The following is a 57,671-nucleotide window of genomic DNA, read 5'->3' as shown; positions in this document are numbered from 1 at the left end:
AGCCACCATTGTAACCAGCACAAATGCGATTACTGTTTTTCCTTTGAATTGCATCGTTTCACCCGCTTTCTTTATACGAACACCCTCAACGTTGCTAGTATATGACAAGCCGCACCCGATTATTTGTTTTTTCGGGTACGGCTCTATGGAAACAGCATCAGCTCTGCAATCAGTTATGAAGCTTTTATTTCAAATAATCCCGCGGATTGACCGGTGTCTCGTTTTTGCGCACCTCGAAATGCAAGTGCGGGCCGGTAGACTGTCCTGTGCTGCCGACTTCGGCAATTTTTTGCCCCCGTTCCACTGTGGCTCCCTTAGTGATTCCCTTCGAGATGCCGCCGTGGCGAATATGTCCATACAACGTCCACAGACCGTTACCATGATCGATGATAACACAGTTTCCGTAGCCGTTCCACCATTGGGCTACCAGTACGGTTCCTGCTTCAGCCGCATAAATGGAAGTTCCTGACGGAGCAGCCATGTCCATGCCGGCATGCAGCTTTCTCTTCCCGGTAATCGGATGCGTGCGATAACCAAACTCGGAGGAAACGCGATATGAATCCTTCAGCGGTATTCCCAGCTTTCCGCCGGTCAGCTGCACTTTCTCGCTTTTGCCGCTTGATTTGCCCGGCTTGGAGGTTTCCCGCCGTTTACGTTCCCGTTCTTCTTCCTCCCGTTTTTTCTCCAGACGCTTCTGCTCTTCAAGGTCGGATACCTTTTTAGCCAGCTCCATCAGCATCTTTTCTTGCTCATCGCTGATTTCCTCAAGCGCTTCAGCTTGCTCATTCAAACTTAGCACCATGACTTCTTTTTGTTTTTCCTTCTCAAAAAGAAACTCTTGATATGTATTAATCTTGCCGTAAAGCACCTTCACTTCTTCAAGCGTACTTTCGACTTCGGCCTTTTTAACCTCAATTGCCGCTCTCTCTTCTTTGTGGCTTTCGAGAATATCCCGATCCTGACCGAGTATAGATTGCAGCGAATCAAAACGATCCAAAAAATCGCTAAAGCTGGTCGCGTTCAGCAATACATCCAAATAAGAAACAGAACCGTTCGTGTACATCAAGCGAAGCCGGGACTGCAGCAGCTTATCGCGCGACTCCAGCCGTTCGGTGGCCGCTTGCAAATCTTCTCCCATCTTGAACAGCTTTTCCTCTGTCTTGGCAATTTGCGTCTGTACGCCCATAATTCTTGTCCCGACGATTTCGATTTGCTCCATTAAATCGCTAAGCGATTTTGCTGTCTCATCCCGTTTTTTCAGGACAGCCTCAAGCTCCTTATCCGCCTCGTCGCGCTGATGAGCAGCAGAAGACATTTCCTGCCGCACCTTATCGAGCTCTTTATTGATTTTATCCACCTGAGAGGCTGCTTCGCCGCCGAATGGCTGGAATATATAAACTGCCAGTGCAACAACAGCAAGAAGAACAAGTCCCTTCTTCACCTTTCCACCGCCTAAACTTTTAAATATTTACGGATTGACAGTGTGCTACCCCAAATCCCGATCAGTGTGCCAAGTCCGATAATAAGCAGACAAACGATAAACCAAACTTCCTTCATCGGCGCCAGCTTTATCATCAGCAAGCCGAGCTCGAATTGTGAAACTTGTATTAGTCTGGAATAGCCGAACAACAAAATGGCTGTCGTCAATACCGAGCCAATAAGTCCAATTAGTGCCCCTTCGATAAAAAACGGCCAGCGGATAAAATGATTGGTCGCCCCAACCAGCTTCATAATGCTGATTTCGCGGCGCCGCGCCATAATGGTCGTCTTGATTGTCGTCGAAATCAGAAACATCGCTGTCACTGCCAAACCGGCTACAATGACCAGACCGATATTGCGTACCGCATTCGTAAGCTTGAATAAAGTTTCCACTTTGCCTTTGCCGTACTTAATGCCTTCAATCGGATGGCTTTCGTCCGTTTTGTTAATAACTTCGATTTTTTTGGCGGCATAGGCAATGGATTGCGGATCAAATACTTCTACTGTGAAAGAATCCGGCAAAGGATTTTTGTCCTTTTCATAGCCCTCCAGCAGCTCATCGCCGCTTTCGCCTAAGTTTTTGCGCAGAATGTCAAGCCCTTCGTCCTTGGATACAAAGCGGACTTCCTTCACTTCCGATATATTGCCTATTTCATTGCGAACCTGATCAATCTTCGCCTGATCGACATCCACCTGTAAAAAGACGCGAATTTCTACTTGGCTTTCAATTTGAGCAGCCAAATTGTTGACATTGAGGGCAAGCAGCACGAAGCTGCCCAAAATAAACAGCGAGGTGACAATGGAGCTGATTGAAGCGAATGACATCCAGCCATTGCGTGCAATGTTTTTCATCCCTTCGCGCAAATGACGCAAAATGGTGCTAATCTTCATATCCGTACTCCCCTCTCGCCTCATCGCGGGCAATGATGCCATTCTCAATCGCGATGACGCGTTTGCGGAGCCTGTTCACAATCTCCCGGTTATGTGTGGCCATTAAAATTGTCGTTCCCCGGAAGTTGATTTCTTCCAGCAGGTTCATAATGCCCCATGACGTCTCCGGGTCCAAATTTCCAGTGGGCTCGTCCGCGACAATGACCGCCGGATTATTGACAATTGCTCTGGCGATTGCCACCCGCTGCTGCTCTCCTCCGGACAGCTGAGCCGGCAGGCTGCCATGCTTGCCCTTAAGCCCTACCAGCTCCAGCACTTCCATGGTACGCTTTTTAATCAATTTGCGAGGCGCCTCGATGACCTCCATCGCAAATGCAACATTCTCGTAAGCGCTTAGTGCAGGCAATAGACGAAAATCCTGGAAGATAACACCAATATTACGGCGTACAAATGGGATCTTGCGCGGCTTGAGCTTTCCAATATTAAAACCGTTAACCGAAATCTGACCCTTCGTCGGAATCTCCTCCCGATAGATCAGTTTCATAAATGTAGATTTGCCGGCTCCGGACGGACCTACCAGATAAACAAACTCATTGCGTTCTATTAAAACGGAAACGCCGCGAAGAGCATGAGTGCCGTCCGCATACGTCTTCCATATGTCTTGCATCTCAATCACACTATCACATCCTGTAGATATTCAGCTTTTAATTATTCGACAGAAAGTCATGAATTCCTCTACCAAAAACCTTTATTTTGCATTTTTCATAATTTTCATTTTCACTTTTTTTGTCAATTTCCACCATGGCTCCAAGCGTTTTTTCGCTATTTTTGTCAGATGGACGAATAAACAAATATGGCTTGCCTTCCATGCATATACATGAAGAACAGCAGCAAAAAGTAGGTGATTATAGACGATGAAACGCTTGTTATTCTGGTGGATTATTGCCGCCGCCGTGCTGCTTATCCTTTCTACCGCCTGGGGGTTAATATGGGTATTTTCACAACGGGATACAGTACCGGAGGGCGTACATGCAACAACAGGCAATCATGATGGAGCAGCTCCGGCAGGCGATGTGCTGCATAACATCCGCCCCCTCTCTTTAGGGGGGCTCCCTGTCACCGCCGCATTAGCCGCGCTGGCTGCCAGCGCCCAAGCCATACTGGATACGCCGTTAACGATTGAAGCGCCGAATACCGCGGTTGCACAAAAAACGTGGACACTTGCCGAGCTCGGACTGCAAATCGACTTTGACGATGCGAAAAACACAATAATGGAATTAACGAAAGGCTCTGTAATGAATCGCTCCATGCATCGCTGGAAGTTTCCCGATCAATTAAACGTACATATTACATGGGACGCTCAAAAATTTGAAGCGGCGATCCGCAAGCAATGGGGGTACATTGATAAGACTAAGCCGATTAATGCTATACGTACTATATCGGTAAATAATACGGTCCATTACACCTCTCATCAGGATGCTTACCGTCTAAATATCGCCGCATTATTCAACAATGCGCTCAAGGCCGCGGAGCATGCGCTGGCTAAGCAATGGGGGAAGCCCGATGTTCCGCTGCACCTTACATTGCCTCTTACTGCGGTCCATCCGGAGTTTACATTGAAGCGGTTAAAGGACCAGGGAATCGATCGAATGATTGCCTCATTCTCGACTGATTTCAGTACAAGCGATAGCGGCCGCATTCATAACGTCACAGCGGCGGCCAACACCTTGCATGATTGGCTGCTTGCCCCTGACGAGCTTTTTGATTACGGCAAAGTAGTGGAGGCAACGCGCGAGAAGTATGGCTTTCAAGAGGCCCCCGTCATCGTGAATGGCGAGCTCGTTCCAGGGGTCGGCGGCGGAATTTGCCAAGTATCGAGCACCTTGTACAATGCTGCGCTTTATGCCGGATTGAGCATGACAGAACGGCGCAACCATTCACTGCCCGTCTCTTATTTGCCTAAAGGCAGAGACGCCACCTTCGCTGAAGGCGCGATCAATTTTCGTTTTAGAAATACGACGGGAAAATACTTGCTCATTCGCACAGAAGTTATCGGCCGCACGCTGACTGTGAAGCTGTTTGGCACAATGCCTGCCAATGAAACTTACAAGCTGGACTCGAAAACCGTCGAAGTCGTGCCCCCTCCGGAGAAAACAGTCGTCTCGGCTGCCGTACAGCCCGGCGGCAAAGTTTTACTGACTCCAGGCAAACCGGGGTATGTAGTAGAAACGTACCGTACTTTGTTCCGTAACGGAAAAGCGGTTTCGCGGCAGCGCATTTCCCGCGACACCTATAAAGCTCAGCCCTCTGTATTCGGCGTTGCGGCAGGGGAAACTAACGATGCTGCCCCCGCCCCGTACAATGCCGCTAAGCAAAAAGCATTAATCGAGGATGGCGTCAGCAGATGAAAAAAAGCTTGTCTGCTTCCGCGGCAGCGTATGCTGCGGCTGATCAGACAAGCTTTTTGTGTAAATGGATTACTGGCTCCGCTTTGTATATTCTTCAGCCCAGGCAGCCGTTTGGGCGGATTGCTCCTCTGCTCTGGCAATGGCATCCGAAACTTGCGGGCGGGCTGTACCGCCATATACATTGCGCGCATCGACAACCTGCTCCGGCTGCAGCACGCTGTAGATCCGCTCGTCAAACAGCGTCGAGAACTGTTTGAACTCATCCAACGTCAAATCAAGCAAATATTTGCCCTGTTGAATGCAATAAAGCACCGTTTTACCGATGACTTCATGCGCCTGACGGAAGGGCAGGCCTTTGCCGACGAGGAAATCGGCGATATCGGTCGCATTGGAGAAGTCCTGGTTTACAGCCTGGCGCATCCGGTCCTTGTTCACTTTCATCGTGGCAATCATCGGCGCGAACAGCTGCAGCGCCCCTTGCAGCGTGCGAACGGTATCGAACATGCCTTCCTTATCTTCCTGCATATCTTTGTTGTACGCTAACGGCAGCGACTTCAGCACCGTTAGCAGACCGGTCAAATTGCCGTATACGCGTCCAGTCTTGCCGCGGACAAGCTCCGGCACGTCCGGATTTTTCTTCTGCGGCATAATGCTGCTGCCCGTGCAGAACGCATCGTCGAGCTCAACAAAGTGGAACTCGGTGCTGGACCACATAATCAGCTCTTCGCTCAGGCGCGACAGATGCATCATGATGATCGAAGCATGCGATAAAAATTCAAGGATAAAATCGCGATCGCTGACAGCATCAAGGCTGTTCTCATAGACACGGTCGAAATTCAACTGGCTGGCCACGAAATGGCGGTCGATCGGAAACGTCGTGCCGGCAAGCGCTCCCGCTCCCAGCGGCAGCATATTAATTCTTTTATAGCTGTCCTGCAGCCGCTCGATATCGCGGCCAAACATCGACACATAAGCCATCATGTGATGGGCGAACAAAATCGGCTGCGCCCGCTGCAAATGAGTATATCCCGGCAAAATCGTATCGAGATTTTCTTTAGCCTGCTGGATCAGCGCATCCTGCAGCTTTTGCAGAAGCCCTACAAATTCAACAACGCGCTTGCGCAGATACAGATGCATATCCGTCGCCACCTGGTCATTGCGGCTGCGGCCGGTATGCAGCTTACCCCCTACCGGGCCGATTTCATCGATGAGGGTTTTCTCAATATTCATATGAATATCTTCGTCTGCGATCGAATATTCCATTTCTCCACGTTTGATTTTTTGCAGGACGCGATGCAACCCGTCCTTGATCGTCTCTACATCGGCAGCCGGCAAAATGCCCTGCTTGCCCAGCATCGTTACATGGGCCAGACTGCCTTGAATATCCTCTTCCGCCAATTCTTTATCAAACGTAATTGACGCTGTGTATTCTTCTACCAGCTGGTCGGTTTTTTTCGTAAACCGGCCTCCCCAAAGCTTGCTCATCACTTACCGCTCCTTTATGACAGGCGTTAGGCCCCGGCATTTCCAGCCAGGGCCTTATCGCCAATACTATTTTCTGCTTTGCTCTACTCCGGCCGATACTTTCAGGCGCAGCGCATTCAGATGAATGAAGCCCGTCGCGTCGCCTTGGTCGTAAGCTTGTGACGGATCAGCTTCCATCGTAGCGATGTCAGGATTATACAAGCTGACCGGACTCTTCACGCCAGCGCCGATAACATTGCCTTTATACAGCTTCAGGCGCACGACGCCGGTTACGTTTTTCTGGCTTTCGCTTACCAGCGCCTGCAATGCGAGACGCTCTGGCGCAAACCAGAAACCGTTGTAGACGAGCGTTGCATATTTGGAAATGAGCGAGTCGCGCAGATGCATGACGTCGCGGTCCATCGTCAAAGATTCCATTTTGCGGTGAGCAGTAAATAGAATCGTACCGCCTGGCGTCTCATATACGCCGCGGCTCTTCATGCCGACAAAACGGTTCTCCACCATATCTACCCGGCCGATACCGTGCTTGCCGCCCAGCTCATTCAGCTTTTCCATCACTGCAAGCGGGTTCAACTGCTCGCCATTGATCGCGACGCAGTTTCCGGCTTCAAAGGTCAGCTCAATATATTCGGCTTGATCCGGTGCATCCTCCGGCGCAACGCTCAGTACATACATGCCTTTATTCTCTTCAGCGCTTGGATCGAACCAAGGATCTTCCAGCATGCCGCTCTCAAAGCTGATATGCAGCAGATTGCGGTCCATCGAGTATGGTTTGGCAGCCGACGCCTGAACCGGAATGCCATGCTTCTCCGCGTAAGCGATCATCTCCGCACGTCCCGGGAACTGCGTACGGAACTCTTCGCTCCGCCATGGAGCGATTACGGCAATTTCCGGCGCGATTGCCGCCGCCGCAAGCTCAAAACGGACCTGGTCGTTGCCTTTGCCTGTAGCGCCATGGGCAATTGCAGTTGCCCCTTCAGCGCGGGCGATTTCTACCATTCTTTTCGCGATCAGCGGACGGGCGATCGATGTGCCCAGCAAATATTGCCCTTCATACAGAGCGCCGGCCTGGAACATCGGGTAGATGAAGTCTTTAGCAAACTCATCGCGCAAATCGTCGATGTACACTTTGGAAGCGCCTGTTGCCAGCGCTTTTTCTTCCAAGCCGTCCAGCTCCTCCTTTTGGCCGATATCAGCTGTAAAAGCAATAATTTCCGCATCGTAGGTTTCTTTAAGCCATTTTAAAATAACAGATGTATCCAGCCCGCCAGAATAGGCCAATACGATTTTTTCCTTTGCCATAATTCGCCATTCTCCTTATCAAATAAAATCATTTTCCGCTGCCGCACGCATGCGAATCTTCCCTTACATGATTGCTGCCATAATTGCCTTTTGCGCGTGCAGGCGATTTTCCGCCTGATCGAAAATGATGGAGTGCGGGCCGTCGATAACGCCCTCGCTCACTTCTTCGCCGCGATGCGCCGGCAGACAGTGCATAAACAGAAAATCTTTCTTCGCATATTTGGTCAATTCTTCATTCACTTGGTAATTAGCGAAAGCAAGCTCGCGTTCTTTTTGCTCGCTCTCGAAGCCCATGCTGGCCCATACGTCCGTATAGACGACATCCGCATCGGCGATCGCTTCTTTCGGATCGCGGTAAACGCCAATTTTGGCGCCCGTTTCCGCCGCTGCCTCTTCCGTTTGACGAATGATATCCGCAGACGGCTCATAGCCTTCAGGTGTAGCCACCGACAAATTAACGCCCAGCTTCGCCGCTCCCATCATCAGAGAGTGAACCATATTGTTGCCGTCTCCGACATAGGCCATCTTCAGTCCTTCCAGGCGGCCTTTATGCTCCAGAATCGTCTGATAATCGCACAGCGCCTGGCAAGGATGATTCGTATCCGTCAAGCCGTTGATCACGGGAACCGTCGCGCCGCGGGCCAATTCTATGACTGTGCGGTGCGCATAAGTGCGGATCATAATACCGTCCAAATAACGCGATAACGTCTGGGCCGTATCCCAAATCGTCTCTCCGCGGCCAATTTGCAGATCATTTCCGCTCAGAAACAGCCCTTGCCCGCCAAGCTGATAGATGCCAACTTCAAATGAAACGCGCGTGCGTGTAGAGGACTTTTCAAAAATCATGCCCAATGTTTTGCCTTTGAGCGGATGATAAATTTCTCCCGCCTTTTGCTTCTTCTTAAGATCGATCGCCAGATCGATCAAATAACGAACTTCTTCAGGTGTATAGTCAACAAGGGCGATAAAATCGCGGCCTTTTAAATTCAGCGCCAACTCTTCTTTAACATTCAGCATCGTGTAGATCAAGCTCCCTTCTTTTAGACAGCAGCTGTCCGCTCTGCAAAAATACTACTCAAAATCGTAACGGCAAGATCAGCCTCTTCCCGCGAAACAAGCAAATTAGGAAGCAGGCGAATCACATTCGGACCTGCTGTCAAAATAAGCAAGCCGCGCTGCTGCGCTTCGCTGACGACACTGGCTACCGGCTCTGTGCATTCAATACCGATAATAAGTCCTTTGCCGCGAACTTCCACGACTGACGGATGAGCGCCAAGCTGATCCTGCAGACGGCCCATCAGATATTGTCCCATGTCTGCGGCGCGCTCGGCAAGCTTCTCGCCTACAATTGTTTCTACCGTCGCTTTTACAGCGGCTGTAGCAAGCGGCGTGCCGCCAAACGTCGAGCCATGGCTGCCTGGTCCAAACGCTTCTGCCAAATAGCCCTTCGCCAGCGTAGCTCCTACAGGGAAACCGCTGCCGATACCTTTTGCCAGTGTAAAAATGTCCGGTTCAATGCCATAGTGCTCATATGCAAACAGCTTGCCCGTGCGTCCCATGCCTGTCTGAATTTCGTCGATGATCAGCAGGATGCCTTGCTCCTTGCACAACTTGGCAATATGCTGGACAAACGCTTCGTCCACCGGATGAATGCCGCCCTCCGCCTGCACCATCTCAAGCATAATAGCCGCAGTTTTGTCCGTAATCGCTGCTTCCAGCGCTGGAATATCATTCAGCGGCACATGCTTGAAGCCTTCCGGCAGCGGGGCAAAGCCTTCCTTCACCTTATCCTGGCCGGTAGCTGTCAATGTCGCTAATGTCCGTCCATGGAAGGATTGGTAGAAGGAAATGATTTCATACCGGCCGGTTTCAGCGATTTTCTGATGGTAGCGGCGCGCCAGCTTGATAGCCGCTTCGTTCGCCTCAGCTCCCGAGTTGCAGAAGAACACGGCATCCGCACAGCTGTTGTCAGTCAGCAATTTAGCGGCAGCTTCCTGATTGGGAATTTGGTATAAATTCGATACATGCCATAATTCATCCAGCTGCTTTACAAGCGCTTCTTTAATGCGATGCGGCGCGTGCCCCAAATTGGTAACTGCTATGCCGCTGACAAAATCCAAATATTTTTTTCCTTTATCGTCCCAAAGCCAGCTGCCTTCCCCTTTAACGATCGCGATCGGGTATCTGGCATAGTTTGGAAACAAAGAACTGCCTTGATTAGCTTCGCTCATCAAAAGTCACCTCTCTCACCATAAATGCAAAACCGCTGTCTATTCCTGCACGATGCGCGTACCGATCCCGCCTTCAAGCACCGCCTTGCTCAGCACATTCGGCTCATCGCCGCTGACGATGACGACCTCGCGCACCCGTCCTTGAATACATTTAATCGCTGCACGAACCTTCGGGATCATGCCGCCATAAATTTCCCCGCTTTGGATCATCGCTTCAATCTTAGCAACCGTCACTGCAGGAAGTACCCGTTTCTCCCCATCGACCGTCTTCATAATGCCCGGCACATCGGTGACAACGATCATCCGCTCTACACCCAAATGTGAAGCTACAGCGCCGGCAGCCGTATCGGCATTTATGTTGTAACGCTGGCCTGCGCTATCGATGCCTACAGGGGCGATAACCGGTATAAAACCCATATTCATAATGCCTTCAACAATATCCGCATTCACAGCCGTTACATCGCCCACATGACCGATCTCAGCCGCATTGGCTACAGGCTCTGCTGCAATCAGCTGCCCGTCTACGCCGGAAAGTCCGATCGCCTTCGCCCCGCCTTGCTGCATGCGGCGCACAATCTCTTTATTGATCTTGCCGGCCAGCACCATCTCCACGACATCGAGAACCGCTTCGCTCGTTTTGCGCAGCCCGTTCACAAATTCGCTGGCAATGCCAAGCTTATCAAGCGTCTCCGATATCGCCGGGCCGCCGCCATGGACGATGACCGGCTTGATGCCCTGCTCCTGCAGGGAGCGCAAATCGGCAAAAAACGACGCCGGCAATGCAGCAAGCGTACTGCCGCCGCATTTCATTACAAACCGTTGTTCCATCTCTTGTCCTTCCCTTTCAACGCATTAAGTACGATAAGCTGCATTGATGCGCACATAGTCGTAGGTCAGATCGCAGCCCCATGCCGTAGCCGCTCCTTCTCCCATATGCAAATCAACGCCAATCACGACCGTATCGCCCTTCAAGTAGGCCAAGGCCTCTTCCTCATCAAATGCGACCGGACGAGATTGTTCAAGCGTCGCAATCGTGCCCAGACGAATATCTACCGTCTCCGGGTTAACCGGCTGGCCGGAACGCCCTACTGCTGCAATGACGCGCCCCCAGTTGGCATCGGCGCCAAACATCGCCGATTTGACCAGGGAGGAACCGATGACAGTCTTCGCAATTGCTTGAGCCGCCTCATCGGATACTGCACCGCGCACTTGTACCTCCACAAGCTTGGTGGCGCCTTCTCCGTCGCGGGCGATCGCCTTCGCCAAAACTTCACATACATACCGCAAGCCTGCAACAAATGCCGGCCAATCAGGATGCTCCTGCGTCAACTGCGAATTGCCGGCCAAGCCGCTTGCCATAGCTATAAGCATATCATTCGTGCTTGTATCGCCGTCTACGGTAATCATATTAAAAGTCAAATTAGTAATTTGCCGCAGCGCCTGCTGCAGCGCATCGTGGTCAACAGCCGCATCTGTCGTCACAAAGCCTAGCATTGTCGCCATATTCGGATGAATCATGCCGGAGCCTTTGGACGCGCCGGCGATATGAACGGTTTTGCCATCTATGTCAACGGCGACACAAACCTCTTTCTTTACCAGATCAGTAGTTAAAATCGCCTGGCAAAAGTCGTCGCTGGCTTCGTAAGAAGCTGCCAGGCGCCCCGGCAATGCCGCAATGCCTTGCCTCACTTTATCCATCTTCAGCAGCTCGCCGATTACGCCCGTCGAAGCTACTGCAACCTGCTCTGCCGCTACGCCAATTGCCGCCGCGAACTCATTGCGCATCGCATAGGCATCGTCCTCGCCCTGCTTCCCTGTACAAGCATTGGCATTGCCGCTATTAACGATAACGGCGCGCAAGCCGCTGCCTGCCGCCACGCTCTCCCGTGTCACTTTAATCGGCGCCGCCTGAAATACATTGGTCGTGTAGACGCCTGCAGCCGCTGCCGGCACTTCACATACAATGGCGCCAATGTCATGGCGCTCTGCCTTTTTAAGCCCGCAGTGCACTCCTGCCGCCTTGAATCCGCGCGGCGTCGTTATCGAGCCTTCCGGCAAAACTGTAAACGCCGAGCCCTCCACTTGTTCTTGCTCCATGTCACATCGCTTCCCCTTCGATCAATAATACAATACATATAATTGCTTATGGATATGCCGGTACAAAATGAAGTCCGAGCGTCTCATCCCAGCCCATCATCAGATTCAAGTTTTGAATCGCTTGGCCGGAGGCGCCTTTTACCAAATTATCGATGACGGATACAATCGTCACCCGTCCGGTACGGTCATCTACATCGAAGCCGATATCGCAATAATTTGAGCCCCACACTTCTTTCGTACCTGGCCATACACCAGCCTTGCGAACCCGGACAAACTTCCGGCCCTCATAAAAATTGCGGTACAGGGAAATAAAATCTTCCGTCGTACGCCCGTCTTTCACGGTAGCGTACATCGTGCTCATAATGCCCCGTGTCATCGGCACAAGATGCGTCGTAAACGTTGTAACGACCGGATGTCCCGCAATGTCGGACAAGGTCTGTTCGATCTCCGGTATGTGTTGATGCTTATTCAGTTTATAAGCTTTGAAGTTTTCATTAAGCTCCGAATAATGAGTCCCTAAGCTTGCACCGCGCCCAGCTCCGGACACCCCGGACTTGGCATCGATAATGATCGTAGCCGGATCGATATAACCGGCCTTAATCGCCGGCAGCAAACCGAGCAGCGTCGCCGTCGGATAGCATCCCGGATTCGATATAAAATCCGCGCCGCGCACCCGATCGCCATAAATCTCCGCCAGACCGTATACAGCCCGATCGATATATTCTTGAGGCGCCGCTTCTTTCTTGTACCATGCCTCATATTGTTCACGCGACCTTAACCGGTAATCGCCTGATATATCAATAGCCTTCAATCCCGCTTCAAGATAAGCCGGGGCCAGCTTGGAAGCTACCCCTGCCGGAGTCGCGAGAAAGACAACATCCGCTTTGCTCTTTATTAATGCCGGATCTACGCCATCCAGCGCATCCGTACAAATTTCTGTCAAATGCGGATAGCCATCCGCAATCAATTCACCCGCACTGGATGAAGAAATAACCGATGTCACTTCCGCCTTAGGATGCGATGCCAGCAGCCGAATCAATTCTACACCGCCGTATCCTGTAGATCCGACGATTGCCACTCCTACCTTTTCACTCATTAGCCGTCTACTCCTATCGATGAACTTCCTAACTATTCATTTTACACGAACCGGAGAGCGGAGGAAATAGTCAGGACTTTGTATTATTATACGTTTATACTAATAAAAATACAATACAATTCAACCATTCATTTAAGTAAGAAGAAACGGCTGACGCCGTCCTTGGCGCGAGGCAAGTTTCTTCCCCTGAAATTTTATAGAATTTGCCGAGTGAAACTTATAAATTCTATAAAATTGAGAAGAAACGGCTGACGCCGTCCTTGACGCGAGGCAAGTTTCTTCCCCCGAAATTTTATAGAATTTATCGAGTGAAACTTATAAATTCTATAAAATCAAAAGAGTTCCCACACTTTATCGTGTAGGAACCCTTCTCCGCGATACCAAAAAGCTGGAGAAATCGCCTTTTTACTCATGGCGGATTTGGCTGCGCAAATATCCGTCAATAAACATATCCAAGTCGCCATCCATGACCGAGCCGACATTGCCTGTCTCCACCGACGTCCGGTGATCCTTTACCATATTGTATGGATGGAATACATAGGAACGAATCTGGCTTCCCCATGCAATATCGCTTTGCTCGCCGCGAATTTCCGCCAGCTGCTTTTCCTGTTCTTCAATTTTACGCTCATAGAGCTTCGAACGCAGCATCGTCATTGCGCTTTCCCGGTTCTGGATCTGCGAGCGCTGCGTTTGGCACGACACTACAATTCCAGTCGGGATATGAGTAATCCGAATGGCCGATTCCGTCTTGTTGACGTGCTGGCCGCCCGCGCCGCTCGCGCGATACGTATCAACCTTCAAATCCTCAGAGCGGATTTCGATCTCGACATCATCGACGATTTCCGGCATCACGTCGCAGGATACAAAGGAGGTATGCCGTCTGCCTGAAGAATCAAAAGGCGAGATCCGTACAAGCCGATGAACGCCCTTTTCAGCTTTCAGATAGCCATAGGCATTAAACCCCTTGATCATAATCGTCACACTCTTGATTCCGGCCTCATCGCCAGGCAAGTAATCCAGCAATTCAACTTTGTAACCCCGCTTCTCCGCCCAGCGCGTATACATCCGGTAGAGCATCTGCGCCCAATCCTGCGACTCGGTGCCGCCCGCTCCCGGATGCAGCTCCAAAATCGCATTCAGCTTGTCGTATGGCTGATTCAGCAGCAGCTGCAGCTCAAATTCGCCGACCTTGCGCACAAGTTCGTTTACACCATTCACGATGTCCGCTTCCAACGACTCGTCGCCCTCTTCTTCCGCCAGCTCCAGCATCGTTTGCAGATCATCCTGCTCCGTGCCCAGCCGGTGGTATTGCTCGACGACTGATTTGACCGCATTCAGCTCTGAAATGATGCCTTGTGCCCGATCATTGTCATCCCAAAAATCAGGCGCCGACATTTTCACTTCATAATTTTCAATTAATTCCTGCTTCAGATCTAAGTCAAAGAGACCCCCTGAGTTCTTGGAGCCGCTTCGCCATCTCGCGCAGGTCTTGCTTCACCGTTACGTCAATCATGACTACCGCTTCACCTCAATATGCTGTTTCGCATCGCCTGCCGGGCGGAAAGAATAGCTTACTCCACACCGTGGCATTGCTTATACTTTTTGCCGCTGCCGCATGGACATGGATCATTTCGGCCGATTCGTTCGTCGCGCTTAACCGGGCGTTTCACCTGAGGCTCGCTGCTCCCTCCGGACTCCGTCTGCCCCTTTGCGACTTCCTGGCGCTCCAGATTGCTCTCGACATGCGCCTTCATAATATATTTTGTAACTTCCTCCTGGATGCTCATTACCATTTCCTTGAACATCTCGAAGCCTTCAAATTGATATTCACGAAGCGGATCCGTACCGCCGTAAGCCCGCAGATGGATACCTTGACGCAATTGATCCATCGCATCGATGTGATCCATCCACTTGCTATCGACCGCACGCAAGACGACAACCTTCTCGAACTCGCGCATCGTCTCGACGCCGATTTCCTCTTCGCGCTGATCGTACAGCTCCATTACCCGCTTCTCCAAAAACTCGATTATATCTTCTTTTTCTTTGCCCCACAGATCATCCTTCGTCAGCGTACCTTCGCTTAGGAATGTACCGTGTGCAAAATCGATGATCTCTTGGTATTCCCAGTTTTCCGGAACTTCGTCATCAGAGCAGTGCACTTCTACAATATTGGCGATGATCGGCTTGATCATTTCAATGACTTCTTCGCGAATATTGTCGGAGTGCAGCACTTCGCGACGCTGCTTGTAGATGATTTCCCGCTGCTGATTCATGACATCATCATATTGGAGGACGACTTTACGCAGGTCAAAGTTGTTGCCTTCTACACGCTTCTGCGCAGATTCGACCGCGCGCGAGATCAAGCGGCTTTCGATCGGCTGATCCTCTTCAAACCCGAGACGCTCCATCATGCCCATAATGTTCTCGGAGCCGAAGCGGCGCATTAATTCATCATCGAGCGACAGATAGAACTGCGATGAGCCCGGATCGCCCTGACGTCCTGCACGTCCGCGCAGCTGGTTATCGATCCGCCGGCTTTCGTGACGCTCCGTACCGATAATATGAAGACCCCCGACCTCAGGCACTCCGTCGCCAAGCAAAATATCGGTACCGCGCCCAGCCATGTTCGTCGCAATCGTGACCGCGCTTGGCTGGCCGGCACGGGATACAATCTCCGCTTCCTCGGCGTGGAACTTGGCATTCAATACTTTATGAGAAACGCCGCGGCGCTTCAACATGTCGGAAATCTTCTCGGAATTTTCGATCGATACCGTACCGACAAGCACCGGCTGATTTTTGTCATGGCGCTGGACGATTTCTTCCACAACCGCCTTGAACTTGCCAAGCTCCGTCTTATAAACGACATCAGGTGAATCGACGCGGATATTCGGACGGTTGGTCGGCACTTGAATAACATCCAGACCATAAATTTTCTTAAATTCTTCTTCCTCGGTCTTCGCCGTACCTGTCATACCGGCCAGCTTGCGGTACATCCGGAAGTAGTTCTGGAACGTAATCGTCGCCAGCGTCATGCTTTCGTTCTGAACCTTCATCTGCTCCTTGGCTTCAATCGCCTGATGCAAGCCATCGCTGTAACGGCGGCCGGCCATGAGACGTCCCGTAAACTCGTCGACGATGACAACCTCATCATCCTGAACGACATAGTCGACGTCACGTTTCATAATGACGTGAGCTTTGAGCGCTTGCTGGATATGATGATTGAGGGTAACGTTCGCATGGTCAAACAAGTTTTCAATGCCAAAAGCGCGCTCTGCCTTCTCGACGCCCGCTTCGGTCATCGTTACGCTTCGCACTTTAATATCGACCGTATAATCCTCTTCCGCCTTCAGACGGCTAACAAACCGGTCCGCAGCGAAGTACAGCTCCGTCGATTTGGCCGCTTGTCCGGAAATAATCAGCGGTGTCCGCGCCTCATCGATTAAGATGGAATCCACCTCGTCAATAATAGAGAAGTAAAGCGGACGCTGAACCATTTGTTCTTTATAAAGCACCATGTTGTCCCGCAAATAGTCGAATCCGTACTCATTGTTCGTTCCATACGTAATATCGCAAGCGTAAGCTTCCTGCTTCTCCTCATGGGATAAGCCGCTTAGGTTACAGCCAACGGTCAAGCCCAGGAAATTGTAGAGCTCTCCCATCTGTGCGCTGTCCCGCTGCGCCAAATAATCATTGACTGTAACAACATGAACACCGCGGCCCAGCAGGGCATTCAAATATACAGGCAGTGTCGCTACAAGCGTTTTGCCTTCCCCTGTCTTCATCTCGGCGATCTTGCCTTCGTGAAGCACCATACCGCCAACTAGCTGAACGTCGTAGTGCCTTTTATCAAGGACGCGCTTGGAAGCTTCACGCACGACGGCAAATGCCTCCGGCAGTAGATCCGTCAGTTCTTCGCCCTTCTCGATCCGCGCCCTGAATTCAACCGTCTTCTCACGAAGGCCATCATCTGAAAGCTGGGAGATTTGCGACTCCAATCCGTTTATCTGGTCTACAATACGCAGCAGACGCTTTATTTCCCGTTCGTTAGCGTCTCCGAAAATTTTCTTTACAAGTCCGAGCATGGTCTTCCCCTTTCGCTGCATAAGCCTGTTTGCATAAATTGTAACAGTTTGCGACGCTATTCGCAATGTAAACAACCCTCAGAACGCCATCTAAAAAGGGCAGCACTTCTTGGAAGAAGTACCGCCCTGGCAATTGTTCACTTATGTGTAGTTGGCAGTCAGCCCTGTTCAATAAGTCCGTACTTACCATCACTGCGACGATAGACGACATTTACTTCCTTCGTTGCAGAATTGGCGAATACGAAGAATGAATGGCCGACCATATTCATCTGGAGAATAGCTTCCTCCACATCCATTGGCTTCATTGTAAAGCGCTTTGTACGCACCAGCTCCATATCGTCCTCTTCATCCATAACTTGGACGGCAGCGCCTTCGTCCTTAAATAAGGTGCGAATGCCGCTCTCTTGGCGTACTTTGCGATTGACCTTCGTCTTATGCTTACGAATTTGCCGCTCCAATTTGTCCACAACACGGTCGATCGAAGCGTACATATCGTCGCCCTTCTCTTCAGCCCGCAGCATCAGTCCTGGCAGCGGGATTGTCACTTCAACTGTATGCATGCCCTTCGTTACGGACATGGTGACATTGATCTCGGAGGTGATCGGCGCTTCAAAATACTTTTCCAGGCGGGTGAGCTTCTTTTCGACAAAATCGCGCAAGGCGTCTGTCACTGGAATGTTTTGACCTCGAATATTGTATTTCATGGGGCACTCCTCCTTTACTTAATCTTATTATATCATAAGTGGGCACCCCAGCCAAAACATTTTCTGTATTTTTCGAATTGTCAGACAATTTATATGGCGAAAGTATGGCCGAATGGTAGCAGCCATGTGAACGATATGTTGGACGCAGGCTGCTAAGCTTGTTCCGGAATAACAAAAAAAAAGCCCTGATTGCGCAGGGCTGCTTCTTGTCATGTCTGTGGTTAAGCGTGAACCATCTATAAGTTGGCCGCTTAACAGCCGATGATTACAATTTGACTACGTTAGCTGCTTGAGGACCGCGAGCGCCTTCGACGATGTCGAATTCTACAGATTGGCCTTCTTCCAGCGTTTTGAAGCCTTCGGATTGAATTGCCGAGAAGTGAACAAATACGTCTCCGCCTTGCTCAGTCTCGATGAATCCATAACCTTTCTCTGCGTTAAACCATTTTACTTTACCTTGCATTCAGAACATTCCCTTCATCTTCAAATAGCTGCGTGTAATCATTAGTATGATTCACAAATCGACTATACCACCGTTTTCACATAATTGTCAATGATATTTTGTAAGCGAATTCATCCCACTTATATCGACATCAATAGCGAAATTTGTCGGAGACAAACAAGCATATCGTTAGTGCATAATCAGCAAGGATAGATGGCCTAGCTCGATGTTTTCGTTTTTGCATTTGTCTTTAACAATTTGCTTGAATTTTTTGGCATGCTCAAAATTGCGTGTGAAGGACTGCACCAGCTTAATCGCCAGATCGGGGGTCAATCCTCTATGTACAGCCGACATGCCGATTAAATGCGTCCGTATTAAAGCATACGAGATCCCTAACTGCAGGACAGACCCAAACATATTGGAATTTGCCGACAGCGGGAACATACTGTTGTATATTTGGTTTACCAGATAGTTTTCCATAATGTATTCATGCTCGACATCAAAAGGTTGGTAATACTCAGCATAAATTCTGTCATAGTATTCAATCAACTCATCTAAGCTTCCGTTACCGCCTGCTTGCATCCCTTCAATATATTCGTCCAGACATTCTTTATAACGTATATTGTGCCATAAGTTCTGTATCATGACTGTCTGGAGCAGATCATTGAGAAAACGGAGCTGAAACTGATGATTAACTGGAAAAATGGCGGTAGCGGCAATTCCTTGCTCGCTGGAAAGCTCAATACGAAACTGATCAATTAATTGGGTTAGCGGGTAATCTTTGTTGATTTTTAATGAATCGTCGACTCGATCGGCAAACACGGCCAGCTGCATAAAACGGTGCGGGAGAGAAAACCGGCGGTTTTGGATAATTTCAATGGCGAGCACGCGCAGCTCCCAAAACTGCTTATATTGTGGCGATGCTTCAGTTTGTTTCGGGTTGACCCGCGCAGACCACTGCAAATTTGTGGCGGTAAGCGGCTCCTCATAAACGAAATCAATACCTTCCGGGTTAAGCAAAGCTATTCTGGCAGCCTCAGGGCATGATAAGACTGCTGATACCTCTTGTTTTCCTGCGATTTCATTCACCGTGCGCGGATAGGTTGCGCAAGTTTGCGATAAATAAGCTTCGCCCAGCTCTTTTTGAATGGAGCAAAGCCCATCCGCATAGAAGCAGCAAGCCCCTGTCTTTTGGTTCAGCTTCATAACTGCATAGTTCGATTTTGTGCGCTCATTCGCTTTATTCACCTTCACGTCGCTTTTAAGCTGTGCTGAAAGCGTCGGATGCTCCACGCGCTTGTACTTCATAAAGGTCTCTTGATCGACCCAAATCGACCACAATGCACAGCAGGTATCCTCACACTCAGCGCCGATACATTTGAATTCACGCATATATGCAGGCATAAGTGTTTTATTATCCATCTTCATCCCAGTCCTATCTGTCAGTTTCGCTTGTCAAACATAATCGCATCATAAGCGCTTGAGTTATCGTATGCAGCCTTCTGCCTCTTGACATTATTTATGCGCAGCAATCCCTCTTGCGCCTCTTCTTTCATCCGCTCCATATGCCGGACGATGATAGAATCGTACTCCATAATTGCTTTAACCGCTTGCTTTTGCGAAGGCAATAGCTTCCCGTACTCAGCGATTTGATCGACGAGGGCTTGTCTTAAATCGACAAGCCGCTCGAATCGCTCATAATCGTTGTCCTCCGTCTGTTCAAGGCGGCTTAGGAGCTCCGTCTCGTGCAACACTGCTTGCAAGAGCTCATGCATGCTCGACTTTCCTTGTCTGCGCTGCCGGATTTTCAGCGATCATCCACGCTTCCTTCAAATCAGTCAAATGCTGCAAAACTTCTAATGCAGGCGCCGTGCTTTTGCGAACATTAGCTGTAATTAGCTGATGCAGCATATATTCATAGATTTGATTCAAATTTGCCGCAATTGGGTATTGAAAGTCTAGTGAAGCAACAAGTTCATGAATAATATTTTGCGCTTTAATGAGATTATGATTAGCCTTTTCTATATCTTTGCTTTCAATAGCCTCAACGCCTTGTTTCACAAATCGGATCGCACCGTCATATAGCATAATTGTCAATTTTCCAGGGGAGGCCGTCTGTACAGAGGATTGCTGGTATTTCTGATATGGTGTTATCATCTCATTCATCACTCCTTATTGCGTTGCCCCAAATAAACTAGAAGACTGAGAATTAAACCGGTTAATCGCTTTCTCCATCGCTGTAAATTTTTTATAATAGCTGGTTTCCAACATTTTCATGCGTGCAGCTTCAGTACTGATGCGAAGATCAATATCGCGCAGGTTTTTGCCGATTAAGCTGGTTGGAGCAAAGGTAGCCTTCTCATCCATGCTGAATTTAGGTGTGCCCGCTTTTTCAGCCAGCCCTTCAATTGCCGTCATTACTGCTTTCGATAGACGATTAAACAGCCCTGCTTCCGGATCTGTCGGCGTATTTTTTTTAGACGCATCCGTTTCAGTCGATTGCTGAGTAAAGAACTTCATCACTTGCTCCGGGTTGGCCTCAATAGCGGCGCGCAGCTTGTCTTCATTCTTCAGCACCAGCTTGCCGCGCTCACCCCACTCGCCGGTTTCAATTCCGAGCGATGACAAATCAATTCCCGTTCCCCCTACCTTGACACTAGTCATGGAGCTCAAACGAATATTGGTTGCCAGCGTTGAAAGGGCAATATCATTGCGCAGCAAACCGCTCTTCGCCTTATCTTCCCACAGCTTGATTTCGTCCTCTTTCATTTCTTTGCGCTGATCGTCGGTCAGAGGGGCATATTTTCTGAACCGTTCCTCGCCTAACTTGCTGTTTAGACTATCGAGCAATTCATTGTAATCTTTAATGAAGGATTTAATATTGTCTACGATTTTGTCCGTATTGCTCGTAACGTTCAAGGTTGCAGCTGTTCCGTTCGTCTTGCCGTTGAGTGTAATTTCGATGCCGTTCTCTGTAAACGTATTGCTGGACCGGGTTGTCGAAATGCCGTTGATGGCTACCTGCGCATCCTTGCCGGCCACTACGTCCGACATTTTAACGAAACTTTCTATTAATTTCCCTGAAAAATTAAGACTGTTGTCTAATCCGCTTTCTTTGGAAGTCATTGACATTCCACCAGTAGCGTAATCAAAAAATACGTTGGCGGATGTGCTGGAATTAATCGTTGTCACGACGGAAGCTAATGTATCCGATTCATTGAATTTCAGGTCGGTTCCATTTATATTAATGACTATTTTATTATCTGTATCTAGATCAAAGTTAATTTTCCCCAGCTGCTTCAATTCACCAAGTGTCTTACTTGTGTCCACAGCTCCAATTCCGGTCGTACTCTTGACTGTCGAGGCAGTTGCAAGCTCTGTAACTTCAACCGTCATGTTCCCTGATGTAGCGGAACCCGTTGCTTTAGCCGAAACAGCCCCTGAATTCCCCGTCACATTTACTTGCTTGGCACTGAGAGAGCCGCTCAAGCCATAATTAGACAGCTTGTTATTCCGAAAATCGATCAGCTTAATGTTGATGTCCCGATACTGCTCGCGCTGCCACTCCAATGTCTTTTTTTGCTGATTTAATTTATTGAGCGGCGCTCGTTTAGCAATCATCAGCTCTTTGACCATTGCATCAATATCGAGCCCTGAGGCGAATCCTGATATTCTCATCATAATCCCTCCAATTTCTTTTTTGCAGGTTCGAATCCGTATGATGACGACAATACGTAGTATTCAGTCGCTTTTTCTTGCAGGCCGGTCGTTTCGTAAAAGACCGCCAGATTATATGCTGCCATAAATGTAGAAGTACCTATTACAACTTCTTTTGCTTGATGTTTGCCCATCTCCAGACAGGTTAGGTAGCATTGTTCAATATCCCCAATTACAGAATGATCATTTGTATCAATCGCGTAATCTAGCAGAAACAACGCTGTTGCAAAGCAAAAATCAGGCGAGGTATCAAACAACTCTGCATGACCCTCTACTAAATCGAATGCTGTCACATATTTTTTGGTATGTGTGAGTACTTCCAGAAGTTCAAGTATAACCTCCAAAGCATAGGGAGTGGGGCCACTTAAATTTTGATAAGCTTCCAATAAATAATTTCCTGCTGCTTCATACTCATTATTGCCGCGATACTGCTTTCCCAATTGGAACAACAAATACGGGTCACCCGGATGCTGCTTCACCTCTTGCAGAAGCAATTTAATATTGCGTTCCGATTTTTCTGTCATGTAATACCCGTCATGCATCACCAGTGCACCTGTATCACATCTTGGCAGATCAGACACCAACTGCTCATGAATTCTTCCCATATATCGGATATGACGCGGAAATAACCGCGAACTGCTGTACTGTGAGCTTTGCGTCAAACCATCCTTGACGAATCGGGCAATGAACTCGAATCGCCCAATTTGTTGCCCGCGACTGATAAATTCCCGAATAACATCAGCGTAATCCTCTGCAAAATACTCATCTGCATCGAGTACTACTACCCAGTCACCGCTCGTCTTCTCAATGGAGAAATTGCGCGCTGCCGAAAAATCATCACACCATTCAAAATCATATACAACTGCACCATTGTCCCGTGCAATTTCTCTTGTCCGATCCGTAGATCCAGTATCCACTACAATCATTTCGTCGACCAGTGTCGAGACACTTTTCAAGCAGCGATCCAAATATTGTTCTTCATTTTTGGCGATCATAGCCAACGAGAGCATCATCAATCTCCTCATACCTTCTCATCAATAAGAATTCCATTGATCTCCATAAATTTGGCCACCAAGTCCAATGTCTTCTCCGGCGGCACTTCGCGGATAAGATCTCCGGTATCTTTGTCCAGTACCTTGATGACGATCGCATTTGTTTCTTTATGAACCGACATCTCAAACAAAGTATCAGGACCTTGAATCACCTTTAGAACCCGCTCGATGTTGCGGATCACTTGCTCATCGCCAATTGTTACCTTAGTCCCGCTTAATTCTGCTTTGGCAAGAGCTTTTACGGAGCTAATATTGTTGAGGTTAGCTGCCGGTGCGCTCCCACGCGTTTCCCCCTCGCCATTATGCCGATCATTAACGTAACCAGTCATTCCATTGACAGAACCAATATTCATCGACATTGTAACACCTCGCCCGATATTATTTATTCTACTTTCTATATCGGTATCAGCGCCGTACAATATTAGAAGTATTTGAAGTCCGCACGCAAATATTGCAGTTTCGATGAATTGCAAACAAAAAGACCCCTTAAGCAGGGGTCTCCAACTAAAACTAATATTAGCGTAGCAGCGTAAGAACACCTTGAGGCTGCGAATTCGCTTGTGCAAGCATCGCTTGGGAAGCCTGCAGCAGAATGTTGTTCTTCGTAAGCTCCACCATTTCCTTCGCCATATCTGTGTCGCGGATTCGCGATTCAGATGCCGACAGGTTCTCTACTGTCGTCCCCAGGTTGTTGGAAGTGTACTCCAGCTGGTTTTGAACCGCACCCAGCTTCGCGCGCTCTGTCGAAGCATTCGTGATTGCTTTTTCAATATCAGTAAGACCTTTGCTGGAATCAAGTCCTGTAATATCTGTTCCATCAATACCTTTGATCGCAATGATTTGTGTGCTGTCATTGGATTGAATATTAATATCAGTTGCGCTTGTAATTGAGATGCCATTGAATTTGGTGTCGCCCAGGATGTTGTCAATTTGCTCGCCTAGCGCATCCAGTTCAACATCGATGTTCGCTTTATCTGTTGCCGAGTACGTGTCGTTTTTCTTCTGAACGTTCAACTCTTTCATGCGAGTCAGCATGGCGCTCACTTCGTTCATCGCGCCCTCTGCTGTTTGTACGAAGGAGATACCGTCTTGTACGTTCTTTTGCGCTTGCTCCAAACCGCGGATTTGTCCGCGCATTTTTTCAGACACTGCCAAACCTGCCGCATCGTCAGCCGCACGGTTGATGCGAAGACCCGAGGACAGTTTTTCCATCGATTTGCCTGCTGCTACATTGTTCAGGCTCATGTTGCGGTGGTTGTTGATCGCCGTAATGTTATGATTAATACGCATAGCTAGTTTCCTCCCTGAGTTTTATCTGCCCACATCCTTGTGGTAACCGGCTAAGTCGGCCGTACTTAACCAGTCATACTTCTCTTATCGACATATGCTGCTAATTTGTTTATAGCTCTCTCACTTTTTCTAGTTCCTGCAATCAAGAAGAAACGGCAGAAGCCGTTCTTGGCGCGAGGCAAGTTTCTTCCCTTTGAAATATAAGCTGTGTATAAGGTGAAACTTATACTTTCTTATATTTAGAAACAGACCTCCGAAAATCGGAGGTCTGTTTTGGCAATTTCTCTTAGCGCAGCAGTGTAAGAACGCCTTGCGGCTGCGAGTTCGCTTGTGCCAGCATCGCTTGGGATGCTTGCAGCAGGATATTGTTTTTGGTAAGCTCGACCATTTCTTTCGCCATATCGGTATCGCGGATACGCGATTCGGAAGCCGACAGGTTCTCGACTGTTGTACCCAGGTTGTTCGAGGTGTACTCCAGCTGGTTTTGAACCGCACCCAACTTCGCGCGCTCAGTCGAAGCATTCGTAATTGCTGTTTCAATGTCATCCAATGTGGAATCTTTAGTCAGGCCGCTAATATCTGCATCGTCAATACCGTTAATTGTAATTTGTTGTGAAGAATCATTGGATTGAATATTAATCGTGCCGCCTTTAATTTCAATACCGTTGAATTTGGTGTCAGTCAAGATATTGTCGATTTGTTTGCCAAGCGCATTCAGCTCAACATCAATGTTCGCTTTATCCGTAGTCGAGTATGTGTCGTTTTTCTTCTGAACGTTCAGTTCTTTCATGCGAGTCAGCATCGCGCTTACTTCGTTCATTGCGCCCTCTGCCGTTTGTACAAAGGAGATACCGTCTTGTACGTTCTTTTGCGCTTGCTCCAGACCGCGGATTTGGCCGCGCATTTTCTCGGACACTGCCAAACCTGCTGCATCGTCAGCCGCGCGGTTGATGCGAAGACCCGACGAAAGCTTTTCCATCGATTTGCCTGCCGCTACGTTGTTCAAGCTCATGTTGCGGTGATTGTTGATTGCCGTAATGTTGTGATTAATACGCATAACTAGTTTCCTCCCTGAGTTTTTATCTGCCCACATCCTTGTGGTATCTGGCTAAGTCGGCCGTACTTAACCAGTCATATTTCTCTTATCGACATATGCTGCTAATTTGTTTATAGCTCTCTCGCTTTTTCTAGTTCCTGCAATAGAAAAAGACCTCCGAAAATCGGAGGTCTCTCTGTGTAATTCGATTAGCGCAGCAGTGTAAGAACGCCTTGCGGCTGCGAGTTCGCTTGTGCCAGCATCGCTTGGGAAGCCTGCAACAGAATGTTGTTCTTCGTAAGCTCCACCATTTCCTTCGCCATATCTGTATCGCGGATACGCGATTCGGATGCCGACAGGTTCTCTACTGTCGTACCCAGGTTGTTGGACGTGTACTCCAGCTGGTTTTGAACCGCACCCAACTTCGCACGCTCTGTCGAAGCATTCGTAATTGCCGTTTCAATAGCAGCCAAATCGGAACCTTTAGTCAGACCGGTAATTCCTGTTTCAGTAATGCCGTTAATTGTGATTTGCTGCGAAGAGTCATTCGATTGAATCTTAACAGTACCGCCTTTAATCGAAATACCATTAAAGGTTGTATCTTTAAGAATGTTGTCAATTTGTGTGCCCAGCGCATCCAGCTCGACATCGATGTTAGCTTTATCTGTAGTGGAGTATGTGTCGTTTTTCTTCTGAACGTTCAGCTCTTTCATGCGAGTCAGCATGGCGCTTACTTCGTTCATTGCGCCCTCTGCCGTTTGTACGAAGGAGATGCCGTCTTGTACGTTCTTTTGCGCTTGCTCCAGACCGCGGATTTGGCCGCGCATTTTTTCGGACACTGCCAGACCTGCCGCATCGTCAGCCGCACGGTTGATGCGAAGACCCGAGGACAGTTTTTCCATCGATTTGCCTGCTGCTACATTGTTCAGGCTCATGTTGCGGTGATTGTTGATTGCCGTAATATTGTGATTAATACGCATGTTGGGTTTCCTCCCTGAATTGTCATCTGCCCACATCCTTGTGGTAACCGGATAAGTCGGCCGTACTTAAACCGGTTATACCCCTTTTATCGGCATGTATCACTGGTTTATTTATAGCTCTTCATCAATTTCTTTCAATCGCTGCAATTTCGTATTTAATAGATCCAGCTCGATCGCAGGGGCTGCGGCCTCCTGATTCGATTCTTTCACCATCAAATAGATTTCCTTGCGCAAAACTTCGATTTCCTTGGGGGCTTTTATCCCGATCTTAACGGCATCGGAATTGACCTCCAGCAGGGTGATTTCAATATCATCCCCGATAATTATCGCTTCGCCCTTCTTGCGTGATAATACAAGCATCAGCGCTCCCCCTTCTCCTAACGCTGCTCCACTTTTTGAAACAGCGGTTGCCTAGTCGAATATGTTGTACTGCCCAACACTACCTGCTTTGCCGCCCGGGTTTCTTTATTAATAACAAGCGGGGCTGCCAGGTTCAGCGTTGCATGCTTCAATTCGCCAGGGATACTTACGATCGACCGGATCATGACATTTGCTTCAGAGACAGACAGCTCTGCGGCAGTAGCGTCAGGAAGCTCGAATTCATACTGAGGGAGGAACTGAAAAGGATCTACGACAATAAACATGAGATCCGGATTTGCAATTGCCTGCAGAAATTCAAACGGTCGGTTTGACTCCAACGATAACAGTGCAAACTGGGTCTCCTCTTCAAACCCTGGAATACCCTTGGAAAAGTAAAGTAGGCTCTCTTCTTGAATCTCCATTTCACCAAGTCTGCTGCTCACTAGCTTCATAGCATTCTCCTCCATTCCTTCTCATCTTAGCTGCTAGAAATAGAAAAAGCTATATACAGCGGCTCAGCTTTGTATATAGCTTGCATATCGAAATTTTTGATGCGGTTGGAATAGCAGCGCTACGCTCTAATATCAACATTTGGCACATAAAATTGTACGCGGGGATATTGCTCCATCGTAACTTTTACATCTCGGCGCTGGTATTCAATCTCCGGTCTGTTCACTTGCACCCGGACATCAACGCGGCCAGGCGTCACCTCTACATCAGGTTTATGAACGGTAAAGTGAATGTCCACATTGTGAGGCGTCGCCGGTCCGAATATTTGGAGAGGCGCTTTCGGCTCAAAAGCAGCTTCATATGCCAGATCAGGAATAGGATTGCGCTGAATCCGCAAATCTCCCATTTGATTTCCTCTCTCTACAATCCGGGCAATCGCCTGCAAAGCGATTTCAGGCATTTGGGAGTAAATTTTGTTCCAAAACACTTCAGGCTTGCCGCCGTTAAAAGCCTCCCACATCCGGCTGGAGTCAATGTCCAGATCCGGAGCCGGCGTAGAAGCACTGATTTGCGGTCTCGTTGTTTCAATTTGCAGATCAGCTGGCCGGGAACGAATATTATAGTGCCCAAGCTCCGATTCAATCGCAATTTTCCCCTGTTGAGAAGTCGCTTGAATGATAGGAAGACGCATATTATTCTCCTTTAGCGGAGGAAGTCAACCAAGGTGGGAGTAATGATTTTCGCCCCTACAGACAGCGAGGCCTGATAGATGTTTTCATTGATTTTGGTTTGAATGAGCAGCTTTTCATAATCAGCATCCTCAGCCTTGGATTGCATATCCGTCAAATTGATTTCCAGGTCGCTCAGCCGGTTTTGCATCAGCTCGACGCGGTTTACCCGTGCACCGATTTCCGATCTCGCATTCAATACTTTATCCATACGCGAATCGATATTTGCCAGCTCCGCAGCTACACCGCTATGGCTTTCGCTGTCGATCGCAGATACAATTCGATCAAGAATGGCAAATACATTATCTCCATCGCCAGTTTCGCCAAACAGCTCGTTGCCCGTTATATTAATCGGCAGCACAACGCCTACTCCCAGTGCATATGCCACGCTTTTGTCGTCAGTTACGACCATCTTCGGATCGAAATTGGCGGCTTCCGTGTCATAGGGAGGTTTATCGAACAGTTGGCCATTGAACACATACTTTCCGTTTAGCTTACTATTGGCAATATCAACGAGCTGTTCTTTCAGCTGCAAAATTTCGGCCTTTACCGCGTCCAGTGCATAGCTCGGATTGGTGCCGCTGGATGCCCCGACCGCCAATTCCTTTACCCGATGCAAAACTTGCCCGGTCTGGTCCGTGACAGCATCATTAAAATCCAGCCAAGAAAGAGCGGAATCGACATTTTTTTGATACTGCTCATTAGAGGCCAGCTCGGTCCGGTAACGGAGCGAATAAGTGATCCCTACCGGATCATCGGAGGGCTTATTAATTTTATGTCCAGTGCTCGATTGATTTTGCAGCTCTTCCATTCGAATTAAATTTCGATTTAAATTCCTGGACAATTGTGCATGCATCATCCCAGGCGTTACACGAAGCGCCATAACTGCTTCCCCCTAAATAATAATTTGTGATTATCGACCGACTACTCCGGTTCCGTTAATTAACTTATCGATCATTTGGTCGAACGTGGTCATAAATCTTGCAGCAGCGCCGTATGCATGCTGAAATTTGATGAGATCAGACATTTCCTCGTCCAGAGAGACACCGCTAACAGACTGCCGATTGCTGTCAACCTGATCCATTTGTGCGACGGAGTTATAATATTGGCGGCTTGCCTCCTGCGCATTGACACCGAGCGCCCCGACCATTGCATTATAAAAGTTGTTGAGTGTTGCTTCGGTAACCCCGTTCCCGGTAGCACTCTGATCAAATTTAAATTCGACTTCCTTTATTTCGGACATCAACAAAGCGAGTGTATTGTTGCCCTTGACAACAGTCGTGACCCCATTTTCCGTAATCGTTCGCATGGAAGTGGCAATTTTATTCGTATCCGCTGCAATTAGCGGATTGACTTGAATACTCGCTGCCGTAATGCCGTCTGCGCCTGGCTTAAAGGTGAAGAAATCGAGCCCGTTTGCAGCCGGCTGCTCCAATGTGTAACCTAGCTTATGAAGCCCGTTCAAGCCCTTCACGGTAATCGTCTCCGGCGCAGTGATCGGCACCGTCGTTCCCGGTTTGACAGTGCCCGCCGGAAGCGTAATTTGTATTTCACCATTAGCCAGCGTATTGGCGAATGTATCCAGCTGTCTCACATAATTAGCAACATGCACATCGCGTGAAACAAACATCCCGTATATTTCGCCGTTATTAAGATCCCCTGACTGGAAGGCTCCTTGCAATGAAGCTGCTGATAGTTCTCCATAGGTGTCCCCCTCCACCAGCAAGACGCCTCCCATAGAAATCGAGTAGCCGTCAGCCTGCTCCGTAACCTGCACGTTCACAATTTGCGACAGCTGATCCGCAAGCAAATCCCGCTGGTCTCGCAAATCATTCGCATGATCACCAAGCGCCTCAATTTTACGGATTTCGAGGTTCAGGGAAGCAATCGTTCGAAGCATCGTATTAGCTTCTGTCGCCTTCACTTCGATATTGGTGGTTAAATCTGCAGTCAGATCCGATAAACGTTTGCTTGCCTGATTGAAAGCATCAGTAAGCGCCATAGCTGTTTCGCGCACAATTTTTCTTCCTGTAACATTTTCCGGATCTTTGCTCAAGTCAGACCATGCTTGATAAAACTTGTCCAATACTGTACGGATGCCAGTATCCGAAGGCTCGTTAACAACCCCCTCCAATTTATTCAAGGTATCGGCTTGTACGGACCAGTTGCCTACATACTTGCTTTGGTTGCGGAATTGATCGTCAAGAAACCCCGTTCGAATCCGGTTAATGGCCGTAAATTCAACCCCTGTCCCTAACTGGCCCGGGGCTGTTGAGCGGCTCATGCCAAAAGCTTCGATCGGACGCGATGCAACGCTTGATACGCGCTGGCGGGAATACCCCAATGTGTTCGCATTTGCAATGTTATGTCCGACGGTATTAATCGATGCTTGCTGGGTAAATATACTTCTCTTCGCGGTTTCCAGGGAATGAAATGTGGATCTCATCACTATGCTCCTCCTCTAACCTCTCGTATCGAATATCCCGTTTCTTACCCCTCCGTATGTCGGGTTCTTCGGGTGCTGGTAAGTGATCGCCTCAGTCGGATCATCAATAAGGAGATCAATGGAATATTCAATAAACTGAAGCGACTGTGCAATCAGCTGCTGATTAAGCTCGTTCACTTTCCGGATTTCCCCGAGCAAACTGGAAAGCTGCTTTTGATAGTGCAGCAGTTTTGTCTTTTCTTCCGCATTCGTTACAATGCGGACCATATCCGAAATCGTCCCTGCCCGGCTGCGAATAATGCCGCATTTCAAAAAGTATTTGTTAGTAAGCCGAATGCGTTCTTGTTCGAGCGCTTCCGCAATTTGCAGCTGCTGCCTTTCCTTTTTCATAAACACATTGAGCTGCTCGACATCATTGCTAATAAGAATGGTTCGTTTCTGATTGATCAAATCCAGTAATGATCCATAATGTTCCAATTGCTTTTCTAGTATTTCTAAAATCTCATTTATAGACATAACTGGACTTCACCCTTCCACCTATTTGGACGATTCGAGAAGAAACGGCTGACGCCGTCCTTCGCGCGAGGCAAGTTTCTTCCCCTTAGAAATATAAGCTAAGCATAGAGGTAACTTATACTTGCTTATTTTTTCAAAAACGGCCATACTTTTTCGGCAATCTTGCCTGCATCGACATGATAAGTGCCGGAGCTTACTTCCTGTTTTAAAGCTTGTACCCGCTTCGCACGCTCGGTATCATTTGCGCGGCTATAGGACAGCATCTCCTGCGCCTCGGCAGAAATTTGCACCTCATCGCGGCTGCGCTTGCGCTCCGTCTGACCGGTTCGCTGCTCCTGATTTTGCTTATACGGATTGACTGCTCCGATCCGTTGTATTTCATTAATTTTCATCGCTCATCCCTCCAACATCGCCAACTATATAAAAAGCCGATAAACTCTATATGAGTATTATCGGCATAGGTGTATAAAAATTTATAGAATCGCCGCAATACTGTCAACTTCGGTCACGCAACCGATCCATAATCCGGTAAACGGCCGACGCAGTCCCTTCAGTATCTTTAGCCAGCTTGCCTTGCGCCTGGCCAATATCATGCTGCAACCGCGAGCGGCAGTTCCCGCATAAGTTGCCTTCACGAATCGGTATACCACATACTTCGCATGGATAGCCCAGATTGGGGGCGCCTACAAGAGAAATGCGGCCCTCGCGAATAAACTTTGTAATTTGCTTTATGCTGACATTAGTTGCGTCAGACAGCTCATGAATGGTTGCACCTTTATTTTTCCGCAAATATTCGGCACACTCGGTATATTCTCTATCGACATCTTTTATGCATGCCGGACACAGCTCGCGAAAATTTTTGGCAAATAGCTTCCCACAACGAGGACAGTTATCAAGCTCCATTTTTATTGCCCCCTTTCAGGCACCTTACGATAATCATATTTTATCAACTATATCGGCATATTTCATCTTTTTTTAAAGAGCTGATCTTGGACATTAACGCTTCGTCCCGCTACGAACGGGCAAGTGTCAGGACGTAAATTTCCGCACGGATCGTTGGATAGCTATGCCGGATGCAATTTGTGATCGCAGCGGCACAAGCATTAACTGTACTGCCCGTCGTATATATATCGTCGACAATCAGCAAGCGCACAGGGGAGGGCTGCCCGTTCCGCATTAGTTTGGCCATCCATTCCTCGTGCACCGCAAACAGATTGTATGTATTATCCATCCGTTCCCGCCGCGTTTTGCTGCTTTGCTTGTCGCTATGGCGGTTGCGCAGCAACAAGGGAGTTAGCTTGATTCGCTGCTTGCCTGCTACCGCGGCGGCGAGCTGCTCGGCCTGATTAAATCCCCGCTCCAGCAGCCGTTCTTCACTTAACGGTACAGGAATTATAGCGTGAAAATGGAAGCCGGCCTGCCGCGCCCGCATTTCTCCTATCATATGCCGAAATTTGTAATTAAGGATCGTTCCAAAGAGGGCAGCCAGCGCCTCATCCCCCCGATATTTGTAACGGGCGATCCATTCTCGCGTTTGTTCATTATAGTGAACGGCACTTCTATTGCATACAAAGAAGGTCATCGCACGCCGGGCGCAATCGTCGCAGCGCTCCCCTCTCCCGCATACCGGGCACACCGCAGAATGAATCCATGGTACAAGCCTGCCGCACTGCTGGCATAACAAAGGCAAACTGTCCCTCACTCTTCTGAATGGGCGCTGACAGGCATAACAAAGCGATGACTTGGGCGACAGTAAAGCAAATCCGCAATCCAGCAAACTTCGCCAGCTTTTATTTATCAATATTCCTGTTCCCCCTCCTATCCGGCACTGTAATCAGATACCCTTGCCGCCGCGCAAGCCGATTCATCTCCACGATTTGCCGAATCGCCAGCTTCTGCGACCGATTGAGCGCCGGAGCGCAAAAGTAGACATTGCCTGCCGGGTCATCCTTTGAGCGGCCAGCCCGGCCGGCCATTTGCACGAGCGAGGCTTCGTCGAAAAGCTTCCCGTCCGCATCCAAAATCATGACATCACTTTTCGGAACCGTCACTCCCCGTTCCAATATTGTGGTCGTCACTAATAATCGAATGTGACATTGACGGAACTGCTGCACCTTGTCTGCACGTTCCTCATCCTTGGAGGAGGTGCCATCAATTGCGATCTTTGGAAAAGCGCGGCGGAGCTGCTCAACTAATGGAGCAATATGACTAATCTTTTGTACAAAGACGAAAAGCTGCGCTCCCCTGTCCAGTGAATGCCGGGCAGCGCTTATGACTTTCGCAGGGAGCTGCCGCTGCGCAATAAGCGAATATACGGGAGCAGCTTTAATGTATGCAGGTACGGGCAAAGGATGCCGATGAAAACGGACGGGAACGCGCACATAAGGCAGTTTCCTCCGCCTGGCCGCCCGCTGCAGCTCCGCCGGCGGCGTTGCCGAAAGCAGAATCGTCGTTCCCTCCGGCTTGCATACTTTGGCTGCCGCATAATACAGCAGCGGGTCGCCATGATAGGGAAAAGCATCGAGCTCGTCAATGACAACCAGCTCAAATGCATGCTGAAAACGAAATAATTGATGTGTAGTTGCTAATGTGATCCGCCCGCTTTCCCAGCGCTGGGCACTGCCGCCGTACAGGGTGACGAGCGTTTCAGACGGAAATGCCTTGCGCAGCCGGGGGTCCAGCTCCAGCACCACATCGCGGCGCGGTGTCGCAATGAGCGCATACCCGCCCTGCTGCAAGCAGGCCTCCACGAGCGGGAAAATCATTTCCGTCTTGCCCGCTCCAGTCACTGCCCATAATAGGAATCTGTCTGCAGCTCTGGGCCGTTGTTCAATAAAATCCAGCGCGGCTGCCGTTGCCGCTGCTTGCGCATCGCTTAGCTTCCATGGCCTGAGCCGCTCCGGGATCGCAAGCCTGCTGCCGCTCTTATTGTACGCTCCGGCCGCCGCAGTGCTGTCCCCTAAAATAAGCAAACTGCATTCGCGGCTGCGCCCCATTGACAGGCAAGCCTCGCAATAAGCACATTCGCACCCGCATGTCGCACAGCCGGTACGGCGCATTCGCGCTTCGCCACTGCCACAGCGGCGGCACCGCAGCTTGCCCTTTGTCGTCCCCCCGCGAAGCCGGCAGATCCAACGCACACCTTTGGATGGGGGCTGCACTGCTACTGAGCCTCCTAGATGCAGCAGTCCCAGTAAAGCCGCCATTTGGAGGACAGGAAGCAGTGCCGAGCTGCAGCTCTGCCCGGTCTGCCCGCTGGCCTCCAGTAACGCTAACACTTCTCCCATTAATAAAGAACGACCCCGGCACAGCTTAGCAAGCCGGAAAGCCTGCTCTGCCAGCCTCCGCGCAGCCATATAATCGCTTTTCCCCTTCAATCCAACAGAATCGTGCCGGTACATAACAACTTCGCCACGGCCAGAGCGCAGCCGCACTGTCTGCCCAACTAACCGCCGCAGCTTAGCTGCTGTAGCTCTTATGTCATTTGTCTGTCCCTGCTCCTCTGCCCAGCGCACCGCAATTTGCTCTGCATCTCCTAAAGGAACAAGCTCCGACCAAAAGAGGCAGCATACATAATTGCCGCCAGCCGTTTCACATCCTGCTGCCGCTCGCCCAACCTCCTGCCGGTAAGCAGCATCCAGCCAATAAGCATAATCAACCTCCGGCGCCATCGTCCAGCGCGCCGTTGTTTCTTTCTGCCCTACCACTACATACAGCTGCACCCTCATTAAAAGCCATCCCCTCCTGGAGCGGAATGAGAAGAAACGGCTGACGCCGACCTTAGCGCGAGGCAAGTTTCTTCCCCTGAATTTTATAGAATTTATCGAGTGACACTTATAAGTTCTATAAAATCAAAAAAAAGCACACCGCAGTCTGCCTTCTACGGCAGCATTGTGCGTGTGCTTCACTCGCTCGTTCTAATTACAACTATTATAGCTCAACTAGCCCGCTCATTCAATAAAGGGGCAGCTTCGACAGATCGTGCGGCTCCTGCAAATCAACCAAAATGGTCTGGTCCGCCGCAGTCACTATGCCTGCCGAACGCAGCCTCCAAATAAGAGGCGATGTGTCAGCATTCTCCCCCTCTTCTTGTAAGCGCATCCAACTTGTTTGGGCAAGCTGCTGATCCTCGGTTGAACGTTCACCTTCACTAAGCCACGAAGCTGGCGTAATATAAATATCCATGCCGCGCCGCGCAAAACAGCGTGCAATCTGAATAGTATCATCCTTAGAACAGCGATCCACAATTGTAACACGAACCTCCTGCCCGCATTCGCGAGCATAACGAGCCAGTGAACGCATATACCATTCCATCTGCTGCTGCTCATTACCGGCTACAAGAATGTAATGCTTGATATCGTCTTGCTTCCGCTGCCTCGTATTGCGAAAGGCGGTATGCACCGCTATCGCACAAAGCGCGTAACAGCCAAGCACCCAGAGCAAGATCGCGATCATCGTAGCCACCTCCTCTTTCCGATATCATATGTCGAATAGCGCCTACTGGTTCCAGACATATGCGGACAAGCAAAGAAAAAAGAGACCGGCCGGAGCCGGTCTCTCATGTTTCCGTGTTCTCTTGCTTATTGCCTGCTAATAGCTTGATGCCAATTCCGACAAGCAGTACCGCCGTTACACCTGTCTTCAAATAATCGCGAATCGTGATCCATTGATAATATTCAAAATAGCGCCGAACAATGTCCATTAACAGGCGGTCTGATACGTAGTACAAGCCCAGCAGCACAAGTACGAGGCCCAGCCACTTTTTCCGATGTACAAGACCGTCCACGATCGGCACATCCTGCAGCTCGGCAAAGCCAAGCGCATATCTGGATTGCTGCTGCAAGGAGTCAAAAAATGCATAACACCAAATAATCGGCGCCACAAACAAAAACAGCGATAATTGCAGCGCATCCAGCAAGTAGATGGAAAGGAAGAAGCCAGCCATCAGCTGCAGGCCGCGCTTCTGCAAGCCCAAATACATATGCCCAGCACCCGGAATAATCGAGAGCACTGTGGCAAACCAGCGGCTTTTCCGGCCGCCATGCCGGAACTCGTCCCAATCCTCCATAATCGAACGGTCGACCAGCAATTCTCCGGCCTGCTTGCGCTGCAGCTGCCGAACGGCATCAAACATCCCGTACAGCCAAATAATCGGCAGCACACCCAAAAACACAAGGACCCCTTGTTCACGTGCCAGCACTGAAACAAAAATAATCATCGTCAGCAAGCCGAAAAAACCAATTAACAGTGTGACGCCGCGCTGCATCAGCCCGAGCTGCAAATGTCCTAGTCCGGGAACGAAAGATAGCAAAATCGTGTAAAAACGTTCCCCGGCATCGTCATTGTTTTCCGGCGGTGAATACATCGTTCCAGCTTCCGCTGCTCCGAAGGCCGAAAAGCTGCCCGGCGGCGGTGGCGGTGGCCCCATCAAATTGCCGGGCTGCCGCTGTACGGCACGCTGCGGATGCGGCTTAATATCTCCTGAACGCCGCAGTAAAAAGATAATCAGATCCAGCAAGTTGAGCACCCAGATACATATAGCGCCCAGTCCGGCGACAATGAGCGGTTCGCCGCGATCAGCCATAATCGCTCCAATAAAGCCTAAGCCGATTATTCCCACGAATAACAGCGGGTAAATCACCCCTCTAACCTTGCGTTGAACGGCAAAATGCCCTAAACCCGGTATGACGCCTAATAGCAAGGCAACGATCGGATTTCTAATCATTTAGTTCACTCCATTCTTTCTGGCATCCGTAGTGGGCTTATCTAGCATAGCGCCAATGACGGAGGTTGTTTTTTCCATAATGGTATCTGTTACTCTGATCCTTTGCCGACCATCCTCGTGCTGCCGCCCATATTGCTCCGTGCGCCACTGATCGGTCAGAGCGGCCAGATGCTCAAACACGCCTGCAGACATAAGCAGCAGCATGAAACAAACTGCAATGACATAATGCACCATCATTTGACGGCGGCTCCCGGACTGCCGCTGTACCGCGCGCCGTACCGGCTTCTTCCTTCTACGCTTCTGCTGCTTCACCGCATAAGGAGGCAGTGCCGCCACCTTGGACATTACCGCATCTGTAAGCCGGCCACTCTGTTCGGCCGATAAACGCTCCAGCGGCTGGAGTTCAGACGCGCCTTTCATATATCGCTCCATACACAGATCACAAACAGCCAAATGCTGTTCGATCTGTTCACATTCCTGAGTCGTCAGGCGATCCTGTACATAGTCATGCCAGGTTGCGCTCGTCGGATGCTTCATTCCAGGTCCTCCTTCTTCCAGTGCCTACGCATCCATTGCTTGGCGCGATGCAAGCGGGATTCCACACTTTTGACTGCAATCTGTTCTGCTGCGGCAATCTCTTGATAATTTTTTTGCTCCAAATAAAAGGCCTGCACCGCCTTGCTGTAGCCCTCCGGCATCGTTTCTATCATATGTCGAATGCGTGCGCGCTTGTCCCGTTCGAGCGCCTCCTCCTCCGCCGGGGGAGAATGCCCCCTTAATACCGGACTTTCCTTATCGCCGGCGCAGGCTCCCGCTTCCATTTCCTCAGAAAACACCTCAGCTTGTCTCTTCTTTTTTCGTTTTGCATCAAGCGCAATATTAATTGCGATACGCGACGCCCAGCTTTTGAAGCCTTGCCCGCGATAACCGGGAAGAGCAAGGTAGATGCGTACAAAGGTTTCCTGCAAAGCATCTTCTGTATCTTTGGAATGACGCAATATCCCCCAGATCAAGCTATATAAAACGCCTTGATAACGTTCAATCAGTCTCCGGTATACTTCTTGATCGCCTTCAAGGACGAGATTGACCCATTCATCGTCCTGAGGTTGAATAGCTTGCCCCTCCCTTCCGCAAAATGCACAAGACTCATTAAATAAGACGATCAGCGGAACAAAAAACACTGCGTCATGCCGAAAATTTTTTTTCCAAGCTTCTATGAACAGCAAAAAAGCTCCCCACAGATGTGGAGAGCCCGGTTATACCAATAAAGATTACAAGGTTACCCAGCCAAACTTGATGGAATTGATAACCGCTTGCGTACGGTCGTCAACCTCCATTTTTTGTAAAATGCTGCTGACATGGTTTTTGACTGTTTTTTCACTAATAAATAAATATTCGCCAATCATTTTATTGCTTTTGCCTTCGGCCATGAGACGAAGCACCTCAGCCTCGCGGCGGGTAAGCGGGTTATTTTCACCGGCAATAAACTTCACTCCGGCTTCGCGTCCCGCTGCGGCACCGGAAGCGGCACCGATATCATCCAGATAGGTCATTCTGCGCAGCTGATTGATCAGCTTGCCTGTTACCTTTGGATGGATATAGGCATGTCCGCCAACGACAGAACGAATCGCATTAACGAGCGCTTCTGCCTCCATATCCTTTAATAGATAACCGTATGCGCCTTTGCGCAATGTCTCAAATACATAGCTTTCATCGTCATGAATCGACAAAATGATTACTTTCACTTCCGGGAACATATCGCGCAAACGCTCGGTAGCGACTACCCCATTTTCTATCGGCATATTGATGTCCATCAGAACGACTTCCGGCTTCGTATGGTTGCAAAACTCCAGCACTTGAATGCCATCATTGCATTCGCCAATAACTTCCAAATCGTCTTCCATATTCAAAATTCGCTTTAAGCCTTCACGGAAGAGCTGATGATCGTCAGCAATCAATACTTTGATTTTCCGCTGACCGCTCACGGCTTTGTGCTCCATTATCAATTACTCCTTCCCCTGCTCTGGGTTAATCGGGATATGAATTGTAATCTTCGTTCCCTCATTAATAGCCGATTCGATCTCCATCCTCCCTTCCAACAGCTCGACACGTTCACGCATTCCGATCAGACCGAAATGACTACTGTCTTTTGCCCGGGATTCAATCAGGTCGACATGAAATCCGTTACCGTTGTCCCGCACGACAATTTTCACCATATGCGCCTGATAGGTCATTTCCAAGGCAACATAGGATGCATTGGCGTGCTTATGCACATTACTGAATGCTTCCTGAATCATGCGGTACATACCTGCCTCCATTGCGGAGGACAATCTTGTTTCCTTCCCAATCGTGTCGAATACTGTCCGAATCTTTGTTTTTTCCTCAAAATCCTGTACAAATTTCATCAAGGTAGGAACAAGTCCTAAGTCATCTAGTGCCATAGGACGCAGATTGAAAATAATTTTTCGAATCTCTTCTAGGCCAGAGCGGACCTGCACTTTCAAATCTATTAATTCTTCTTTCACTATTTCGAATTCCTGCTTATTAAGCATTCTTTCGGCAATTTCCGTCCTAAGAACTATATTTGCGAGGGACTGGGCGGGGCCGTCGTGAATCTCTCTGGCAATCCGCTTGCGCTCTTCTTCCTGAGCCAAAATAATCTTCAAACCGATTTGCTGTCGATTTTTGGCTGATTCGATAATGCGGGTCACTTGATTCAAATCGCCTGACAAGTACTCCAGCACTACATTGATTTGCGAACCAATCGATTCCGCGCGCTCAACCGATTTGTCCACATTGCGCACCCGCTGCTGCAGCTCATCCCGTCTCGCCTTGAGGTACCCTTCCTTTTCCCGGTATACCATCAAATCGAGCTGCAGCTGGGTCGCCTTCTCATAAGCATTTTTGATGTCCTCTTCCTTATAACGGACAAAATCGCGGCTTACTTCCGTAAGCCGGATCCGCGCGCGGCGGTATTCCAGCTCGAGAGCATCTACTTTATCAATGATGTCCCCTGTCTCAGCCAGTACTTGATTCAATTCCTGACTAAGCGTGAAAAGCTCCCTGCGCGCAGATTCACATATTTCGTATATTTGATATTTGCTGTCTTCCATTACGAGAACCGCGTTCTTAATGACGCGATCGATGTCATTTAATCGATAATCCACTGGGACTCGGCTCACTTTCTACTGTGGCATACTATTTATCATAACACAGAATGGCCTGAACGCGTCCTATCATTCGACAGTTACGGTACTGGTTTTTCCTTCCCATTTTACTACCAATCCCAATTGTTCGGAAACAAGGCGAACCGGAACCAAGGTGCGTCCTCCTTTGGAAATAGGCGCGACAGCCGCTTCTTTCTTTGATCCGTTCAAAATAAACTGCTTTTTATTCAGCCACATTTCCATAAAACGGTTGCCGCGCAGTACGGTTACACGATTTAATTTCTGGTTCCAATCTACCTTAGCGCCCATCGCTTCGGTTACGAATCGCAGCGGCAAATATGTCGTTCCGTTCAGCGCGAAAGGTGCAACATCCAGCTTGTACGCTTTGCCGCCGACTACTGCATCCTTCGATCCTAACTTCAAAACGATTTTTTGCCGTTCCGGTTCGGGAGCAAGCGCCGCATATTGGAAACGAATATCGTCCATCGCAATGCTGCCCTGCAGTGCACGCTCATCCTAACCCTCATCAAGAGACACAACATAGAGACGTTTCAAAGAAATTGGATACGCCATCTTATCTGCCGGCAGCGCGGCTTTTACCTGCTTCCAGCCTGACCATGTAACTTTATCAGCCAAGGTTACCATTGCCGTTTAACACCGCATATGCTGCTTTCGTCCCTGATCCTGCCGACAAATCATAGTTCAATTGCAATGCTTTCGATTGTTTTCGACCGCCTAATCCAGTCTCCAACTTCACGGTTCCCGTTATATTATTCGTACCCGCGAACGTAATTGGGTAGGTGGTACGCTCAAAATCTTCAAATTTTTTATCTGCTCCTCCAGCGAGCACTGCTGTTGTCGAAAAACCATCATATCTGGCGATGGCATAACCGACCTGCGTCCCTGGCGTAACAGAGTTAATAGTGAATGAGCCATCCTTGACTGAGCCGTTAAACCCAATCAGCTCCCAATCGACAGATTCCGCCGGCAGCGTATAAGCGTATAGACTCTAGTTAGATGAGAAAAGTTACGTCTGATAGAAGACTCCTATCAACAAATTTCGACCGAAAAGAAAATGCTATCTACTAAAATCGACATTTTTCGCGTCTCATTTTCATCAGAAAAAAGAGGACGAACCTTTATACATGTCGTCCTCTCTACTTCTTCTGCTAGCTATCGATAAATCCGGCATAGTCCAGCAAACGTCTGATCATAATAGCGGCTTCCGCCCGCGATGTCTGTGCCTTGGCCCCGAAACCGCCGTTAGACATCCCGTTGATTATGCCGGCCTGAACCGCCTTGGCTACATCGGCCTGCGCCCAGTTGCCAATCGTTTTGTAATCCTTGAATTTTTTCAGGACGTCGGTGACATCCTTCACAGCGCTGATTGGTGCCCCGGCCGCTTCGGCAGCTCTTACCATCATCGCCGTAATCTCTTCGCGCGTGATCGGATTGTCTGGCTTGAATGTGCCATCCGTCATCCCTTTTACAATCCCTGCCCGTGTAGCTGCTCCGATATAAGGCGCAAGCGCTGAAGAGCTGCTCACATCTTTATATTTAGCCGCAGACTGCCGGTCGCCCGCCAAACCAAGACCGCGTACGATGTACATCGCAAACTCGCCGCGGGTAATCGGCGTTTTCGGTTCGAATGCAGTTGCCGATTTTCCTTCAACGATATATTTGTTAGCAAGCACTAAGATGTCGTTACTAGCCCAATGCTTGGCAATATCTTTGAATTCGGCTTGCCCTTTAACCGCGGCGAAAGTTCCATTGTTTTTGCTTTGGAAGGTTACAACGCTTTTGCCGTTCTGTGTTACAACCTTAGTCGGTGCATAGTTAAGCTTGCCTGCTTCACTGTCGAACCATACCGTAGCCGTTGTACGCGGCTCTATCGCGCTTCCTGTCGACATGGAGTGATTGACATATCCGCTGAAGCTTTCAAATGGCTTGGCAATGCCGCCGGCGCTTGTTATCGCCGCCGCAAAATTAATCGAGCTGACCAGCTGCTGCGAACGCGAGCTGTTGATCGCTGCAGTCAATTGCGATGAGATTGCCGATGCCGCGGTATCAATTTGCAGCAGCAGATAGCCGCCTGTCAAGCTGATATTCGCCGTTTGCGCAGCTTGTTGAAAATCGATCGCGCTAAATGGAATTTCAAAGCTCGTCTCGCGGTATGCGATAGCGATCGAGCCTGCAGGCGTCTTCTTCTTCGCTTCCTGCAGCGCCTCCAGGGAAATCGCGACAATCGCAGCCAGCTCGCTATCCGGTACGGTAAAGACGACTCGCGGCGTCATCCCGCTCGTAGACGTTACAGCCTGATAAGCAGCCGCTACTTTGACCGAAGACAGCGTGTATCGTCTTGTAGTGCGGCCTGCGGGCGATGTATCGGAAGACGTTGTCGCTGCAGCAATTTTAATATTCAAGCCGCCGCCTGCTGCCGTCTCAAAATCTCCATTCGCATTGTTATCTGTCCACGAGGTCTGGTTCGCTACCGAAAAATCTGTAAACGAAGAAGCGACATCCCCGCTCGTGGAACGCAGTCCTGTCCCCGTGCCTGAGTAACTGATTTTCACCGTATCTCCGCTTGCGATCGGCGTCGTCAGCGTCAACGTAACATAATAGCCGTTAACCGATACAGATGAGACTGCACGGCTGACACCGTTCACCTTCACGGCGAACTGAGACGAGGAAGGAACATAGCTGCTGTTCAGAGAGCTAGAGAACGTTAACGTTATGGTGGCAGACCTAACCTCTGCCCCGACCAGATAAGTGCTGGTCGATGTGCCGCTCACTTGCCTGCTGCTGAATGTCGCAGCCGCATTGCCAGCGTAATCTACAATCGGCTTGGAGCCGCCGGTGTAGGAGATGACCACACTGTCGCCGCTGCTAACAGCAGAAATCAGGTTGACATAGACCTGCGCCCCCGAAATCGATACGGACGATACACTGCGGGACCGGCTGTTGACCAATACCGAGAAAGAGCTCGCTGCCGGCACCTGCGACCCGTTAAGCACCTTATTGAAGGTCAGCGTGATCGTGCTTCCGCTTACGGAAGCGGATTGCAATACGGGAGCTTGCGTGTCCGGTCCATTGGTCAAATACATGCTGCTAAAGGACGCTAGCTCATTGCCAGCCAAATCGCGAATCGTCACATACGTTGATGGATAGTAGGAAACCGACACACTTTGGCTGGAAGTGACCGGGCTGCTCAACGAAAGCAGAATCATGCCATCCGTTACCACTGCCTGCGTTACTGCCCGCGAATAACCATCGACGTAGACCGTAAATTGCTTATAAGCATCGGCAGGCAGTTGAGCCAGCGTTTTATTGGCGATCAGCGTAATCAGGCTGCCGTTAATCGTACCGCTCATAATTTTCGGCATCGTCGTATCCGGGTTATTGACGACATCGCGGCTGGCAAATCCGGCCGCCGCCTTGCCGTTCATATCTTCAACCGGTGAAGTGCCCGGTGAATACGATACACTAACCGTCTGTCCGGAAGCGACCGCCACTTGCAATTTCAGCAGTACGCTGGAGCCGTTAATTTCAACGGAGGATATCGCCCGGCTCGCTCCGTTAACCGTGACATAAAAATTGGCCGGTGCAGGCACCGAATCCGGATTTAGCGCCTTATTGAACGTAATGGACATCAATGAAGTGCCGATCATTTCCGTTTTCACTACCGTTGGCGCTCCGCCTGCGGTGTTAGTCGTCTTGAATGTCCACTGATACTGATTCAATATGCCGTCAAAGGAATTGCCGGCAAAATCCTTTACCAAGCCTGGTGTAATTTCGACATAGTATTCTGTATTAGAGTCCAGCGTGGCAGGCACTTTAATCATTAACCGCTGATTATTTTGCGGATCGATCGATACATCTGTCGCGATCGCTCCCGCAGTAGTGCTTTTCAGCTTTTTAAGGGTTACACTTCCGGATCCAAGCTGGATCGGTTTGCTAAAAGTCGCATATAATACGGCATTTTTCAGCGGAACCTCCGTTCCTCCATTAAATGGCGTCGTGAACAAAATGGTCGGTTTAAGTGAATCCTCCGAAATCGTAAAACGCCAACTGCTCGTATCCGACCCCGTTATCCCCAAAAAATAATTGCTGTTAGCATCGCGAAATGCTTGCGCTGAAATTTGTACATAGTAAGTAGCATTTGATTTTAAGGTAACGCCAGGTTTAACCGTAATTTTGTTCGTTCCGCCCCCGCTCACTTTATCTGAAGTGACAGGGATCGTAGCAACAGTCGCATCGCCTGACAACGTTTTAATGACAATTTCGCCGCTGCCGGGGTATACCGGTTTATTAAATTTCATTTCCAGATCAAAACTGGTAGCGGACTGCACGGCCCCGTTAGCGGGCGTACGTTCTGTAATATAAGGCCTGGTTGTATCATTTCCTAAATTAGTGGTAAAGCTCCATTCACCCGCATTAGTAATTCCCTCATAAACAACGGATGAATTAGCCGCGCTCCGGAAAGCGCCTTGATCGATCAATACATACAATTCCGTACTGGCCGGCAATGAACTTGACGGCGCAATCGTCACCGTGCGATTGCCTGATATCGTCACCCGATACGACGAAACCGGGATGGTTTCCACCGTGCTGTTGTCACTAATTTTTTTCAAGACAATATTGCCGCTGCCTGGCGTTATATTGACTGGAAATGTTAAGGTCAGCGTCGAATTGGTCGCAACATTGACTGCATTGTTAGCCGGCTGCTTCACAGGAGAGCCGAGCGGCGGCGCGCCTGTCGTGAACTTCCACACCTCACCGCCATAAATACCCGTAAACGAATTGCCGGAGGCATCCTGGAAGGAGCCTGCAGGCACCGTCACTTCATAGCTGCTATTATCCTTCAACAGCTCAGGCGGCTGAATCGTGACAGCCGTTGTGCCGCTGCCTTTGACCGAAGTAGAGGTGACAGGAATCGACTGAACGTCCCCGGAATTGCCGGATGTCATGTTGCGGAGCGTAATATAACCGGAGGCAGCATACACCGGCTTATCAAAAGTCATCACAAGCGGACTTCCAATCGCTACACCGCCAGCTCCGTGCGCCGGATTCAAGGAAAGCAGCCGCGGCGCATTTGTATCCTTCTGGGTGATTGTTGTAAAATTCCACGCTGCCGCATTAGATAACCCGCTGTAAGGCTTGTCATTAGACTCATTAACAAAAGCCCCTGCATCAATGACGACATAATAACTTGTATTGAGCTCGAAATTTTTGCTTGGCGTCACCGTGACGACATTGCGGCTGGCCGCATTAATGCTGACTCGGCTATCTGTATATACCTGATAAGATTCAAAGAGCTCGTTATCAACCAGCCGGCGAATCGAAATCGCGGCACTGCCGCTCACCTTTTTTACGCTTTCATCAAAGGTCAGCATCAGATTGGAATTTAACGGTACATTCGTGGTAGCGGAAGCCGGCGTGTAGCTTAACAGCTGCGGCCCTGCACTTGCGGCGTCCACTGTTTTTACCCTTGCACCTATACCGCCAAGTCCTAAATCAAGGAACAGCAATATAGCCATCAAACTAACGAACCATCTGCGATTTACAATCAATTCTCCCACTCCCTAATTAGACACTCGTATACAATATTTCGGCTTTTTGGCGCTAGAATTGAAGAGCTTTTCAGAACAAAAAGAGCACCATCTCTCAACTTCGAGAAATGATGCTCCTTAAACAGCTATATTAAGCTAAAGCTTCTGCTTTTAATTGTTCTGCTTTATCTACGCGCTCCCAAGGGAGATCTACATCGGTACGGCCGAAGTGACCGTAAGCCGCTGTTTTTGCATAAATTGGACGGCGAAGGTCAAGCATTTTAATAATGCCTGCAGGACGAAGATCAAAATTGTTTTTAATAACTTCAACCAATTTTTCTTCACTCACTTTGCCAGTTCCATACGTATCAACATTAATCGACACCGGATTCGCGACACCAATCGCATAAGCTAACTGGATTTCGCATTTATCAGCAAGCCCTGCAGCGACAATATTTTTCGCCACGTAGCGTGCCGCGTACGCCGCTGAACGGTCGACCTTTGTCGGATCCTTGCCGGAGAAAGCGCCGCCGCCATGACGGGCATAGCCGCCGTACGTATCGACAATAATTTTACGTCCAGTCAAGCCGGCATCGCCTTGCGGCCCGCCAATAACGAAACGTCCTGTCGGATTAATGAAATATTTGGTTTGCTCGTCCAGCCACTCTGCCGGCACGACAGGCAAAATAACATGCTCCATAATATCCTTTTGGATTTGCTCCAACGTAACTTCCTCAGCATGCTGCGTCGATACGACAATAGTATCTACACGTTTCGGCAAACCGTCCACATACTCGATGGTAACTTGCGTTTTGCCGTCCGGGCGCAAATAGTCGAGCGTCTCGTTTTTACGCACTTCGGACAGACGGCGCGCAATGCGATGCGAAAGCGCGATTGGCAGCGGCATAAGCTCAGGCGTCTCGTTCGTCGCAAAGCCAAACATCAACCCTTGGTCGCCAGCGCCGATATCTTCGTTCTCTTGACGAATGTCTTTGCCGTCACGCGTCTCAATTGCAGCGTTAACCCCTTGCGCAATATCGGCCGACTGCTCGTTAAGCGATGTCAGCACAGCGCAAGTGCTGGAGTCGAATCCGAATTTAGCGCGGGTATAACCGATTTCTTTAATTGTACGGCGTGCGATTGCCGGAATATCGACATAATCTGCACGGCTGCTAATTTCACCAATAACAAGCACAAGCCCCGTTGCTACCGAAACTTCACAGGCAACGCGCGCGTATGGATCTACTTCCAAAAAAGCATCCAATACCGCATCGGAAATTTGGTCGCAAATTTTATCGGGATGCCCTTCGGTAACCGATTCTGATGTAAACAAGTGCCGACCTTTTAGCGACATCTAAACCTCAACCTCCTAAAAACTAAAAAATAAAATAAGTATCATGATCATGTCATGGATAAATCATGCATGTCCGAGGAAATATAATAGAGCAGCATCAGCGGTCATACATTATGAAAAATGAGAAGAAACGGCTGAAGCCGTCCTTGACGCAAGGCAAGTTTCTTCCCCTGAAATTTTATAGAATTTATCGAGTTAAACTTATAAATTCTATAAAATCAAGAAGAAACAGCATTCGCCGTTCTTGGCCAAAAAAGGAACCTTTTCCGAGTGGAAAAGGTCGCTAGTCAACTCTCTAAAACAGTATGATACCGAATCTGTCGCATTGTGTCAATGGAAATGACGGAGACCAATACACTTAGATGCTGCCGTTCAAAATCTTTTCTGCCTGCTCAACCAGCCTGCGCGTTATCGAACCGCCGATGTGGCCGACATCTCTTGTTTTCAGCCGTCCCCAAGGCACCTGTGTCGAGCTGCCGTTTACGCCATAGCTGCCAAAATCCTCAGCGGCAAATTCAGTCATGCCTAGTTGATCCGGCGTAATCGCATTGGATGTCAAACCAAGCTCCGCAGCGATTTCATATTTCATTTGATCCAATGCCGCTTTACAATTTTCGACTACAAGTTGATTTGAGCCTCGTCTTGACATTGTCATGCACCTCCATCATGTAATATCGATAGTGTGCGCTGATTAACAAATCTCAAGCGGCAAACATCTTGTCAAAGCGGGCAAAATGTTACAAATTACTGCGCCAGCGCTGATGTGGCCTTCAGCTCGTAGCCGCCGCGCACCATGACCGTTAAATTACTGGATTGTGACGGATCGCCCATCAACCCTCTGCCGCCGCGCGGAAACACGATGAGATGATCGTTAGGCACCTTTTTGCCATTCTTAATATCAATACCATCCGTTACATCTGCAATCCCGTTTTTATCCGGGCTATAAGCCACTGCTTTACCTACCCGAACAATGGCTTCTGCGCCATCCTTTAGTATAAGTGTCTTCCCCGCTTTGACAGACACGATTTCAATCCCACCTGCAGCTTCTACCCCGGTAGACTGATTATCCTTCGGGGGCTCAGGCTTTTCGTTTACCGGTCCTTTATTAGAGCCGAGCGCGGCTATTTTTTGATCGACATAGCTTTTTGTAACGACCGGATCATCAATGCTACCGGGAACCAAGTTGTCACCTTCAGCAAGTGCCGGCAATTTTGTCCCCGCCCACATGCCTGCACCAACCAAACCGATCCCGATCAATATTTTCAAACCTTTGTTATTCATTATTTCGACTCCTTTCGCTATCTATCATTCTTTCATCAAGCATACTAGATTTCTGCTTGTCCTTCCACAATATTCATAGGGTAGAGAGAAAAAAGAAACCCGAATACCGCAATATTCGGGCTCTTTTTTTATTAGGGATATGTTACTCGGAAGCAGTAAACCATTTCAGCTCTTTCGAAGCTATCAGCAGCTTCGTGTTTTGGAATACGTCGTAGATATTAAGGGTGTAGTTTTCGTATTTCTGAACTTTCATTTGAACTTCATTGTCTTCGAATACAAATGAAAGCGGAGCATTGGTCGCTTCTTTTAGCAACTTCTCATTTTCTCCGGCCGTCATCAATGAGAACTGAGTCGTATATTTTGCATTTCCGATGTCGCCACTAATGAACTCAAACATTAACTTATGGTCGCCCGCAATGCTCTCATACTGTTTATCTTTGGCCAATGTGTAGTCCATCGTCATTTTAACGCCATTTACCGAGAATGATTGTCCCGAAACATCCAGCGAGTTTCTAACTTTGGATAAATCCAACGAGTAGCCCGCAAATTTAATATCTTTGAAATCCTTTTTAACAGGTTGTTCAGTATTAGTGCTTAAAGCATAGTATACCGGCTTCACTACAGCTATTTTAGTCGGGACATTTTCATTGCCGCTGCCTTCGCTTCCGTTTCCTGCGTTACTAGTCAAAGCTTGCCCCATAATAAGCTTGTAACTTGTAGAGTCAAAGTTTTGTGAGATCGGCGCCCATGCCGAAACAAGTACTTTACCGCCTGGCGTAATTTTATCTTTGACTTCCGAGAATTTGACCGGAACGATCACACCGTTTTTATCTTGAATATAGCCGCCAAGTTTCGCAAGGAACGCCGCCCGTGCTTCTTGGTTGATAAATTCAAATTCTCCATAGAAATTATTTTTAAGTTCGCCAGCGAAAATACCTGTGCGCAACACTTTAACTTCCGCTTTCTTGCCGATGTTCTTAATGACATAGGACTCATTGCTTCGATTTAATTTCATCTCGCCAAGCTTTTGGCCGGAGAATTGATAGAGTTGCTTTCCTGGTTTATCCTGAACTGGTTCGGTCGCAACAAAAGAAATTTTGTCGACTGCAGTATTGTACGGAATTTCTGAGTATACAACATATTCGAACGCAGCGCCCGGAGCTATCGTCACAGAACTGTCAAGCGGCACTGCCCGCTGCTCGGTTCCGACTTTTACACCGTTCACCATGAAATAGCCCGATAGATCCGGCACTTTCTTAGAAGAACTGCTTTTGTTGGTTATGACAAGATTTGCAACCAGCATATCGTTGTCTTCAAATGGCGCGCGTTCAACAGAACTCAACTTCACATCATAATCATTGTATTTGAAGGAGCTGCCCACCGAGCCTTGCTGAGATGTGGACTGCAGCTTGTACTTACCTAAAGTATGTGATTTTTCCTTTTCGGTTGCCGCGGTTTTCACAAGCAATTGCGATGTTTCCAGTTTTACCGAAGATGGAATTGAACCGGTCAAAGCGATCGACTTCTTTATGTTAGGCAAAAGCTTTTCATTTTCTTCTTTCGTATAAGTAAGCGGGTAATTTGTTCCCGATGCAGTAACAAGGAAAAATTCCATTGCAGGAGCAGCAATCGAAGTTGCACCAGTATTCATCATATCAAAGGTGATCGATACCTCGTTATTTCCCGATCCCGGAGTCACAAATGCCGAACCCGAAGCCGTATTAACAGGAGCTCCCTTTAAATATAGCAGCCGAGTTTGTCCAACACCGGTCACTGGGGCAGGTTTGGTAGCCGGCAGCTTGAAAAGCCCGATTGGCAATTTAACCTGCGAAGTTTCGTCATTTTGAGCCACGACTACCGACAATGGTTTATTTGCTACCGCCAGAGGCAAGGTCGCATGCATCGACACAATTTTACGTTCTTTTGGCTGAATCACCATTTGCTCAAAATCCGAAGGAACAACATCATACACTGACAAACTTTCGGTTTGAACTAAAAAGTTCATCTTCGAAACATCAACAGATTGCATGCCGACATTTTCAAGCAAAAAATTTATCGTTAAATAAGCTTCCTTACTATCCATGGAAATAAACGTTTGCTTGACGGCTCCGCGCACTTTGCCATTGTTGTACAGCATCGTTGAACCGACAAATGGCGCTACTTGGTTTGCAGCATTTGCCGGAAATTGAATCGTACCTAACTGCCGCTCATAATTCGTAGAAGTTGCATTCAAATCCCACTGGACGACTTGAAATATGAGATCCTTTAATTGTGTTTGTTGGTCTACAACCGCATAGTAAGTAATCGTTTGTGTCGTTTTCGCCGGAACGGTTACTTTATTTTTATCCGCTTCAATCGGAACCGCTTTAAACAGCTTCCCTGTTGTCGTCTTTACTCGCAAGAAATAATCCATTAAATCGAGTGTCCTTGAACCGTTATTCGTAATGGCGACTTTAAAGGCAAGCACCTTTCCTTTATCCTGCATTAAAAAGTGAGCGTCACTGACACTTAAGTAACTTCCCCCTTTTAAGCTGATCGCCTTGCTCACAGCTTTATTTGTTGCTGCTGCCGACACGGATGTGGACGATATTACAGTCCCCGGTAACAACAAGGAGGCAGCCGTTAATGTCACTACCCCGTATTTCAACCATTGTCTCTTCACGATTTTTACCTCCCGAATCTGTATACTCTATTAGACGCTTTAGAAGGGTTGTTTGTTTCGGTTTTTACTAAGGTTTTCTATAAATACGCTAAAAACGGCGGCCAAATAAAGGAGCCAACTTAGGTTCTTATATATAGCTGTAAAAGTAATCTAACTTTTCTGATTCGGCTAACCCCAAAAGTGTTTCTATGTAAAGAAAAACAGGCGAGAAACTCTCGCCTGTTTTTTTAGATCTTGCTTATTACTTTACCAAAATGATTGCTGTAGCAGTAGTACCGTTAGAAGTAGTGTAAGTCACTGTAGTGCTCTTATTTGCTGTTTTACCAGTTACTACACCAGTTTTGCTATCTACAGTAGCGATGCTAGGATCAGCAACCGAGAAGTAAGCAGTTGGAGTAATAACAACACCGTATTGGTCTTTTACTTCTTTAACTGCCACTGTAACTGTACCATCCTTAGCAACAGTATACTCGTCTGCAGTCAACTTAGCAGATTTTGCTACTGGAGCTTCGTCAGATACTGTAACCTTTTGAGATGCAACCGTTACACTGTCTTTCAGAACGCTAATCGTTACTTCGCCAGCTTTGCGACCAGTCACTGTAGAGCCGTTAGCTTGCAGGATAGTCTCATCTGTGCTATACACGAATGGAGCAACGTTATCTACAAGTGCTACTGTAGTGCCGGAGACTTTACCAACAAGTTTAACTGTTTTAACATAATTAGGTTTTAGTTCATCTTTAAGATCTTTGCCGCTAAATACAGTACCAACAGTTTCAATATCGTAAGACTTGATATCGACAGAGTTGTATACAGTAGCAGAGAACGAGTAGGTAGCGATCTCTTTATTGCGGTTAGCCTCTACAGCGTTGTTTCTGTTTGCTTCACTCTTAACAGTAAGCGTCGCAGTACCAGCTTTTCCTGCAACCAATTTTTGTGCAGTAGCATCGTATGTCAGGACACTGTTGTCGGAGCTTTCTACAGTGTAACCTTCTGGAATTTCAGTTTCACGGCCCAAGTTATCAATGATTTTGACGTTAGCTTTCTTGAAGTCAGCTTTTGCGCCAACTTCAAATGCCGCTGGAACATTTTTAATACCATTGATCGCTTCATAGTAAGTCGGATTTTGTACCAGCACTGAGATTGGAGCACCTGGTGTTTGCATACCATTTGAATCTTTCACATACAAATACAGTGTGTAGCTGCCCGCGTCCTTAAATGTGATTTCCAGTTCACCTTTAGGATTCAAGTCATAATCAATATTTGCGCCGGAAATGTAAACTCTGTCTTTAAAGTTTGAAATATCCTTGCCTTTGATCTCTTGACCGAAGGAATCAACTGCAGTGAATGGGAATACAACTTTCTCATTTACCACGATCTCCTTATTTGGATGACCCAATGTCAATTCTTTCACTGCGGACTTGCCGCTAATAGTAAGCATTCCGTTTGCGCTCGCGCTAGTAGCAGGGTTAGTAATATAGAACTGTACTTGACCAGCCTTCGCCGCAGTGAACTTGATAACACCATCGCTGTCTACAACGAAGTTGCTCACCTTAGACGGATCGCTAACGAAGAAGTACAGTCCAGCATACAGGAAGTTCTGCTCATTCTTCGGATTCATGTTGCTTGTTTGAGGCAGCTTGACCTTTTGACCATTTTGGTCGACTAGTTCGAGCGGGAACACAAGACCTTGATCTCCCTCAGTAATACGAGTAGCATCTTTCAACGGTTGGAATTCGCCAACCTTAATCGAAGTCGCAACGCTTCCGTTGATTACATCTACAGTTTTGCTAGCTGACAATCCGGCAGCAGGGTATACAGCGACAATATTCACTTTGTCACCCAAGTTAGCTTTGGATGCATCCAGCTTCGAGCCGTTAACAACAACTGTACGGTTCTGATCCGTAGTATTGAAAGTTGAAATTTGCGGAGCTTGCGACATTTTTTCGCCAAACTGGTTCAACAATTTAATGCCATGCTCCACGTTGTTTGCCTTTTGCAAGGCTGGCAGCCCAATTTCAATATTGTGAGCTTTTTCAGCCTCTACAGTAACAGTGATCGGATCGTTCTCATTCACTTTAACTGTGTGCTCCCCGCCAGTCAGGTAAGACGCTTCGAGAACAACGGATTTGTGGTCATCCGCCCATTTTGGCGTGATTGTAACATTCGTAGGACCGCGTTTTACGTCAAACTTCATCTCTTTGCGTTCAGTTTCCAGAACTGGTTGGTTGAAGGAAACTGTAATTTTCTTAGCGCCAGTTTGTTTAGCACCGGAAATAGCCATTTTGCCAAGCTCAACTTTTACATCATAAGTTTTGCCTTTGTATTCAACTTTAACTGTTACAGCTTCGCCGGATTTCAGCGGTGCTTCCAGTTCTTTCTTAACAACTTCGCCATCGGAGAATACTACTTCGATGTTTTTGTCGTCAATGATTTTAACTTCTTTAACCGAAGCCGCTTGACCTTTGGAGTAGATTTCATAAGAAGCGTCTACCAGGTCGCCGCGAGTAGCAAGCTTAGTGTAGTCAGCGGATTTTTTGATCAGGCCAAGGTCAAGAGCAGTTGCGATGTAACCAGCAGCTGGCCAGTTAGTCGAGTATTTGCCTTCAACCTGAGCGTTTTCTTGCGGGTCCAGTCCCAGAGCTACTACAGCGATTTTCGCCAGTTGCTCAAGAGTTACTTCTTTCTTAGGACCAAACATGTTGTAGCCAGTGCCTTCCATGATCTTCTGAGCGTAGAGAGCACCGATTTCGCCGCGAGCCCAGTGGTTCGCAGGAACGTCTTTCAGCGATGCAGCTGCTGCTGCATTGTCTGCCGCACCGATCGCTGCAGCAAGAGCTTTAGCGAACTCTGCACGAGTCATAGTAGCTTCCAGGTGGGATTTTTTATCCGGATAACCTTGGAAAATACCAGCTGTTTTCATTTCTTGGAATTTGTCTTCAGAAGTTTTAGCGTTGTCAGCAGCGAATGCTGAGCCCGCGAACATCGAGAATGCCATAGAAGCTGCGAGAATTGCTTTCAAACTTTTCTTCATAACCTTTTTTTCTCCTCCTCTAAATTGCCTGGGTTCTTGAGAGTTTTGTGTAGAATATAAATTGCTCGTATCACTCATCAGCCGATTCACCCCCTTCCCAGAGTCGAGCTAAATTCTTATAAGTAAATGTCTACGATCATGTCTGTCGAATCCGCTAGGATCATGTCGCAGAAACTTGGAAACCGAAATTGTAACGCAGAAAAAATTGGTAGACTAGTGGCACCATTTAACATTATACAATGGCCTTATTAGTCAGTAAAGAGAATTTTGAGAATATGTTCCAACATTGTTGTGTCCGACCACGGAAACGCCCGTTGCTGTGCCGTTTTCGTGTTACATGTAGTTAAACGCATGAGATTCGGAAAAGTTGCGATCTGTTGCAAAAAACTTTGAATATTTTTTTGAAAGCCGGTATTTCCTCTTATGTATCATGCTTTAATCCGAGTAATGATGCACCCTATGTAACTCTTTGTCGATCACGCATTTAGTATAGCGGGTTCCGCATCAGCCGTCGAGATAAAACATTTGCCATTTGATGAACCTTCTAACAAAAATAAGCAAGACAGCCACCCAGGTTTCCCCTGTAGCGGCTGCTTTTGGTAATGAACAACTAATTCAGCTTAGGCAGACGCTTCTCGCTTACAAGCATTCTGCCAACAATAATTGCCGCATCCGAACGCAGCAGATTCGATTTCGGCTCGAATACATAGCCCTTCTTCGGATTGGTCGTATCTACCGGCGCGCCTTGAATATAGCCCTTCTTGGAAATGGCAAGCACCGCAGCTTTCGCGTAGTAGCCAATATCCGCATAGTCTTTGAACAGCTTCTGCAGACCGGCGTCAATCTTCTTCGGATCCGTCTCCAGCTTCAAGTTGAGCGCGCGGGCAAGCATCACAGCCGCCTCCTGACGCGTCAAATTGTTGGACGGTCCAAATACGCGCGGCTCACTGCCGCGAACGATGCCGGCGCGCGCCGCTGTCTCGATATAGCGGTAATCCCACAAGGCGTCAGGATTAATGATTGGCGCTACATCGTCAAAATGCGGTGCTGAGGCTGTATTGTTAGAACCATCCGGAATCGGCTCATAGTTGAACGGCAGCTCAAGCCCTTTAACGATCATCCGCGCAAATTCGCCGCGGGAAGTGTACATATCGGCACCAAAATCGTCAAAGTTGATGGCATTCATAATGCCTTTGGAGAATACCGCCTCCATGTAGTTGCGGGCATACGGGTGGTTCGTCACATCCATAAAGGAATATACCGTCTTGCCGACTACATAGTAGCCGAACTGGTCGAACGGCACTGTAATTGTATGTTTCTTCGTATCAACGACACCGCCAAGATTGACCCAGAACTTGTTTTTCACATCATAACGGAACACCGTAATCAATGTACCGACAGTATCGCGGATACTAGGATCGTAAGAAAGCGTCAATGTCCCCCGTTTGGAAGAAACAAGCTCACGGTCGTCAGGCCGCTCATCGTAGGTCGGTATTCTGGTGCCGTTAGGCCCTGTCTCATTCGGATATTGATAAGGATCGACGCCATATGGCAGCGGATCATATCCCGGACGGCTCAAATCGTCAGCCAAGCCCGGATCAATCCAAAATACCGGACTGGATTTCGAATAGCGTGTCGGGAACGAGACGCGGAACCGGTTGCCATAGTTTTGTAAAATCAAATCAAAGTTAGGCGGCGGATTGTCGTATTCGCGGCGATCGACAACGCCATCCTCAGGGTTGGCGATGGCAAACAGCAGCTTGTGGCCGTTGAAAATCTGGTTTTTAAACTCGGCCGGCACATTATAGTCGCGGCGAATGAGCGTGCTGCCTTTCGGGAACGTCAGCGTCAGTGCCCCGCCGAACATTTTATGCGAGCTTTTCATTCCTTCCAAATACTGTGCGCCTGGTATATTCGTCGGTACATAAGTGATTACAATGCTGTCCGACACTTTATCGTTGGCGCTTTGAATCGTAAAGCTTATCTTGTTAGCTCCCGGCTTAAGGCCGGTTATTTTGGCGCGGAATGCATTCGGGAAGTCGACCTCCGGGTCAATAACGCCGTCATGGTTATAGTCGTATTCGAACTTCTCGGCCTCGATTTTGTTAATAATGACTTTCTCCGCACCTTTGGCATTAATAATAATGTCAATGAAGTTTTTATTTACGGTTCCTTCCGCCGGCAAAATCGGACGCAAAATTTTATACGGCAGTACAGTAGGATCAACCTCTAAACGCGCTGTAGCTTTTGGACCGTATAAGCCGCTATTGTATACACTGAAGTTGTATACGCTGGAGCTGCCGTCCGGATTCAATTCCTGGCGTTTCAAAATAAAGGAGAACGATTCTGTCGTCAATTCATACCGCACGATCAGGTCGTTGTAGTACTGTCCAGCATACCCGCTATTCACTGTGCTGACATACTCGCCGTTCTGCCATATTTGCAGCGGCATAGCGAGATTCCATTGAATGCCGTCTGGCTGCCAGGAAGTAGCGTTAATTTTAAGAATATATTTGTCAGCGACATTGGACTTCTTCAGGTCCTCAATTTTCGCTTCCACGCTGCTGGCGTTTTTGCCCAAATCTATGAAGTCGAATGTGCCGTACACATTCATGAACGATTCCTTGGTCGTATATAATCCGCCCTGCTTCGTGAACTTCGGATCGTTCGGAATCGGCACGATCATCGCATCGTTGCCTTCCTGATATGAGAAAGGATAAATGCCGGCAGCATCAACCGGTATAACCGGCAGATTTGTCGGAATAAGCTTGACGCGAACCGTTTTTTCATAGTAATTTTTCTTGCCCTGGAAGACGATTTTAATCAAGTTTTCGCCGGTGAACATAGCTGCATAAGCCTCTTTCACATTGGCATCAAGAATAAACTTCGTTTTATCTTCGCTCGAAGCAGCAACCAACGGGAATGGCACATTATTAATATAAAAATAGACTGTGCGCGGGCCATCGGTAGTAGCACCATAGCGGATTTCTGCTACGTTGCTGATGTTTTGCAGTTCGCCGGCAAACTTGCCGAGCTTTTCGGCGATCACTTCCTCCGCACGGATTTCCTCCGCAGCAGTAGTATCGACATAAATAACCATGTTGTCTACCGCTTTTTCGAAGTTGACGAACGGGCCGAACACAAGCGTGAACTTGACCGTTTTCTTCGCACTGGACTCTCCGTTCTGCTCGAAATGCATTTCGATCGATTGCGTGCCTTCATAAGGCGTCTTTTTAATCTCAACAATATAGCGGGTATAAGTAACTATCTGGCCATCGACATTTTTTTCAATCGTCGCGTGGTTAAGCGGCATAATTTTATAGTGCTCATTCACTACTGCCGGCGTTTTCTCGCCAAATTGATTCAACAGATTATCGATTACAACTTTGCTTTTAATGGGATCTGAATCTACATCGCCGGCTACCAAAATTTCAAGCCCGATCGGCATGCCGTATAAACTTTTACCGTCGAGCGGCACACCTGTCATCGATTCATATTTTTTCGCATCCTTATCGCCTTTCTTCAAGTTGCTGTAGCCTGGCAAATAGTTGATTTCTTTAATATAAGGCTTGCTGTTGTCCCGCAGCGAGAAGGAAAGCGAATCTGTTCCTTCATACAACGGTGTAGCGCCAACATGATCATTTTCCTCGTTTTTAGCCAACAGCTCTACATTATAGCGCGCATCAAAATCATAACCTGCCAGATTGTCGGGCAGCTCTATTATAAAGTTATACGTAAAAAATGGGGCATCCTCTGCTGGATTGCCTACAGGCTTTACCTTGAAATCATTTGCGGCAAGAACTATTGGCGGTTTACTACCGTCCGCCTTGCGAATCTCTCCTCGAAGCGATTCCAATTTGTTTGGTTCCGGGTGAGGCTTGTATATCTTTTTCGAAGGATCATTAGGATCCGTTACTTCATGATAGCTGTTAGGCACAATAACTGTACCGGTAATCGTAAATTTATTGTTTTGAACGCTTGTAATGTTAATGTTCGGATTGAACTCCAAGGCAGCCGATGTTATATTGGCGCCATTCGTATCGTTTTCATTAAAGTTGACATCATAGAACGTTACACTGCCATTGTAAAAAGCAATTTCACGTGTCGTCT

General features: G+C 48.4%; 49 protein-coding genes (2 of these 49 only partly in view). 1 reads left to right on the top strand and 48 read right to left on the bottom strand.

The genetic code is table 11. The features are described from left to right. From ACFQ0N_RS23990 to ftsE, 4 genes are all read right to left on the bottom strand, one after another. On the bottom strand, window positions 1-54 hold the 5' portion of the coding sequence (locus tag ACFQ0N_RS23990; RefSeq protein ID WP_379331014.1) for a S41 family peptidase. The gene continues 1,419 nt to the left of window position 1, outside the view; 54 of the gene's 1,473 nt are visible here — the first part of the coding sequence; it begins with the start codon at window positions 52-54; the stop codon falls past the left edge of the window. Window positions 55-184: 130 nt separating this feature from the next. After that, the gene (locus ACFQ0N_RS23985; protein WP_379331012.1) at window positions 185-1,441 is read right to left on the bottom strand and encodes a murein hydrolase activator EnvC family protein; all 1,257 of its coding nucleotides are present in this window, start codon (window positions 1,439-1,441) and stop codon (window positions 185-187) included. 11 nt (window positions 1,442-1,452) lie between these two features. After that, window positions 1,453-2,370 carry a permease-like cell division protein FtsX gene (gene ftsX / locus ACFQ0N_RS23980; RefSeq protein ID WP_379331010.1) on the bottom strand — a complete coding sequence of 306 codons (918 nt, stop codon included), beginning with the start codon at window positions 2,368-2,370 and terminating at the stop codon, window positions 1,453-1,455. Further along, complete coding sequence (ftsE, locus tag ACFQ0N_RS23975; protein ID WP_379331008.1) at window positions 2,360-3,046, bottom strand: cell division ATP-binding protein FtsE; 687 nt, start codon at window positions 3,044-3,046, stop codon at window positions 2,360-2,362. The genes ftsX and ftsE overlap by 11 nt, the downstream gene beginning before the upstream one ends. Before the next feature lie 238 nt (window positions 3,047-3,284). Here ftsE and ACFQ0N_RS23970 point away from each other — a divergent pair, with 238 nt between their 5' ends. Then, a complete protein-coding gene (locus ACFQ0N_RS23970) occupies window positions 3,285-4,778 on the top strand; it encodes a VanW family protein (RefSeq protein ID WP_379331006.1) in 1,494 nt (497 codons plus the stop codon). Window positions 4,779-4,847: 69 nt separating this feature from the next. Here the strand turns inward: ACFQ0N_RS23970 and argH are convergent, their stop codons facing one another. The 44 genes from argH to ACFQ0N_RS23750 all read right to left on the bottom strand — a co-directional run. After that, window positions 4,848-6,263 (bottom strand): argininosuccinate lyase, encoded by a 1,416-nt coding sequence (gene argH / locus ACFQ0N_RS23965; protein WP_379331004.1) that lies wholly within the window; start codon window positions 6,261-6,263, stop codon window positions 4,848-4,850. 66 nt (window positions 6,264-6,329) lie between these two features. Then, the gene (locus ACFQ0N_RS23960; protein WP_379331002.1) at window positions 6,330-7,565 is read right to left on the bottom strand and encodes an argininosuccinate synthase; all 1,236 of its coding nucleotides are present in this window, start codon (window positions 7,563-7,565) and stop codon (window positions 6,330-6,332) included. Between the two features lie 63 nt (window positions 7,566-7,628). Then, complete coding sequence (argF, locus tag ACFQ0N_RS23955; protein ID WP_379331000.1) at window positions 7,629-8,582, bottom strand: ornithine carbamoyltransferase; 954 nt, start codon at window positions 8,580-8,582, stop codon at window positions 7,629-7,631. A gap of 23 nt (window positions 8,583-8,605) precedes the next feature. Beyond that, entirely contained in the window at window positions 8,606-9,796 is a 1,191-nt protein-coding gene (locus ACFQ0N_RS23950) for an acetylornithine transaminase (RefSeq protein WP_379330998.1), read from the bottom strand. 39 nt (window positions 9,797-9,835) lie between these two features. Then, window positions 9,836-10,624 carry an acetylglutamate kinase gene (gene argB, locus ACFQ0N_RS23945; RefSeq protein WP_379330996.1) on the bottom strand — a complete coding sequence of 263 codons (789 nt, stop codon included), beginning with the start codon at window positions 10,622-10,624 and terminating at the stop codon, window positions 9,836-9,838. 24 nt (window positions 10,625-10,648) lie between these two features. Continuing rightward, a complete protein-coding gene (gene argJ, locus ACFQ0N_RS23940) occupies window positions 10,649-11,893 on the bottom strand; it encodes a bifunctional glutamate N-acetyltransferase/amino-acid acetyltransferase ArgJ (protein WP_379330994.1) in 1,245 nt (414 codons plus the stop codon). 46 nt (window positions 11,894-11,939) lie between these two features. After that, complete coding sequence (argC, locus tag ACFQ0N_RS23935) at window positions 11,940-12,989, bottom strand: N-acetyl-gamma-glutamyl-phosphate reductase (protein ID WP_379330992.1); 1,050 nt, start codon at window positions 12,987-12,989, stop codon at window positions 11,940-11,942. 405 nt (window positions 12,990-13,394) lie between these two features. Continuing rightward, window positions 13,395-14,502 (bottom strand): peptide chain release factor 2 gene (gene prfB, locus ACFQ0N_RS23930; RefSeq protein WP_379330990.1). Its coding sequence is split into 2 segments (ribosomal slippage): window positions 13,395-14,429 and window positions 14,431-14,502, totalling 1,107 coding nucleotides; the frame shifts between segments, so codons are not numbered across the junction. A gap of 58 nt (window positions 14,503-14,560) precedes the next feature. After that, window positions 14,561-17,071: a preprotein translocase subunit SecA gene (gene secA, locus ACFQ0N_RS23925; protein WP_379330988.1), complete on the bottom strand. Its 2,511-nt coding sequence runs from the start codon at window positions 17,069-17,071 to the stop codon at window positions 14,561-14,563. A gap of 158 nt (window positions 17,072-17,229) precedes the next feature. Next, entirely contained in the window at window positions 17,230-17,775 is a 546-nt protein-coding gene (hpf, locus tag ACFQ0N_RS23920) for a ribosome hibernation-promoting factor, HPF/YfiA family (RefSeq protein WP_379330986.1), read from the bottom strand. Window positions 17,776-18,040: 265 nt separating this feature from the next. Next, window positions 18,041-18,238, bottom strand: coding sequence for a cold-shock protein (locus ACFQ0N_RS23915; RefSeq protein WP_028599014.1), 198 nt, complete (start codon window positions 18,236-18,238; stop codon window positions 18,041-18,043). A 168-nt stretch (window positions 18,239-18,406) separates the two neighbouring features. Continuing rightward, on the bottom strand, window positions 18,407-19,639 hold the full coding sequence (gene fliB / locus ACFQ0N_RS23910) for a flagellin lysine-N-methylase (RefSeq protein ID WP_379330983.1): 1,233 nt from the start codon (window positions 19,637-19,639) through the stop codon (window positions 18,407-18,409). Between the two features lie 20 nt (window positions 19,640-19,659). Next, on the bottom strand, window positions 19,660-19,992 hold the full coding sequence (gene fliT / locus ACFQ0N_RS23905) for a flagellar protein FliT (protein WP_379330981.1): 333 nt from the start codon (window positions 19,990-19,992) through the stop codon (window positions 19,660-19,662). Continuing rightward, the gene (gene fliS, locus ACFQ0N_RS23900; protein WP_379330979.1) at window positions 19,985-20,374 is read right to left on the bottom strand and encodes a flagellar export chaperone FliS; all 390 of its coding nucleotides are present in this window, start codon (window positions 20,372-20,374) and stop codon (window positions 19,985-19,987) included. Before fliS ends, fliT begins: the two co-directional genes overlap by 8 nt. Before the next feature lie 15 nt (window positions 20,375-20,389). Continuing rightward, on the bottom strand, window positions 20,390-21,895 hold the full coding sequence (fliD, locus tag ACFQ0N_RS23895) for a flagellar filament capping protein FliD (protein ID WP_379330977.1): 1,506 nt from the start codon (window positions 21,893-21,895) through the stop codon (window positions 20,390-20,392). Beyond that, a complete protein-coding gene (locus tag ACFQ0N_RS23890) occupies window positions 21,895-22,947 on the bottom strand; it encodes a tetratricopeptide repeat-containing glycosyltransferase family 2 protein (protein WP_379330975.1) in 1,053 nt (350 codons plus the stop codon). The genes fliD and ACFQ0N_RS23890 overlap by 1 nt, the downstream gene beginning before the upstream one ends. An 8-nt stretch (window positions 22,948-22,955) precedes the next feature. Beyond that, window positions 22,956-23,345: a flagellar protein FlaG gene (locus ACFQ0N_RS23885; RefSeq protein WP_379330973.1), complete on the bottom strand. Its 390-nt coding sequence runs from the start codon at window positions 23,343-23,345 to the stop codon at window positions 22,956-22,958. Window positions 23,346-23,502: 157 nt separating this feature from the next. Next, window positions 23,503-24,276: a flagellin N-terminal helical domain-containing protein gene (locus tag ACFQ0N_RS23880; protein WP_379330971.1), complete on the bottom strand. Its 774-nt coding sequence runs from the start codon at window positions 24,274-24,276 to the stop codon at window positions 23,503-23,505. A gap of 286 nt (window positions 24,277-24,562) precedes the next feature. Beyond that, on the bottom strand, window positions 24,563-25,333 hold the full coding sequence (locus ACFQ0N_RS23875) for a flagellin N-terminal helical domain-containing protein (RefSeq protein WP_379330969.1): 771 nt from the start codon (window positions 25,331-25,333) through the stop codon (window positions 24,563-24,565). Between the two features lie 188 nt (window positions 25,334-25,521). Beyond that, a complete protein-coding gene (locus ACFQ0N_RS23870) occupies window positions 25,522-26,292 on the bottom strand; it encodes a flagellin N-terminal helical domain-containing protein (RefSeq protein WP_379330967.1) in 771 nt (256 codons plus the stop codon). Between the two features lie 111 nt (window positions 26,293-26,403). Continuing rightward, a complete protein-coding gene (gene csrA / locus ACFQ0N_RS23865) occupies window positions 26,404-26,652 on the bottom strand; it encodes a carbon storage regulator CsrA (protein ID WP_379330965.1) in 249 nt (82 codons plus the stop codon). Between the two features lie 17 nt (window positions 26,653-26,669). Beyond that, window positions 26,670-27,104, bottom strand: coding sequence for a flagellar assembly protein FliW (fliW, locus tag ACFQ0N_RS23860; protein WP_379330963.1), 435 nt, complete (start codon window positions 27,102-27,104; stop codon window positions 26,670-26,672). 119 nt (window positions 27,105-27,223) lie between these two features. Continuing rightward, a complete protein-coding gene (locus tag ACFQ0N_RS23855) occupies window positions 27,224-27,793 on the bottom strand; it encodes a DUF6470 family protein (protein WP_379330961.1) in 570 nt (189 codons plus the stop codon). 11 nt (window positions 27,794-27,804) lie between these two features. Further along, the gene (flgL, locus tag ACFQ0N_RS23850) at window positions 27,805-28,713 is read right to left on the bottom strand and encodes a flagellar hook-associated protein FlgL (protein ID WP_379330959.1); all 909 of its coding nucleotides are present in this window, start codon (window positions 28,711-28,713) and stop codon (window positions 27,805-27,807) included. A 30-nt stretch (window positions 28,714-28,743) separates the two neighbouring features. Then, window positions 28,744-30,276, bottom strand: coding sequence for a flagellar hook-associated protein FlgK (gene flgK / locus ACFQ0N_RS23845; protein ID WP_379330957.1), 1,533 nt, complete (start codon window positions 30,274-30,276; stop codon window positions 28,744-28,746). 15 nt (window positions 30,277-30,291) lie between these two features. Next, window positions 30,292-30,792 (bottom strand): flagellar protein FlgN, encoded by a 501-nt coding sequence (locus tag ACFQ0N_RS23840; RefSeq protein ID WP_379330955.1) that lies wholly within the window; start codon window positions 30,790-30,792, stop codon window positions 30,292-30,294. A gap of 125 nt (window positions 30,793-30,917) precedes the next feature. Next, window positions 30,918-31,184 (bottom strand): flagellar biosynthesis anti-sigma factor FlgM, encoded by a 267-nt coding sequence (flgM, locus tag ACFQ0N_RS23835; protein WP_379330954.1) that lies wholly within the window; start codon window positions 31,182-31,184, stop codon window positions 30,918-30,920. Between the two features lie 103 nt (window positions 31,185-31,287). Then, the gene (locus ACFQ0N_RS23830) at window positions 31,288-31,695 is read right to left on the bottom strand and encodes a TIGR03826 family flagellar region protein (protein WP_379330952.1); all 408 of its coding nucleotides are present in this window, start codon (window positions 31,693-31,695) and stop codon (window positions 31,288-31,290) included. Window positions 31,696-31,804: 109 nt separating this feature from the next. Beyond that, complete coding sequence (locus ACFQ0N_RS23825; protein ID WP_379330950.1) at window positions 31,805-32,593, bottom strand: ComF family protein; 789 nt, start codon at window positions 32,591-32,593, stop codon at window positions 31,805-31,807. Continuing rightward, complete coding sequence (locus ACFQ0N_RS23820; protein ID WP_379330948.1) at window positions 32,583-34,520, bottom strand: ATP-dependent helicase ComFA; 1,938 nt, start codon at window positions 34,518-34,520, stop codon at window positions 32,583-32,585. The genes ACFQ0N_RS23825 and ACFQ0N_RS23820 overlap by 11 nt, the downstream gene beginning before the upstream one ends. A 226-nt stretch (window positions 34,521-34,746) precedes the next feature. Continuing rightward, entirely contained in the window at window positions 34,747-35,247 is a 501-nt protein-coding gene (locus ACFQ0N_RS23815) for a glycosyltransferase family protein (RefSeq protein WP_379330946.1), read from the bottom strand. A gap of 103 nt (window positions 35,248-35,350) precedes the next feature. After that, entirely contained in the window at window positions 35,351-36,517 is a 1,167-nt protein-coding gene (locus tag ACFQ0N_RS23810; protein ID WP_379330944.1) for a hypothetical protein, read from the bottom strand. After that, on the bottom strand, window positions 36,518-37,054 hold the full coding sequence (locus ACFQ0N_RS23805) for an anti-sigma factor (protein WP_379330942.1): 537 nt from the start codon (window positions 37,052-37,054) through the stop codon (window positions 36,518-36,520). Next, on the bottom strand, window positions 37,051-37,743 hold the full coding sequence (locus ACFQ0N_RS23800; protein WP_379330940.1) for an RNA polymerase sigma factor: 693 nt from the start codon (window positions 37,741-37,743) through the stop codon (window positions 37,051-37,053). The genes ACFQ0N_RS23805 and ACFQ0N_RS23800 overlap by 4 nt, the downstream gene beginning before the upstream one ends. 45 nt (window positions 37,744-37,788) lie before the next feature. Continuing rightward, the gene (locus tag ACFQ0N_RS23795) at window positions 37,789-38,517 is read right to left on the bottom strand and encodes a response regulator (protein ID WP_379330938.1); all 729 of its coding nucleotides are present in this window, start codon (window positions 38,515-38,517) and stop codon (window positions 37,789-37,791) included. 6 nt (window positions 38,518-38,523) lie between these two features. After that, window positions 38,524-39,684 carry a sensor histidine kinase gene (locus tag ACFQ0N_RS23790; RefSeq protein ID WP_379330936.1) on the bottom strand — a complete coding sequence of 387 codons (1,161 nt, stop codon included), beginning with the start codon at window positions 39,682-39,684 and terminating at the stop codon, window positions 38,524-38,526. Between the two features lie 69 nt (window positions 39,685-39,753). Beyond that, the gene (locus ACFQ0N_RS23785) at window positions 39,754-40,170 is read right to left on the bottom strand and encodes a copper amine oxidase N-terminal domain-containing protein (protein ID WP_379330934.1); all 417 of its coding nucleotides are present in this window, start codon (window positions 40,168-40,170) and stop codon (window positions 39,754-39,756) included. 683 nt (window positions 40,171-40,853) lie between these two features. After that, a complete protein-coding gene (locus tag ACFQ0N_RS23780; RefSeq protein WP_379330932.1) occupies window positions 40,854-45,254 on the bottom strand; it encodes an Ig-like domain-containing protein in 4,401 nt (1,466 codons plus the stop codon). A 130-nt stretch (window positions 45,255-45,384) separates the two neighbouring features. Continuing rightward, window positions 45,385-46,587, bottom strand: coding sequence for a methionine adenosyltransferase (metK, locus tag ACFQ0N_RS23775; RefSeq protein WP_379330930.1), 1,203 nt, complete (start codon window positions 46,585-46,587; stop codon window positions 45,385-45,387). Between the two features lie 358 nt (window positions 46,588-46,945). Beyond that, entirely contained in the window at window positions 46,946-47,236 is a 291-nt protein-coding gene (locus ACFQ0N_RS23770; RefSeq protein WP_379330928.1) for an alpha/beta-type small acid-soluble spore protein, read from the bottom strand. A gap of 95 nt (window positions 47,237-47,331) precedes the next feature. After that, the gene (locus ACFQ0N_RS23765; protein WP_379330926.1) at window positions 47,332-47,868 is read right to left on the bottom strand and encodes a hypothetical protein; all 537 of its coding nucleotides are present in this window, start codon (window positions 47,866-47,868) and stop codon (window positions 47,332-47,334) included. A 142-nt stretch (window positions 47,869-48,010) separates the two neighbouring features. Further along, on the bottom strand, window positions 48,011-50,416 hold the full coding sequence (locus tag ACFQ0N_RS23760; protein ID WP_379330924.1) for a hypothetical protein: 2,406 nt from the start codon (window positions 50,414-50,416) through the stop codon (window positions 48,011-48,013). 355 nt (window positions 50,417-50,771) lie between these two features. Continuing rightward, window positions 50,772-53,639, bottom strand: coding sequence for an S-layer homology domain-containing protein (locus ACFQ0N_RS23755; RefSeq protein ID WP_379330922.1), 2,868 nt, complete (start codon window positions 53,637-53,639; stop codon window positions 50,772-50,774). 532 nt (window positions 53,640-54,171) lie between these two features. Continuing rightward, a protein-coding gene (locus ACFQ0N_RS23750; protein WP_379330920.1) for an S-layer homology domain-containing protein crosses the window boundary here: on the bottom strand, window positions 54,172-57,671 show its 3' portion. The gene runs 709 nt beyond the window's last position; the window shows 3,500 of its 4,209 coding nt (coding positions 710-4,209); its start codon lies beyond the right edge, outside the window; it ends in the stop codon at window positions 54,172-54,174.

This window comes from Paenibacillus sp. GCM10027626, from assembly GCF_042676285.1.
Classification (GTDB): Bacteria; Bacillota; Bacilli; order Paenibacillales; family Paenibacillaceae; genus Paenibacillus_Z.
Note: the sequence above shows the minus strand (reverse complement) of the source record. Positions and strands in the feature narration are given on the sequence as shown.

Coding starts and splice junctions, on each gene's coding strand:
- ftsX (WP_379331010.1), bottom strand. CDS start 2,370: ATGAAGATTAGCACCATTTTGCGTCATTTGCGCGAAGGGATGAAAAAC.
- ACFQ0N_RS23970 (WP_379331006.1), top strand. CDS start 3,285: ATGAAACGCTTGTTATTCTGGTGGATTATTGCCGCCGCCGTGCTGCTT.
- argH (WP_379331004.1), bottom strand. CDS start 6,263: ATGAGCAAGCTTTGGGGAGGCCGGTTTACGAAAAAAACCGACCAGCTG.
- ACFQ0N_RS23960 (WP_379331002.1), bottom strand. CDS start 7,565: ATGGCAAAGGAAAAAATCGTATTGGCCTATTCTGGCGGGCTGGATACA.
- argF (WP_379331000.1), bottom strand. CDS start 8,582: ATGCTGAATGTTAAAGAAGAGTTGGCGCTGAATTTAAAAGGCCGCGAT.
- ACFQ0N_RS23950 (WP_379330998.1), bottom strand. CDS start 9,796: ATGAGCGAAGCTAATCAAGGCAGTTCTTTGTTTCCAAACTATGCCAGA.
- argB (WP_379330996.1), bottom strand. CDS start 10,624: ATGGAACAACGGTTTGTAATGAAATGCGGCGGCAGTACGCTTGCTGCA.
- argJ (WP_379330994.1), bottom strand. CDS start 11,893: ATGGAGCAAGAACAAGTGGAGGGCTCGGCGTTTACAGTTTTGCCGGAA.
- argC (WP_379330992.1), bottom strand. CDS start 12,989: ATGAGTGAAAAGGTAGGAGTGGCAATCGTCGGATCTACAGGATACGGC.
- secA (WP_379330988.1), bottom strand. CDS start 17,071: ATGCTCGGACTTGTAAAGAAAATTTTCGGAGACGCTAACGAACGGGAA.
- hpf (WP_379330986.1), bottom strand. CDS start 17,775: ATGAAATACAATATTCGAGGTCAAAACATTCCAGTGACAGACGCCTTG.
- ACFQ0N_RS23915 (WP_028599014.1), bottom strand. CDS start 18,238: ATGCAAGGTAAAGTAAAATGGTTTAACGCAGAGAAAGGTTATGGATTC.
- fliB (WP_379330983.1), bottom strand. CDS start 19,639: ATGGATAATAAAACACTTATGCCTGCATATATGCGTGAATTCAAATGT.
- fliT (WP_379330981.1), bottom strand. CDS start 19,992: ATGCATGAGCTCTTGCAAGCAGTGTTGCACGAGACGGAGCTCCTAAGC.
- fliS (WP_379330979.1), bottom strand. CDS start 20,374: ATGATAACACCATATCAGAAATACCAGCAATCCTCTGTACAGACGGCC.
- fliD (WP_379330977.1), bottom strand. CDS start 21,895: ATGAGAATATCAGGATTCGCCTCAGGGCTCGATATTGATGCAATGGTC.
- ACFQ0N_RS23890 (WP_379330975.1), bottom strand. CDS start 22,947: ATGATGCTCTCGTTGGCTATGATCGCCAAAAATGAAGAACAATATTTG.
- ACFQ0N_RS23885 (WP_379330973.1), bottom strand. CDS start 23,345: ATGTCGATGAATATTGGTTCTGTCAATGGAATGACTGGTTACGTTAAT.
- ACFQ0N_RS23880 (WP_379330971.1), bottom strand. CDS start 24,276: ATGCGTATTAATCATAACATTACGGCGATCAACAACCACCGCAACATG.
- ACFQ0N_RS23875 (WP_379330969.1), bottom strand. CDS start 25,333: ATGCGTATTAATCACAACATTACGGCAATCAACAATCACCGCAACATG.
- ACFQ0N_RS23870 (WP_379330967.1), bottom strand. CDS start 26,292: ATGCGTATTAATCACAATATTACGGCAATCAACAATCACCGCAACATG.
- csrA (WP_379330965.1), bottom strand. CDS start 26,652: ATGCTTGTATTATCACGCAAGAAGGGCGAAGCGATAATTATCGGGGAT.
- fliW (WP_379330963.1), bottom strand. CDS start 27,104: ATGAAGCTAGTGAGCAGCAGACTTGGTGAAATGGAGATTCAAGAAGAG.
- ACFQ0N_RS23855 (WP_379330961.1), bottom strand. CDS start 27,793: ATGCGTCTTCCTATCATTCAAGCGACTTCTCAACAGGGGAAAATTGCG.
- flgL (WP_379330959.1), bottom strand. CDS start 28,713: ATGGCGCTTCGTGTAACGCCTGGGATGATGCATGCACAATTGTCCAGG.
- flgK (WP_379330957.1), bottom strand. CDS start 30,276: ATGAGATCCACATTTCATTCCCTGGAAACCGCGAAGAGAAGTATATTT.
- ACFQ0N_RS23840 (WP_379330955.1), bottom strand. CDS start 30,792: ATGTCTATAAATGAGATTTTAGAAATACTAGAAAAGCAATTGGAACAT.
- flgM (WP_379330954.1), bottom strand. CDS start 31,184: ATGAAAATTAATGAAATACAACGGATCGGAGCAGTCAATCCGTATAAG.
- ACFQ0N_RS23830 (WP_379330952.1), bottom strand. CDS start 31,695: ATGGAGCTTGATAACTGTCCTCGTTGTGGGAAGCTATTTGCCAAAAAT.
- ACFQ0N_RS23820 (WP_379330948.1), bottom strand. CDS start 34,520: ATGAGGGTGCAGCTGTATGTAGTGGTAGGGCAGAAAGAAACAACGGCG.
- ACFQ0N_RS23815 (WP_379330946.1), bottom strand. CDS start 35,247: ATGATCGCGATCTTGCTCTGGGTGCTTGGCTGTTACGCGCTTTGTGCG.
- ACFQ0N_RS23810 (WP_379330944.1), bottom strand. CDS start 36,517: ATGATTAGAAATCCGATCGTTGCCTTGCTATTAGGCGTCATACCGGGT.
- ACFQ0N_RS23805 (WP_379330942.1), bottom strand. CDS start 37,054: ATGAAGCATCCGACGAGCGCAACCTGGCATGACTATGTACAGGATCGC.
- ACFQ0N_RS23795 (WP_379330938.1), bottom strand. CDS start 38,517: ATGGAGCACAAAGCCGTGAGCGGTCAGCGGAAAATCAAAGTATTGATT.
- ACFQ0N_RS23785 (WP_379330934.1), bottom strand. CDS start 40,170: ATGGACGATATTCGTTTCCAATATGCGGCGCTTGCTCCCGAACCGGAA.
- metK (WP_379330930.1), bottom strand. CDS start 46,587: ATGTCGCTAAAAGGTCGGCACTTGTTTACATCAGAATCGGTTACCGAA.
- ACFQ0N_RS23770 (WP_379330928.1), bottom strand. CDS start 47,236: ATGTCAAGACGAGGCTCAAATCAACTTGTAGTCGAAAATTGTAAAGCG.
- ACFQ0N_RS23765 (WP_379330926.1), bottom strand. CDS start 47,868: ATGAATAACAAAGGTTTGAAAATATTGATCGGGATCGGTTTGGTTGGT.
- ACFQ0N_RS23755 (WP_379330922.1), bottom strand. CDS start 53,639: ATGAGTGATACGAGCAATTTATATTCTACACAAAACTCTCAAGAACCC.